At 42.2% G+C, this 57,671-nt stretch carries 38 protein-coding genes and 1 tRNA gene (1 of these 39 running past the window's edge); 24 read left to right on the top strand and 15 right to left on the bottom strand.

Annotated features, from left to right (window positions below; all coding sequences use genetic code 11):
• From AC5JM2_RS25060 to AC5JM2_RS25050, 3 genes are all read left to right on the top strand, one after another.
• Positions 1 to 1,967, top strand: partial view of a peptidase domain-containing ABC transporter gene (locus AC5JM2_RS25060; RefSeq protein WP_495837528.1) — the 3' portion only. Its footprint begins 1,039 nt before the window's first position; the window shows 1,967 of its 3,006 coding nt (coding positions 1,040-3,006); its start codon lies beyond the left edge, outside the window; it ends in the stop codon at positions 1,965 to 1,967.
• A gap of 104 nt (positions 1,968 to 2,071) precedes the next feature.
• Positions 2,072 to 3,664, top strand: a complete 1,593-nt coding sequence (locus tag AC5JM2_RS25055) for a beta-barrel domain-containing protein (protein ID WP_495837527.1) — start codon at positions 2,072 to 2,074, stop codon at positions 3,662 to 3,664.
• A gap of 177 nt (positions 3,665 to 3,841) precedes the next feature.
• Positions 3,842 to 4,339 (top strand): DUF427 domain-containing protein, encoded by a 498-nt coding sequence (locus AC5JM2_RS25050; protein ID WP_495837526.1) that lies wholly within the window; start codon positions 3,842 to 3,844, stop codon positions 4,337 to 4,339.
• Between the two features lie 254 nt (positions 4,340 to 4,593).
• Here the strand turns inward: AC5JM2_RS25050 and trhO are convergent, their stop codons facing one another.
• Complete coding sequence (gene trhO / locus AC5JM2_RS25045) at positions 4,594 to 5,490, bottom strand: oxygen-dependent tRNA uridine(34) hydroxylase TrhO (protein WP_495837525.1); 897 nt, start codon at positions 5,488 to 5,490, stop codon at positions 4,594 to 4,596.
• A gap of 84 nt (positions 5,491 to 5,574) precedes the next feature.
• Here trhO and AC5JM2_RS25040 point away from each other — a divergent pair.
• The 3 genes from AC5JM2_RS25040 (at position 5,575) to AC5JM2_RS25030 (ending at position 10,504) form a co-directional block, all read left to right on the top strand.
• Positions 5,575 to 5,647 (top strand) — tRNA-Ala (locus AC5JM2_RS25040).
• Between the two features lie 294 nt (positions 5,648 to 5,941).
• Positions 5,942 to 7,789, top strand: coding sequence for a ShlB/FhaC/HecB family hemolysin secretion/activation protein (locus AC5JM2_RS25035; RefSeq protein ID WP_495837524.1), 1,848 nt, complete (start codon positions 5,942 to 5,944; stop codon positions 7,787 to 7,789).
• Positions 7,790 to 7,927: 138 nt separating this feature from the next.
• Positions 7,928 to 10,504, top strand: coding sequence for a CHAT domain-containing protein (locus tag AC5JM2_RS25030; RefSeq protein WP_495837523.1), 2,577 nt, complete (start codon positions 7,928 to 7,930; stop codon positions 10,502 to 10,504).
• Here the strand turns inward: AC5JM2_RS25030 and AC5JM2_RS25025 are convergent.
• Complete coding sequence (locus tag AC5JM2_RS25025; RefSeq protein WP_495837522.1) at positions 10,501 to 11,889, bottom strand: hypothetical protein; 1,389 nt, start codon at positions 11,887 to 11,889, stop codon at positions 10,501 to 10,503. The two genes, AC5JM2_RS25030 and AC5JM2_RS25025, sit on opposite strands and share 4 nt — an antisense overlap.
• Positions 11,886 to 13,412, bottom strand: coding sequence for a tetratricopeptide repeat protein (locus tag AC5JM2_RS25020; protein ID WP_495837521.1), 1,527 nt, complete (start codon positions 13,410 to 13,412; stop codon positions 11,886 to 11,888). The genes AC5JM2_RS25025 and AC5JM2_RS25020 overlap by 4 nt, the downstream gene beginning before the upstream one ends.
• Positions 13,413 to 13,930: 518 nt before the next feature.
• Between AC5JM2_RS25020 and AC5JM2_RS25015 the strand changes: the two genes are divergently transcribed.
• The 3 genes from AC5JM2_RS25015 to AC5JM2_RS25005 all read left to right on the top strand — a co-directional run bounded on the left by AC5JM2_RS25015 (position 13,931) and on the right by AC5JM2_RS25005 (position 18,197).
• Complete coding sequence (locus tag AC5JM2_RS25015; RefSeq protein WP_495837520.1) at positions 13,931 to 14,899, top strand: DUF1822 family protein; 969 nt, start codon at positions 13,931 to 13,933, stop codon at positions 14,897 to 14,899.
• Positions 14,900 to 14,981: 82 nt separating this feature from the next.
• Positions 14,982 to 17,324: a CHASE2 domain-containing protein gene (locus tag AC5JM2_RS25010; protein WP_495837519.1), complete on the top strand. Its 2,343-nt coding sequence runs from the start codon at positions 14,982 to 14,984 to the stop codon at positions 17,322 to 17,324.
• 48 nt (positions 17,325 to 17,372) lie between these two features.
• Positions 17,373 to 18,197: a DUF928 domain-containing protein gene (locus AC5JM2_RS25005; protein WP_495837518.1), complete on the top strand. Its 825-nt coding sequence runs from the start codon at positions 17,373 to 17,375 to the stop codon at positions 18,195 to 18,197.
• Positions 18,198 to 18,287: 90 nt separating this feature from the next.
• Here the strand turns inward: AC5JM2_RS25005 and AC5JM2_RS25000 are convergent, their stop codons facing one another.
• On the bottom strand, positions 18,288 to 18,509 hold the full coding sequence (locus AC5JM2_RS25000) for a hypothetical protein (protein ID WP_495837517.1): 222 nt from the start codon (positions 18,507 to 18,509) through the stop codon (positions 18,288 to 18,290).
• A gap of 422 nt (positions 18,510 to 18,931) precedes the next feature.
• On the opposite strand from AC5JM2_RS25000, the gene AC5JM2_RS24995 reads away from it, so the two are divergent.
• Positions 18,932 to 20,077, top strand: a complete 1,146-nt coding sequence (locus tag AC5JM2_RS24995; protein WP_495837516.1) for a SpoIID/LytB domain-containing protein — start codon at positions 18,932 to 18,934, stop codon at positions 20,075 to 20,077.
• A gap of 185 nt (positions 20,078 to 20,262) precedes the next feature.
• Here AC5JM2_RS24995 and AC5JM2_RS24990 read toward each other — a convergent pair whose 3' ends face one another.
• Positions 20,263 to 21,549, bottom strand: a complete 1,287-nt coding sequence (locus AC5JM2_RS24990) for a hypothetical protein (protein WP_495837515.1) — start codon at positions 21,547 to 21,549, stop codon at positions 20,263 to 20,265.
• Between the two features lie 257 nt (positions 21,550 to 21,806).
• On the opposite strand from AC5JM2_RS24990, the gene AC5JM2_RS24985 reads away from it, so the two are divergent.
• Positions 21,807 to 22,286 carry a hypothetical protein gene (locus tag AC5JM2_RS24985; protein ID WP_495837514.1) on the top strand — a complete coding sequence of 160 codons (480 nt, stop codon included), beginning with the start codon at positions 21,807 to 21,809 and terminating at the stop codon, positions 22,284 to 22,286.
• A 79-nt stretch (positions 22,287 to 22,365) separates the two neighbouring features.
• Here the strand turns inward: AC5JM2_RS24985 and AC5JM2_RS24980 are convergent, their stop codons facing one another.
• A complete protein-coding gene (locus tag AC5JM2_RS24980) occupies positions 22,366 to 23,436 on the bottom strand; it encodes an SGNH/GDSL hydrolase family protein (protein ID WP_495837513.1) in 1,071 nt (356 codons plus the stop codon).
• A 399-nt stretch (positions 23,437 to 23,835) separates the two neighbouring features.
• Here AC5JM2_RS24980 and AC5JM2_RS24975 point away from each other — a divergent pair, with 399 nt between their 5' ends.
• From AC5JM2_RS24975 to AC5JM2_RS24955, 5 genes are all read left to right on the top strand, one after another.
• Complete coding sequence (locus AC5JM2_RS24975; RefSeq protein ID WP_495837512.1) at positions 23,836 to 24,126, top strand: hypothetical protein; 291 nt, start codon at positions 23,836 to 23,838, stop codon at positions 24,124 to 24,126.
• 415 nt (positions 24,127 to 24,541) lie between these two features.
• Positions 24,542 to 25,630: a chlorophyll a/b binding light-harvesting protein gene (locus AC5JM2_RS24970; protein ID WP_495837511.1), complete on the top strand. Its 1,089-nt coding sequence runs from the start codon at positions 24,542 to 24,544 to the stop codon at positions 25,628 to 25,630.
• Between the two features lie 426 nt (positions 25,631 to 26,056).
• Positions 26,057 to 27,112, top strand: coding sequence for a chlorophyll a/b binding light-harvesting protein (locus AC5JM2_RS24965; RefSeq protein WP_495837510.1), 1,056 nt, complete (start codon positions 26,057 to 26,059; stop codon positions 27,110 to 27,112).
• 1 nt (position 27,113) lies between these two features.
• Positions 27,114 to 28,679, top strand: coding sequence for a chlorophyll a/b binding light-harvesting protein (locus AC5JM2_RS24960; RefSeq protein ID WP_495837509.1), 1,566 nt, complete (start codon positions 27,114 to 27,116; stop codon positions 28,677 to 28,679).
• 241 nt (positions 28,680 to 28,920) lie between these two features.
• Positions 28,921 to 29,634 carry a phycobilisome rod-core linker polypeptide gene (locus AC5JM2_RS24955; RefSeq protein WP_495837508.1) on the top strand — a complete coding sequence of 238 codons (714 nt, stop codon included), beginning with the start codon at positions 28,921 to 28,923 and terminating at the stop codon, positions 29,632 to 29,634.
• A gap of 371 nt (positions 29,635 to 30,005) precedes the next feature.
• Here AC5JM2_RS24955 and AC5JM2_RS24950 read toward each other — a convergent pair whose 3' ends face one another.
• On the bottom strand, positions 30,006 to 31,478 hold the full coding sequence (locus AC5JM2_RS24950; RefSeq protein ID WP_495837507.1) for a M16 family metallopeptidase: 1,473 nt from the start codon (positions 31,476 to 31,478) through the stop codon (positions 30,006 to 30,008).
• A gap of 135 nt (positions 31,479 to 31,613) precedes the next feature.
• Positions 31,614 to 33,194, bottom strand: a complete 1,581-nt coding sequence (locus tag AC5JM2_RS24945) for a M16 family metallopeptidase (protein WP_495837506.1) — start codon at positions 33,192 to 33,194, stop codon at positions 31,614 to 31,616.
• 241 nt (positions 33,195 to 33,435) lie between these two features.
• Here AC5JM2_RS24945 and AC5JM2_RS24940 point away from each other — a divergent pair, with 241 nt between their 5' ends.
• Positions 33,436 to 34,266 (top strand): carbohydrate ABC transporter permease, encoded by an 831-nt coding sequence (locus tag AC5JM2_RS24940; RefSeq protein WP_495837505.1) that lies wholly within the window; start codon positions 33,436 to 33,438, stop codon positions 34,264 to 34,266.
• Positions 34,267 to 34,467: 201 nt separating this feature from the next.
• On the opposite strand, the gene AC5JM2_RS24935 is transcribed toward AC5JM2_RS24940, so the two are convergent.
• Together AC5JM2_RS24935 and AC5JM2_RS24930 are read right to left on the bottom strand one after the other, a co-directional pair.
• The gene (locus tag AC5JM2_RS24935; RefSeq protein ID WP_495837504.1) at positions 34,468 to 35,352 is read right to left on the bottom strand and encodes a hypothetical protein; all 885 of its coding nucleotides are present in this window, start codon (positions 35,350 to 35,352) and stop codon (positions 34,468 to 34,470) included.
• Positions 35,353 to 35,462: 110 nt separating this feature from the next.
• On the bottom strand, positions 35,463 to 36,569 hold the full coding sequence (locus tag AC5JM2_RS24930; RefSeq protein WP_495837503.1) for a PstS family phosphate ABC transporter substrate-binding protein: 1,107 nt from the start codon (positions 36,567 to 36,569) through the stop codon (positions 35,463 to 35,465).
• A 51-nt stretch (positions 36,570 to 36,620) separates the two neighbouring features.
• On the opposite strand from AC5JM2_RS24930, the gene AC5JM2_RS24925 reads away from it, so the two are divergent.
• A complete protein-coding gene (locus AC5JM2_RS24925) occupies positions 36,621 to 36,830 on the top strand; it encodes a hypothetical protein (protein WP_495837502.1) in 210 nt (69 codons plus the stop codon).
• A 541-nt stretch (positions 36,831 to 37,371) separates the two neighbouring features.
• Here the strand turns inward: AC5JM2_RS24925 and AC5JM2_RS24920 are convergent.
• Entirely contained in the window at positions 37,372 to 41,682 is a 4,311-nt protein-coding gene (locus AC5JM2_RS24920; RefSeq protein WP_495837501.1) for a hypothetical protein, read from the bottom strand.
• Positions 41,683 to 42,124: 442 nt separating this feature from the next.
• Between AC5JM2_RS24920 and AC5JM2_RS24915 the strand changes: the two genes are divergently transcribed.
• The 3 genes from AC5JM2_RS24915 to AC5JM2_RS24905 all read left to right on the top strand — a co-directional run bounded on the left by AC5JM2_RS24915 (position 42,125) and on the right by AC5JM2_RS24905 (position 44,979).
• Positions 42,125 to 42,823, top strand: a complete 699-nt coding sequence (locus AC5JM2_RS24915) for a Crp/Fnr family transcriptional regulator (RefSeq protein WP_495837500.1) — start codon at positions 42,125 to 42,127, stop codon at positions 42,821 to 42,823.
• A 39-nt stretch (positions 42,824 to 42,862) separates the two neighbouring features.
• Complete coding sequence (locus tag AC5JM2_RS24910) at positions 42,863 to 43,522, top strand: DUF2232 domain-containing protein (RefSeq protein WP_495837499.1); 660 nt, start codon at positions 42,863 to 42,865, stop codon at positions 43,520 to 43,522.
• 143 nt (positions 43,523 to 43,665) lie between these two features.
• Positions 43,666 to 44,979, top strand: coding sequence for a nicotinate-nucleotide--dimethylbenzimidazole phosphoribosyltransferase (locus tag AC5JM2_RS24905; protein ID WP_495837498.1), 1,314 nt, complete (start codon positions 43,666 to 43,668; stop codon positions 44,977 to 44,979).
• Positions 44,980 to 45,177: 198 nt separating this feature from the next.
• Here AC5JM2_RS24905 and AC5JM2_RS24900 read toward each other — a convergent pair whose 3' ends face one another.
• Complete coding sequence (locus AC5JM2_RS24900) at positions 45,178 to 45,561, bottom strand: hypothetical protein (protein WP_495837497.1); 384 nt, start codon at positions 45,559 to 45,561, stop codon at positions 45,178 to 45,180.
• Positions 45,562 to 46,458: 897 nt separating this feature from the next.
• On the opposite strand from AC5JM2_RS24900, the gene AC5JM2_RS24895 reads away from it, so the two are divergent.
• Positions 46,459 to 47,604 carry an extracellular solute-binding protein gene (locus AC5JM2_RS24895; protein ID WP_495837496.1) on the top strand — a complete coding sequence of 382 codons (1,146 nt, stop codon included), beginning with the start codon at positions 46,459 to 46,461 and terminating at the stop codon, positions 47,602 to 47,604.
• A gap of 26 nt (positions 47,605 to 47,630) precedes the next feature.
• On the opposite strand, the gene AC5JM2_RS24890 is transcribed toward AC5JM2_RS24895, so the two are convergent.
• Positions 47,631 to 51,287: a response regulator gene (locus AC5JM2_RS24890; RefSeq protein ID WP_495837495.1), complete on the bottom strand. Its 3,657-nt coding sequence runs from the start codon at positions 51,285 to 51,287 to the stop codon at positions 47,631 to 47,633.
• Positions 51,288 to 51,694: 407 nt separating this feature from the next.
• On the opposite strand from AC5JM2_RS24890, the gene AC5JM2_RS24885 reads away from it, so the two are divergent.
• Complete coding sequence (locus AC5JM2_RS24885) at positions 51,695 to 52,420, top strand: Nif3-like dinuclear metal center hexameric protein (protein ID WP_495837494.1); 726 nt, start codon at positions 51,695 to 51,697, stop codon at positions 52,418 to 52,420.
• Positions 52,421 to 52,874: 454 nt separating this feature from the next.
• Positions 52,875 to 54,140: an NAD(P)/FAD-dependent oxidoreductase gene (locus AC5JM2_RS24880; protein WP_495837493.1), complete on the top strand. Its 1,266-nt coding sequence runs from the start codon at positions 52,875 to 52,877 to the stop codon at positions 54,138 to 54,140.
• Between the two features lie 204 nt (positions 54,141 to 54,344).
• Here AC5JM2_RS24880 and AC5JM2_RS24875 read toward each other — a convergent pair whose 3' ends face one another.
• A complete protein-coding gene (locus AC5JM2_RS24875) occupies positions 54,345 to 54,815 on the bottom strand; it encodes a hypothetical protein (RefSeq protein WP_495837492.1) in 471 nt (156 codons plus the stop codon).
• A gap of 160 nt (positions 54,816 to 54,975) precedes the next feature.
• Complete coding sequence (locus AC5JM2_RS24870) at positions 54,976 to 57,519, bottom strand: U32 family peptidase (RefSeq protein WP_495837491.1); 2,544 nt, start codon at positions 57,517 to 57,519, stop codon at positions 54,976 to 54,978.
• Between the last annotated feature and the right edge of the window lie 152 nt (positions 57,520 to 57,671).

The following is a 57,671-nucleotide window of genomic DNA, read 5'->3' as shown; positions in this document are numbered from 1 at the left end:
TGGTGGATGTCCCCACCTCTGCTGTTACGCGCATACCCACACCAGCCTTGATTCGTTATGGTGACAGCTATGCCGTTCTCTATGAAACAAGTGAGCGCAATATTGTTGTTGGTGTCCCATCGAAGGGAATTCTACGCTTCAAACCAGCTGAGTTTATTAGCCAGTTGGAAGTAGAAGAAAGCACTTACCCGCCCCAGTTTAGAGTCTTACTCCTGTCTCCCACGCCAGCAACCCCTCGCCAACGCTTTGGTGTACAGTGGTTTCTTCCTTATTTGTCGCGTTATCGCCGAGTCCTGATAGAAGTCTTTGTTGCTTCCTTGTTCGTACAACTGGCTGCGCTGGCGAACCCCCTAGTTGTTCAGATGATTATCGACAAAGTTATTGCCCAAAACAGTATTAGTACTCTGCATGTTTTGGGTGTTTTGTTATTAGTCGTCGGTCTGTTTGAAGCAGTGCTTACTACTTTGCGGACTTACTTATTTGTGGATACCACAAACCGCATTGATATGGGTTTGGGATCGGAAATTATCGACCATATGCTGCGTCTACCGCTACGTTATTTTGAACGCAGACCTGTGGGGGAACTTTCCACTCGCATCAATGAATTGGAAAATATTCGTCAGTTTCTGACTGGGACTGCTTTAACCGTAGGTTTAGATGCACTTTTCTCGGTGGTTTATATCATCGTGATGTTAATTTATAGCTGGAAATTAACCTTTGTTGGTTTGATAACAATTCCAGTGTTTATTGCTATTACTATGGTTGCATCTCCCACGGTCAGCAGACAACTACGGGGCAAAGCCGAACGCAATGCCGAAACTCAATCTTATTTGGTTGAGGTGATGTCAGGAATTCAAACAGTAAAAGCGCAAAATATTGAGTTACGAGCGCGTTTTTCTTGGCAAGAGCGTTATGCTCGGTATGTGGGGGCTGGCTTTAAAACTGTGGTCACTTCCACTCTTGCCAATTCAACAAGTAACTTTTTCAATAAACTCAGCAGCTTACTTGTTTTATGGGTGGGATCGTATTTGGTACTTCAAGGAGAGTTGAGCTTAGGAGAATTAATTGCTTTTAGGATAATTTCAGGTTACGTTACAAGCCCCATATTACGATTAGCTCAACTCTGGCAAAACTTCCAAGAAACTGCCTTATCTTTAGAGCGTTTAAGCGATATTGTCGATACGCCACAAGAAGCAGAGAAAGACCGTGACAATATCACATTACCTCCGGTTGTTGGATCAGTGAAATATGACAATGTTGCCTTCCGCTTTACAAACAATGGTCCATTACAACTTTGCAATGTTACTATTAATTTTCCGGCAGGTAAATTTGTTGGAATAGTCGGGCAAAGCGGTTCGGGTAAAAGTACAATGATGAAGCTGCTGCTGCGACTTTACGAACCCGAAGCTGGTAGAATTTTAATTGATGATTACGACATTGCCAAAGTAGAACTTTATTCTCTACGACGACAGCTTGGTGTCGTTCCTCAAGAGACACTGTTGTTTGATGGAACGGTTCAGGAAAATATTGCTCTCACCAATCCTGAAGCTTCAACTGAGGAAATTATTGAAGCTGCAAAAGTTGCAGTAGCGCACGAATTTATCATGAGTTTGCCCAATGGCTACAATACGCGAGTGGGCGAAAGAGGGGCTGGACTTTCTGGTGGACAAAGACAAAGAATAGCTATTGCTCGTTCTGTCTTACAAAGACCAAAATTATTAGTTTTAGACGAAGCAACGAGCGCTTTAGATTACCCTACAGAACGGCAAGTTTGTCTCAATTTAGCAGATGCATTTAAGGGGAACACAGTGTTTTTTATCACCCACCGTCTTAACACTATTAAAAATGCAGATATTATTGTGGTGATGGATGGTGGTAAAGTTATAGAACAAGGAAGCCATGATAAATTGATGGCTTTGAGAGGTCATTATTTCTACCTCTATAATCAACAAGAAGTCCAACTGTAAAAAAATCAGAAATTATGAAACTAGAAAATACCTTTGATTCATAATTCTGAAAATTCATTGTTTCTCATTTTCGTCATCTGTATCCTCATTCCCAGGTAAATACCATGACTGATTTTGATGATCGCTTTAATGGTCATAACGGTAACGGAACGTCTCAAAAAAGTAAAAAGTCTTCAAGTTCAAAAATACTTACTGCCCAATTTAAGCCCCCTAGAACATCTGAAACAGATATAAAGCGGCACAACTTTGGGCCATTAGAAGAATCTGTTGTGCTACGCCAATCTCCATTTTGGTCACGGACTATCATGATGACATTAATGGTGTTAGCCTGTTTTGGAATTGGTTGGGCATACTTTGCCAAAATAGAGCAAGTTGTTCCTGCACAAGGTCAATTGAAGCCGCAAGGAACAGTTAAAGACATCCAAGCTTCAGTTAGTGGAGTGGTCAAAGCAGTTTATGTTAAAGACGGGCAAAAAGTCAAGCCTGGAGATTTACTGCTAATTTTCGATTCTGTCACAACTAATGGTGAATTAAATTCTTTGAGAAAAGTTCGTACTTCCTTGATGCAAGAAAATCAGCTTTACCGCCGTTTGATGCAGGTTGGTTCTGGTACTGCGGCTGAAATGGAATTTTTACGAGGTAACCTATCTAGAGAAGCTGCTTTTCTTTTAAAAAATCGAGCAGCACTAGTTGCAGAAAATGAATTGTTGCGTAAGGAATTGAAAAACACTGGCGCTGTTGCAGGTTTTAATACAGAGGAACAAGAACGTCTAGCAATGGCGAAAAAAGAATTAGATTCTCGCTCTGCTGCGGCGCAATTCAAAGTCGAACAGAGCAAACAGAAACTCGCTCAAAATGAAGTTCAACTTAGCGACGCTAAAGCAAGTTTAGCAATTGAACAGTTAATTTTAGATAGAATGAAGCTCCTATCAGAAGAAGGAGCGATCGCTCAGCTTCAATATCTACAACAAAAGAAAAAAGTCCAAAATCTGGCAGCACAAGCAGCACAATCTGTTAAAGAAGATCAACGCCTGAAGTATGAAATTCAACAGGGACAACAAGAGACAACAAATACAGTCGCTGTTTCTGGTAAAAACGTCCAGGAAAAGATAGCTGATAACAACAAGCGTGTTGCCGAGATTGATAGCCAAATTTCTAGAATTCTGCTTGAGAATGAGAAGCAACTAGCTGATTTGAATAGCAAGATATTACAAGCGCAAACAAATATTAAATACCAAGAGATTCACGCTCCTGTCTCTGGGGTTGTTTTTGATCTGCAAGCTAAAAACCCTGGTTTTGTGGCAAACAACAGTCAGAAGCTCTTGACAATTGTGCCAAACGAGAACTTTATTGCAGAAGCTTTTGTCACGAACAAAGATATTGGTTTTGTTAAGGAAGGAATGAAAGTTGATGTGAGAGTTGATTCATTTCCTTACAGCGAGTTTGGTGACATAAAAGGAGATGTCGTTTCTGTTGGTTCTGATGCATTACCACCAGATCAAACACACCAATATTATCGTTTTCCTGTCAAAATTCATTTAAACCAACAATCTTTGAATGCTAAAGGTAGAAAAATATCTTTGCAATCAGGTATGTCAATTAACGCGAATATTAAAGTACGAGAAGAACGGACAGTCATGAGTTTATTTACTGAATTGTTTACCAAGGAAGTTGACAGTCTTAAAGAAGTTCGTTGAGCCATTCAAAATAAACCTAGCTTGAAAATAGAACTCAGAACAAGGAAGGGAAGAAATCTTTTTCATGCTTGGTTGTTCGATTTTCCCGTACAAGGCTCGCTTGAAAAGAAAATCACAGATTAATAATGATTGATCTCGTGTTAATCTGTGATTCGACATCGCATTATATAATCCAAAATGTTTAGACCCCAACGCATTGAACCTAGTCCTGGACAAGAGTCAGTGTGGGACTATCCTCGTCCACCTCGGCTTGAGGATACTGATAAACATATCCAAATCATTTTTAACGGTGTCAGTATTGCAGACACTCACCGTGCTAAGCGTGTTTTAGAAACCAGCCATCCACCTAGTTACTACATCCCGCCTGAGGATATCAAAATGGAATACTTCTTACTCACACCACAATCTAGTTTTTGTGAGTGGAAGGGACGCGCTGGTTACTACACAATTCGTGTCGCTGAGAAAGAACTCCAGAACGTTGCATGGTTCTATCCCAATCCTACACCTGCCTTTGCGTCAATTAAAGACTATGTTGCTTTGTATGCTCATGTTATGGATGCTTGTTACGTTAATGGAGAAAAAGTGCAACCGCAACCAGGGAATTTTTACGGTGGTTGGATAACGAGTGATATTGTTGGACCTTTTAAAGGTGAACCCGGAAGTTGGGAATGGTGAGGTAATACCAATTCAAAATTCAAAATGGACTGCGTCCCGTTGCGCTAACAAAATTCGTCTTGAAAAGTTTTGCGCCGGGAAACCCGGACGCGCAAACTTTTCGCAAAATTAAGAAAGCCAGATATAACGAGGTTTGAGACTGTGTATCTGTCGCATTCTTTTTTCAAATTGGTGTAATTAACAATTAAAAATGGACTGCGTCCTGCTGCGCTAACAAAATTCAAAATTCCAGACATTTGAGGTTTTGAATTAATCTACAAATCCCCGATCTTCTTTCTAGCCAAATCCAACTGTCGTTTTTTCTCCTGTTGACGCGCCTTTTTATCTTCCGAAAGAGTATCAAAACAAGATGGACAAGAAACGCCTTCTTGGTACTTGGAAGATGATTTATCAGCCTCAGAAATGGGATGTCCGCAACTTGGGCACATATCATAACTACCTGGTTCTAACCCATGACGCACAGCGATGCGTTGATCAAAGACAAAACACTCACCATCCCAGAAACTCTCAGACTCTGGGACTTCTTCTAAATATTTGAGAATCCCACCTTTGAGGTGATAAACTTCTTGAAACCCTTGGGACAGCATAAAGGAAGAAGCTTTTTCGCAGCGAATTCCCCCAGTACAAAACAGGGCAACCTTTTTATGCTTGTTGGGATCGAGGTGGTTGTGAACATACTCTGGAAATTCAGCGAATGATTCAGTTTGAGGATTTTGCGCTTTTTTGAAGGTTCCGATACTCACCTCATAATCGTTGCGGGTGTCAATCACGGTGACTTGTGGATCCGAAATCAGAGTATTCCAATCTTTGGGGTTGACATAAGTACCCACTTGTTGATTGGGATCAACCCCTGGTAATCCGATAGTAACAATTTCTTTTTTCAAACGCACTTTCATCCGGTCAAATGGTGGATCATCAGCATAAGACTCTTTGTGTTCCAAGTCTGCTAAGCGAGAGTCTGATCGCAAAAAGGAGAGAAGGCAGTCAATTGCTTGACGAGAACCTGCCACTGTAGCGTTAATGCCTTCTGGTGCTAATAGAATTGTTCCCTTAACGTTATGGGCTTGGCATAAAGAAAGCAGAGGGTATTGTTTCTGTGCAAAGTCTTGCAACTTAACAAATTTATATAGTGCTGCAACAACTATGGTCATTTTTTTGTTAATCCCCTTTCGCAAAACAATAATATTAGGTTAAAATAACAACGTCAGATAAATGACCATTCATTGACCTATTAAGGGGGTATAGCTCAGTTGGTAGAGCGCCTGCTTTGCAAGCAGGATGTCAGGAGTTCGAGTCTCCTTACCTCCATCAATCTTTTTTGTATTCTATCCAAGAATTGGGAGTTTCAGATACTGCTAACCTCCCTTTCAAGCATGCTGTGACGTACTCCCACAAGATTGCAAAAGTCATCTTGTTTCATTTTTGTCGGAAAGAGACGAAAAATAGCGCCAATTCTAGCTATTCATCACAGAAAATAATAATCCAACTTTGTGCCCTAGAACTCCGATTCCTCTAAAATTATCGAATCACAAACATTGATTGTTGATGCCTAAAAACTAGCACTAAATTCTGTTTGTTACCCCATATCACTTCCCTGTTGTCATGCTCGCTAAAAGTTGCAAAAATTTAGGGTTCTATAAATACTGCTATAGTTTGAACTTGGTTCCAATCATCGTTGCGATACGCGTAGCGTCAAGCCTTTGGCTTATCGCCCCTTGGGCGGCTGCCTTTGGGAGTATCGCACCTAGCAAGGCAAAGCCCATCTCACAATCACTACAAGCACAAGTTATCAATACAACGCCAATACAAACTCCACCCCAAGCGCCTCTACAACGGGATAATCAGCCGCCTTCTACCCAGCCAATTCCAGAACAAGCGCCTCCCTCCCCCTTACCACCACCAGATCAATTACTTCCTCCACCCACCACAACACCCGCCACTCCCGAACAGCCAATACCTAATGATGTTTCTCAAACCATCACTGTTAAAAAATTTGAAGTCACAGGTAGTACAGTCTTTAGCCCTAAAGATTTTGCCAAAATTACGACACCATACATCAACCGCCCAATTACACTTGCAGAATTATTCGAGATACGAACGAAAATCACACAACTGTATCTTGAGAAAGGATACATCACATCTGGAGCCTTTATTCCACCACAGAAGCTTCAAGAAGGAATCGTAGAAATCCGAGTGGTTGAGGGTTATCTGGAGAACATAAAAGTATCAGGAACACGGAGACTCAATCCTGGCTACGTGCGAAGTCGCATTGCCCTAGCGACAGGCAAACCTTTGAACCGAGAACGTCTACTGGAAGCATTGCAACTTTTGCAACTCAATCCCCTGATTAGCAACCTGTCTGCTGAACTATCTGCAGGTTCGCGTCCGGGGGTAAATTTGTTAGAAGTGAAGGTTAAAGAGGCAGATACTTTTAACGTACAAATTGCCCTAGATAATGGGCGTTCTCCGGCTGTAGGTAGTTTCCGTCGGCAAATCCAAGTCAGTGAAGCCAATCTTTTTGGATGGGGCGATGGCGTTGTTGCTAGTTATACTAATACTGATGGTAGCAATGCTTTTGATTTTAGCTACTCTGTTCCTTTTAATGCCCACAATGGTACTGTTAGCTTTAGCTTTGGTTTTTCTGATAGCGATATCATCGAAAGACCTTTTAGTGTGCTTGATATTCAATCCGACTCTACCTACTACGAACTCACACTACGCCAGCCCATCATCCAATCTCCAACTCAGGAATTAGCATTAGGTGTGAGTGCAAGTCGGCGGGAAAGCGAAGCAAGTCTAAACCCAGAGGGTGAGAAGATTCCCTTTCCAGCTTTTGGCGCAGATGAGGAAGGAAAGACGCGAGTCACAGCTGTGCGTTTTTTTCAAGAATGGACCCAGCGCAGCAGTCAGGAAGTTCTTGCCTTTCGTTCTCAGTTCAGTTTGGGACTTGACGCTTTTGATGCCAATAGTTTCTTCGCTTGGAGAGGACAAGCACAGTGGGTGCGCTTATTGGCTCGCGATACCGTGCTATTACTGAGAGGAGACGTACAATTTGCAGACCGACCGCTTGTTCCATTTGAACAATTTAGCTTAGGTGGTATAGAAAGTGTCCGAGGCTACCGCCAAGATGCTTTATTAACAGACAATGGTATATTTGCTTCTGCTGAAGTGCGAATTCCCATTGTTCGCTTCTCTGGACGCAATAACCTTTTGCAAGTCACCCCCTTCTTTGATGTTGGCACAGGCTGGAACCGTTCTGGTAGACAGGGTACTAATTTGCAGCTAGAAGATAATACACTTGTTTCTGGGGGGTTAGGGTTGCGTCTACAACTTGAAAACTGGCTGACTGCCCGCTTGGACTGGGGTATTCCGATAATTTCTATACCAGGGGAGAAAAATACATGGCAGGAAAACGGTTTGTATTTTTCTATCATTGTTAATCCTTTTTAACAGTTATCAGTTATCAGTTATCAGTTATCAGGTAGGAAACGTACTCTTCCATTCCTTGTTCACTGTTCACTGTTCACTGTTCACTGATTTAATTTACTCATTAGTTTTCTTGTACTGCTCCTAAGCAGAAAGAAGTATATGAACAGACACAATTTCATCCGGTATTACTTGGTTTTGGCTTTTATAACCGCTTTGTTGTGTGTCCTTGGTTCACCTGTGTTGGCAAAACTTCCTGCCTCACCTGCTCCTCCTACTTCTTTACAGCAAGAGGGAAAAGTGCTGTATGATAATGGACGGTATGCTGAAACTGTGCAGGTATTGCAGCAACAAGCTTTGCAATACCGATCGCAAGGAGATAATCTCAGACTTGCTGCAACTTTGAGTAACCTTTGTTTGGCTTACCAACAACTTGGTGCGTGGAATGATGCAAAGCAGGCGATCGCACAAAGCTTAAATATTTTAGGATATCCGCAGCAGCAGATAAAAGGACAAGCACACCCGAAACTTAAAGTTCTTGCCCAAAGTCTTGATATACTAGGTCGTTTGCAACTCGTAACAGGACAACCACAAGAGGCTTTGGTAACTTGGCAGGACGCGCAAAAGGTTTATAGCAATATTGATGATAAAAATGGCGTCGTGCGATCGCGCATCAATCAAGCAGAAGCATTGCGAACTCAAGGTTTTTACCGTCGTGCAGAAAAAACCCTGGAAGATGTTTCTAAAATTTTACAATCACAGCCAGACTCTATAGAAAAGACAGTTGGGTTGCGATCGCTTGGTGATGTCCTTCAGGTAGTAGGTAAACTGAAAGATTCTCAAGATGCTTTACAACAAAGTCTGGAAATTGCCCAACGCCTGAAATCTCCAGCCCAGATCGGCGCAAGTCTTTTTAGTTTAGGAAATAACGCCACTACACAGCAGCAAACACAACAAGCAATAGAATTTTATCAAAAAACAGTTAAAGTATCTCCCTCACCTCTGACAAAAGTCCAAGCGCAACTCAATCAGTTGACTCTTCTGATTGAGAATCAACAATTAGCACAAGCGCAAACTCTGATACCATTGATTCAACCCCAACTCGACACACTCCCCCTGACTCGTTCTGCTATCTACGCTCGGATTAACTTTGCTCATAGTCTCGGGAAGTTAGGAGGACAAACACTCACGCCATCTTTCTCTACTCAACTGCTGACTACTGCTGTTCAACAAGCCCGCGATTTGGGTGACAAGCAATCAGAGGCATATGCTTTGGGAAGTTTGGGTGGTTTCTACGAAAAAACTGGGCAGTGGTTCGAGGCGCAAAATTTAACGCAACAAGCGTTACTATTAGCACAGGCAAGTCACGCACCAGAAATTGCTTATCGCTGGCAATGGCAACTAGGAAGATTACTCAAGGCAAAAGGAGATATAAAGAAAGCGATCGCAGCCTACGATACTGCTGTGGACACTCTCCAATCTTTGCGCAGTGACTTAGCAGCAGTGACACAAGATGTACAATTCTCTTTTCGAGATAGTGTAGAACCTGTTTATCGGCAATCAGTAGGATTACTGCTAAAAGAGCAACAAAGACAACCATCAAACAAAAATTTAGAAAAAGCTCGTCAGCAAATTGAAGCATTACAATTAGCAGAATTAGACAATTTCTTTCGGCAAGCTTGCTTACTCGGTCAAAAAGTTCTACTCGACAAAGTGGTAGATCGAGATAACCCCACCGCTGCTATTCTTTACCCGATTATTCTTGAAGACGAACTTCAAGTTATTGTCAAAATCCCTAAACAACCCTTGCAACACTATAGCACCAAGATTAGCCAAGCCGAAGTGGAAAAAATTGTCGGCGAACTGCGGCAGAATCTTGTCCAACCATATGCGATTAAAGCATTCAAAACCCAGTCGCAACAGGTGTATAATTGGTTGATCAAACCAATTGAGTCTCAACTGCAAAAGAGTGGCGTGAATACCCTCGTGTTTATACCGGATGGAGCGTTGCGCAATATACCGCCATCTGCACTTTACGATGGCAAGCAATATTTAGTGGAGAAATATGCGATCGCCCTAAGCATAGGTTTGCAACTTCAAAATCCCAAACCCCTAGCGCGGGGGCGGCTGAACGCTCTCACCGCAGGGCTGACTCAACCGCCACTGGGATATAGCCAATTTTCACCCTTACCTGCAATTAAGACAGAGTTAAACCTGATAGCCCAAGCTGGAATATCAACAACCAGCCTTTTGGATCAGCAATTCACCAAACAAGCTTGGATGAGCAAAGTGAATGCTACTCGCTTCAACATTTTACATCTGGCAACACACGGTCAGTTTAGTTCACGTGCTGATCAGACTTTTATCTTAGCTGCTAATGGTCCAATTAACGTTATAGATTTCGACAATATCCTGCGTACGCGGGATGAAAAGAAACCAGAAGGTGTGCAACTGTTGGTTTTAAGTGCTTGTCAAACAGCAGCCGGAGACAACCGTGCAGCTTTAGGTTTAGCTGGTGCAGCCTTCAAAGCAGGCGCACGCAGTACACTAGCATCCTTGTGGCAAATTGATGATGAATCAACAGCACAGTTTGTTGGTGCTTTTTATACACAGTTGAAGAACGCCAATATGACTAAAGCACAAGCTCTGCGTGTTGCTCAGCTACAACTATTGAAACATCCTAACTACAGTTCTCCCAGCTTTTGGTCTGCTTATGTTTTAATTGGTAATTGGCTTTAACTTGTCCTCTTATTTCTTTGAGTCCAAAGCCAAGCCAAACAGCCAAAAAACAAGGTAGCCAAAAGACTCAATAATAAGGATGCGTAAAGCGGGTTTTTAGGAAGTATGGTACTTAGGGGTTGGTTAATTTTGTCTATATGTTGAGTGACAACGCCAGAGACGATCGCACCTGCACCTAAGCCGACACCGACGATTTGGATCGTGTTTTCCAAAGAGCGATCGCTCTCGGCTTGTTCTGTTTCTACAATACCTCGGATAGTATCAATCATCCGTCCGAACAACTCTTGAGCAGGGGTAAGGTAGTTAATATCGGTTTGTATTTGTTGTTGCCATTGCTGACAGAAGCGATTGAAAAAATCTTGCCATAATTTAGGGCTGTCTCCTGCAATATCAGTGATTTTTTTTAAGCAAATACCGTAATTACTAATATTTGTAGTAATGGCTGTATGATGAGCTTGCAAGTCTCGCAGACAACGGGCATAGTCAAGGTTTTTTTGTGGGATTTGTGCCAGCAATTTTTTGAGTTTTGATAGCTGTATTTGAGAGTCAGCCATCAGTTTTGAAAATTCTTCTGTTTTCTTCTCTAAATCGCTGTAAATTGCTCGTGCTTCTGAGGAACAGTTACGAGCTTCCTGAGAAATATAGAGAATTTTATGATAGCAACAGAGTAAATTTAGCAGCCAGTCGTAGCTTTTTCCCGCCAGTTCTGCTGTTTGAGCATTACTATTATTTAGGAAGACGTAAATTTGACATTGTTTAGCATAACTGTAGGGTTCATTGGGGTCAGCTGCCTGATATTCAAATAAAAGACTACCAAATAGTTTGTCTTCATTCACTGAAACTGGGTTGAAGTTCGTTCCTGCTAGCAACTTGTCTACATATTCATAAGCAAGTTTGTGACACTCGTCTTTAGTTGCATCTACTTCCCCATAAATCCATAAAGTTTGTCCTAGAGATGCTTGAATATGAGATGGTAGTAGATAGCTTGGCTTGAAGTATTGCAGTTCGTCTACGCTAATCGAGATATTTGACGGTTCTGGGACAAGAGTGAGGTCAGCTGCATAAGTATCGTTAAGTAGGAAAGGCTGAAGATTGGCGTTAATGTTAAATTTTTTTGTTGCATCAATACTTCCTAAATCTAAACTTCCAGAATCTGTCAACCAGTCAGTTTGTCGCCCTTGTTCAAGCTTAGAATCGTATTTGCCGTTTTGGTAGCAAATGAGCTTTGAGCGTAAATCTTTCAAGCCAGAAAACGGTAGTGAACCTTCACCCAGTTTTACCAGATTTTCCCACAAAAGTTTGGTATCACTGGCAACTTCATCGGGAGCATCAGTGAGGGTGTGGCGTAGATGAAACGCATAGAGACTAAGAGTGAAATTATTCACGGCTTCTTGTCAGGTGGGTAGTCAGATAAAGGGGAGTTTTTCTTAATACAATTAATCAACAATTCTCTAGAAGAATTCTGTGCTTTGTCACCCTTGATTCTGTTACAGTAAGCACTCCCCAGATTATTTTGCGTCATTGTCCATTGTTGAGGAAAGCTGTTGCGGGTATAAACTTCCAAAGCAGCAGAGTTGAATGCGATCGCGTCCTCAAGATTCTGTGTTCTATCCCCATAGATTCTGTTAAGATAAGCACCTGCCAGGTTATTTTGTGTCATCGCCCAATCTTGCGGGAAAGCGTCACGGGTTCTGACTTCCAAAGCCGCAGAGTAGAATGCGATCGCATCCTCAAGATTCTGTGGTCTATCCCCATTGATTCTCTTAAGATAGGCACTTCCCAGATTATTTTGTGTCGTAGCCCAATCTTGAGGTAAAGCGTTGCAGGTTCTAACTTTCAACGCGCAGGTATACGCTGTGATTGCATCTTCAAGATTTTGTGCTTTATCCCCGCGTATTCTCTCAGAGTAAGCATTCCCCAGATTATTTTGTGTCATTGCCCATTGTTGAGGGAAAGCATCACGGGTATAAACTTCTAACGCGGCTGTATAAGCAGTGATCGCATCTTCAAGATTCTGTGCTTTATCCCCACTGATTCTGTCAAAGTAGGCATTCCCCAGATTATTTTGCGTCATCGCCCATAATTGGGGGAAGGTGTGGTGGGTTAAAACTTCCAATGCGGCGGTGAAAGCAGCGATTGCATGTTCAAGATTCTGTGCTTTATCCCCGCGTGTTCTGCTACGATAGGCTGTCCCCAGATTATTTTGTGTAGTTGCCCAATCTTGAGGGAAGGCGTTATGAGTATAAACTTTCAACGCACTGGTGTAAGCAGCGATTGCATCTTCAAGATTCTGTGCTTTATCCCCCCATATTCTGTCACAGTAGACGTTTGCTAGACTATTTTGCACCATTGCCCAATTTTGGGGGAAGGTATCACGAGTAAACACGCTTAACACGACTTCATAACCACTTATCGCAATTTCCATGTTGCTGGCTTTGTCACCCAAGGGAAATTCCTGAATCAGCTTACTAAATTTGCCAATATCTACGGCGATGGATTGTGCTACATCTGTCTCCATTTCTGGCAAGGTCGTTGTCGCCCAACGCCACAAGAGTTCCGCTAAAGTATAGTTGAGATATTGTCTATTTTCTAAAAACAACGGGTAAACTACCCGCGCCTCACCTTTGCTTTCTGCTGTTGCTCGAAGTATATTCATCAAGAATTCTAGATGAGCGTGTAAGTCCTCTTCTGAAGTGTTCGCAATAGTTGATGGGGGTAAATTCAAAGCTTTCCTCAACTGAATTGCCAGATTTGTCAACCAATTCGCTGTATTTTTATCTCCTTGCTGTGATGCAAATTCTGCCACGCCTTCCAGCATCTGCAATAACTCAGCATCAAGTAAATCTTGGTTAGCCTGTAAAATCTCTGTGGCGCTGTTGGATTTCTCTAATCCCAGCGATTTAGTCAATTACCTGGGGAATATCTCCTAAATCATAAGCCCTACAGGCACGAGAAAGAAGATCCCCGACTTCTCAATAGGCTTGGTGATAAGATCCCCCCGCCTGCGGCGACCCCTTAAAAAGGGGGTAAATGGGTAAAATAGCCGCCCTGCTTTTTAAGGGGGGTTGGGGGGATCTCCCGACAGCCACGCGACTGGCGTGTCATCAGAAATCGCAGATCGTTTTTCAATTTCCGATGGGAATACTAAATAAGGTTCTTTGCTTCCTATAGTTGATTAACCAAAATCCGAGTAGATTACTCCCCCACATCTGTCAACACTTGAGTATTAATCCTGTGTTTGTCGGTACAGATATGGGGGATTTTTTTGTCATAAATTGTTAAAAATGATTACAATCTTTTGCCCAACTCTATTGGTAAGACGCTTAATTTAGCTTTTATATTGAAATATTGCTTTTTTTACTCTTGCGTAAATAACATACCTTTGAACGATATGTATGTAGCAGCGTTCTTCACTGGGGATTTCATATGAGGCGCACCAACCACAATTTAGACGATTTAGCTTTAACGTTGCCTATGACTCAAGCAGCGTGTAGAACTGCCCAGCAGTTCGCCAATCAGCAACCAACTCCTGAAAAAGCCGAACAAGTCCGACTAAATACGCTTTGTGTATGGGTGGTAAATGAATACTTGGAAATGATGGATATTCCCACTCAGTTAACAGAATGTGACAGTTGGAACTCTATTATCCGTTTATGTAGTGATGTGGCAGACTTAGAGTTGCCGGGAATCGGGCGTTTAGAGTGTCGTCCCATGCGTTTGGGGCAAGAGACATGTTACATTCCCCCAGAAACTTGGGAAGAACGAGTGGGTTATGTCGTCGTCCAAATAGATGAATCGCTTCAGCAAGCAAAGTTACTAGGGTTTGTTCGTAATGTCGCAACTGAAGAGTTACCTTTAAGTCAACTGCAACCTTTAGAAGATTTTATCGAATATATCGCACAGCTGCGACAAACACCGGTTAGGACATTGGTGAATTTGAGCCAGTGGTTGGTTGGAATCTTCGATGCTAGTTGGCAAACAGTAGAATCTTTGTGGAATCAGCCGGAAATTAGACCAGGTTATGCTTTTCGTAATGGTGAGACGCTTGTGCAAAACGATACTAATAAAACACAAGCATTTACCAAACGCGCAAAGTTGATTGATTTAGGAATCCAAATTGCCAATCAACCCGTCATATTAATTGTCGAAATTCGACCGAAAACTGACCAACAAACAGGCATTCGTCTTCAGTTGCATCCTACAGGTAATAAAATTTACCTTATACCAGGAGTACAACTGACAGTGCTAGATCAGTCTGGAACCGTTTTTCTGGAAACTCAAGCCAGAAGTGCAGATAATTACCTGCAATTACAGTTTAGAGGCGAACCTGCAGAGCAGTTTAGCGTTAAAGTATCATTGAATGATGCAAGTGTCACACAGAACTTTATCATTTAGTTAAAGCTCAATAGTCAAGACTTAAGGCTTCAATTGTTAAAAATTATTCTGCTTCCCAACTTCGTGTACTTTTGCTTTAATTATGGGCAAGCTTGTGGTTCTGAAATTTGCAGAAGGTAGCTTTGAGCAGGGGTTTGCTGTAACGCTACAAATCGGTGAAGAAGGTGAGCGTCCCTCAACTGAAATCACGGGTAAGTTACCTGCTGCTGGAGAAATGCCACTGTACTATAGCCACTGGCAGTCTAGCTATCTCAGATTGGGGAATAGTTATCGTTTGTCTGCTGATAAAATGCAGGTGACAAATGTGTCCATCACCCAAGACTGTGACAATATTGCTCATATTTTGCGATCGCGCTTCAACACGTGGCTACGAACAGAAGAATTTCGCCCCATCCGCGAAAAATGGCTAGAAAAATTATTGCCTACGGATGAAGTTCGGGTGATTTTACAAACTGAAAATACTCAGTTGCAACTTTTGCCTTGGCATTTGTGGGATTTGCTAGAACGATATCCAAAAGCTGAATTTGCCTTAGCATCGCCTACATACGAAAAGATATTTTCTCAGAAAACACTTAATAAAAAAGTTCGTATTTTAGCTATTGTTGGCAATAGTCAGGGGATTGACACAGAAGTTGACCGTGCTTTGCTGCAAGAGCTAACAGATGCAGATGTTACGTTTTTGGTGGAACCTCAACGCAAAGAATTGACTGACTTTCTGTGGGGTAACAGCTGGGATATTCTTTTCTTTGCTGGACACAGTTCGAGTCATGACAAAGATGGATCTGGGCGAATCTACTTAAATAAAACCGATAGTCTCACCATCAGCGAATTACGCTATGCCCTGAGAAAAACTGTGCAACGTGGACTGCAACTGGCAATCTTCAACTCCTGCGATGGACTGGGACTGGCGCGAGAACTGGCTGATTTGCAAATTCCGCAGATAATTGTTATGCGCGAACCCGTTCCAGACTTAGTTGCACAGGAATTTTTGAAGTCTTTTCTACAAGGGTTTGCTAGAGGTGAGTCCTTTTATCAAGCAGTGCGGGAAGCACGGGAACGGTTGCAAGGTCTTGAGGACAAGTTTCCCTGCGCGACTTGGTTACCAGTCATTTGTCAAAATCTAGCACAAATTCCTCCTACTTGGTCCGAGATTACGGGTAAGGTTGAGGTGGAACCACCAGAACCATTAGAGCGATCGCCTGTTCCGCCACAGATTCCACCCAGATTTGCAGTAGCGTTGTTGTCCTCAGTGGTGATCACTGCCCTAGTTTGTGGACTAAGGTTTTTGGGGTTACTGCAAATGACTGAACTCCAAGCTTTTGACCAGATGATGCGTCTACGTTCCCTCATCTTCCACGAGGAAAGCGATCCACGCCTGCTGGTGGTAGCAATTGATGATGCAGATATTGATGCTCAACGGCAAAGGGGCGAGGATGTAAATGGAAAATCTCTCTCAGATATCTCTCTCAATAAACTTTTGGATAAACTTCAGCAGTACGAACCCCGCGCTATTGGCTTAGATATCTACCGAGATTTTAAAGCGCAAGACCCAAATTTAATTCCTCGTCTCAAACAAACTGAAAATTTGATTGGGGTTTGTAAGCACAGTGATGCTGCAATACCTGTTAAGAGTACTGCGCCGCCACCGGAAATCCCAAAAGAACGTCTGGGATTTAGCGACTTTATTCATGATCCTGATGGCGTGGTACGGCGACATCTGTTGTTTATGGAACAGGAGGCTGTCTCTGGGTGTACTGCTGATTATGCATTCAGTACACAGCTAGCATTTCGTTATTTGCTTGCTGAGAAGAGAATTCAACCAAAGTTCACCACACAAGGGGATTTGCAGCTTGGCAATACTGTTTTTCCTGGTTTGAACTCTCACAGTGGCGGATATCAAGGCATTGATGCTAATGGTGGTCAAATTTTGCTGAACTATCGTTCCTCACAGAACATTGCAGAACAAGTGACGCTGACACAAGTTTTATCAAATCAGGTTAATCCAGATGCGATCAAAAACCGAATTGTCCTAATTGGTGTTGTATCTATAGGAGAGTCTCGTGACTATTGGGGCACACCATATGAAAATCAGTTTGATCAGCGAATGTCAGGATTGCTTGTACAAGCACAAATGGTCAGCCAACTCCTCAGCGCTGTCCTCGATAAACGTCCTTTGTTGCAAGTTTGGTCATTGTGGGGTGAGGTGATCTGGATTTGTGGCGCTTCTGTGGTAGGAGCAGTTCTGGCTTGGCGGGTGCGTTTACTCCCCAGATTGACACTTTTTGTCTTTGTCTATTCTGGAGTTCTCTACGTCTTTGTCGTATGCTTTGGTCTACTCATCCAAGGATATTGGGTGCCATTTGTACCTTCAGCGTTGGCACTTGTCGGAACAATGAGTATTGTTTTGTTTCAAAATTCAAGATGATTCATAGTTAACACTCAACAGTTAACACTCGATAGTTAACAGTGATTTATGAAAATGATTTTACAACCGATGAAACTGTTGTTGGCAGTTGTGCTGGGGTACTTAAGTTTGCTCCCTAGCACAATATCGGTGATCGCTCAGTCTGCATCACAATCAAAACCCTTAACAACGACTTATTCTCGCAAGCAGCCTCTGCGCCTTGTCTTACCTCCACTTCCGCCAGGACAACCTCCTGGTGGTCGTCGGTATGGGGGAGCTAGTCGCGGTCAATGTCCAGTTGCTAAACCTGGACTCACGGCTTTAGTTCCTTTGATTGAACAACCAACTTCGGTGATGAATGTTTGGGGACAAACCACAGCAGAACGCCCAACTTTCTGGTTCTACACACCTTATGTCAAAGGTTCTGCCTACCCCGCTAATTTTGTGTTGGTTGATGCAGAATCAAATCTAGTCTACCGACAGGATATTACCTTACCAAGTGAACCTGGAGTCATGAGCGTTTCTTTACCTGCTAGTGTTTCTCCACTCACTACAGGAAAACAGTACCGCTGGTTCTTAAATGTGTACTGCGATAGCCCTTTGGGCGGCTCCCTTAGGGAACATCGCCAAAAGCAACAAAGCCCAATTTATGTTGAAGGAGTCATACAACGAGTTAACTTAAAGGCGGGGATCATCCAACAAATCAAGCAGGCACAGCCAAGACAGCAAGTTGCTATCTATGCGAGCAATGGAATATGGTATGAAGCATTAACAACTGTGGCACAATTGCGTCAAAAAAATCCCCAAGATGTGACTCTTGAGCAAGAGTGGCAGGATTTGCTTTCTAGTATCGGCTTAGGTGATTTTGCTAACAAACCGCTGATTTCCAACTAATTTTAGTAGGACTTACGCACGCGCTACTAAAAACAGTCGGTTGCGATCTGCGCTTTGCGCAGCTGCGTTTGCGCAGCGCCCCCTTAGGGGCTAGCTATCGCTTCGGAGGAGGTCACAATGACTATCAGCAACAGACGCGAAACACAACAACACCGTGGCGAGACGCATGATTGCGTCTGCCCTTTGGGCAATCGCAACAGTACCCATACCTGAAGTCAAGGCTTGGGCTTTGGAATCGTGATTATTTGGTACTTGGTCGAGTCCACTAGTAATAAAGTCACACCAAATATGGAAAATAGTAATGGTACTCAAGGTTACGTGTCGGGGTAAAATTCGGATTGATTTGTTAGAAATAGTTGTGTGTATCTACCAGCTTTCGCTGTTAGCAAGGATTGAAAGTATCCCTGCTAGCAACGGAAGCTTTTTGTTCTTGCAATGTCAATCACGGTTAAGTCTTTAAGTAAGTCCTTGTAAATTCCCGATACGCCCTTGGCCTGTGCGCTCCGCGCAATCCCTTGAAAATTTCCTTCTTCTTACACGATACATAGATTTCCTCTTTTGTCAATGCATAAGTTCTAAAAGTTTGAACGCTCAAAAAACCAAATACTATACAAATAGTGTTGAGAGCTTGTGATAGTTCATCTATCATTTGGTAGAGTTAAAATCCTACTTGAAAGGAAACTACTGTAAAAGCAAGCGTCAAACCAAATATAGGTGTAACTATAATTCTCAGCATGAAATCCCAAGTGTTCCTAGCCTCTTTCTTTTCCAACGTCAAAGGACGCCATTGGTGGCTTGGTATCCTCATATGGATAGCTATGGTTGCCCCATCTCAAGCATCGTCTGTCATCCTGCGTGTGGCAATTCAAAGGGACGTCAATCAGGTGAAAGTCGGTAGTTCTACCACTGCAGTTATCAAGGATAGTAGTGGTCGTACTCTAGGAGAGTTACCAGCAATGAGTCCTTACTCTGTTCAAGCGGTTCCTGGTGGAATTGCTTTGGATAAGTGGCGTTCTAATCTGTTTTGGGTTGAGCCAACAGGTAAGGGATTCGTTTATATTGGCGATCGCTGGTATCGCGGCAGAACTCTTGTTGTTCCTTCACAAAAAGGTTTATCTGTTGTTAACTGGGTTGCTTTGGACGAATATCTCTACAGCGTTATCGGTGGCGAAATGGACCCCCGGTGGCCCAGTGAAGCTTTGAAAGCTCAGGCGATCGCCGCTCGTACATATGCTCTTTATGAGCGTCAGAGACAGCGCAATAATCCCCTTTATGATTTGGGTGCTTCACCAGATCGTTGGCAAATTTACCAAGGCGTTAGCAGTGAATCTCCTACTACTTACGCTGCAGTTGATGCTACAGCTGGCGAAGTACTAACTTACAAAAATAGAGTTATTCTCTCTGTCTTCCACGCATGTTCTGGCGGACACACTGAAAACTCGGAAGATGTTTGGGGAAGCACTCAACCATACCTGCGTGCTGTTCCAGACTTTGACCAAAATATCAAGGAATGTAACTGGAGCAGAACTTTTTCCCCGGCAGAAATTAGCGTTTTAGTTCCAGAAGTTGGAAATGTCAAGCAAATTATTCCTGGAAGTACATCGCCTTTCGGAAGCGTGAAAGCTTTGAAAATAGTTGGTGACAAGGGTGAGAAAGTGCTAACAGGTGAGGATGTGCGTACAGTTCTTAAGCTAAAAAGCACCCGCTTTACCGTCAGCAATGCGAATGGAAGCTTTACATTCACAGGGCTTGGCTATGGTCATGCTTTAGGCATGAGTCAGTGGGGGGCTTATAATCTAGCATCGCGTGGATACAACCACCTGCAAATTTTGAATTACTATTACAAAGGTGTTGCTTTAGCACCTATTCGGGTTAAGTAGATCAGGAGGAGGAAGGGAAGGAGGGAAGGAAAGAAGAAAATAGGACTTACGCACTATCTGCTAGAAACCCGGTTTCTTCGTTCGTATTTGGTTGACAAACAGACAATTTTTGGTATAAACCGGGTTTGTTTGCGTAAGTCCTGGGAAAGATATTTTCCCACACTCCCACACTCCCACACTCTCCCCTACTCCCCACTCTCTCGCTGCAAGCGCTTTTGCCACTCAGCGTCAGTTTTTTGAGAACGTTCAACTTCCTGTTCTAATAAATCAGTTTCAGTAGAGTAGACCAAATCTTGATCACCAAGAACTTTTTCTGCTGCAAACTGCTGAGCATAAGCTATTTTCTGCTGCAACGCAGAGTCTGGATCTGCTACTTGTCTGGCGCGGGACAGGCGATCGCCGTTACGTTCAGCAATTTTGCTATTGCGCCATTGAATCCAAAAATACCGTATTAACGGAACAACTAAAAAACCTGTTCCGTAAGCCAATAATAACCAATAAATTCCATGTGCAAAAGCAACGAGTCCACCTATTTGGGCAGCTATTGCGCCATTCCTCAACAAACTTCCTAGCACTAATGCGCCAACAAAATTTGCAACACCCAACCCTGCACTCAGCATAATTTGTCCTGAACTCGCCGCACTAAAGCGCCAAGAAAATTCTTCCAAATAAGCTGACACAGACTGACGGTATTTTTTGGCTGCACTCACCTGCAACTCTGGAAAGTCATAAACAATCTCTCCTTCAGGGCTGACTTTGGGTTGTCCATTGAAGCGAGTCAGAACAGGTAGCATATAGTCTTCGTACTCTCTTGCAGAACCTTCTCCTATATCATCAAGATACGGTGCAATTTGTTCTGCGGCGATCGCACCCCGGTTATGACGAATCACCGCAGCAATTTCTTGCCAACGGCGTTCTTCTAATTTGATATTGGGGTTACCATCGCCAAACAAAAACGAAAATACGGCTTCAAAGAAATTGAGATCGCTTTTCTCGCGGCGTCTTTCCCTCTGACGGGCGTTGTAATCTGGACTGAGATACCAGAACAAATCTGGGAAATAGAAGAAGCCACCACTAAAATCGCCACCTCTATCGTTGTTATCACGGTCTGAGTTCAACGATGAGAGGATTAAAATGATGCTAATAGTTATTAAAGCGATGGAAACAATTAAGAGAATTCCAAAGGATATCCGAATTAGGTAAAATACAATACCCCAAACTTTTTTCCACCACTCCTGTAATTGTAATTGCAAATACTTATTCCGTAATATTGACCGGAAGTCTTTTGGAAATAAATAAATAATGTCACCCGTATCACTCACTTGCATATGTCCGCCTGCATCAGACGCAAGAGCTAATAACCCTTGACTTGATTCAGCGACATTTAATCCTGCCTGAGTTGCCACATCTCCAACAGTGACGCGGTAACCCAATTGTTCCACAGCTTGCATGATGGTGGGATTTGGAGCCATTGCTCTTCCCTCATAGCGAAAAAACTCTTCTTCCAGTATAAAGTTTCATTTTTCAGAACTTGGAAAGATCGTACTATTGGCGATAAAGAAAAACCTTTACATCCCCCTGCTAATTTTATTTTTTTGAATAAAATGATACCGATCCTGTTCAATAAAGAACTATTATTGCACAGTGGATCATTTAATGGTCTTAAAGCTTGATTTCGCGTTAAGATTATTACCCTGGCTTGGTTTAGTTGCAAATTTTCTGCCTAATTATGGTTAAGTACACTCTTGCTCAAAGTCCAGAAATTATCTTCGACGTTCCTGGTAGAGATTCAGCCAAAGCCCGCGACAAAGCAATGGATCAGTTAATGAAACTGATGGATGAAGGGAAATTACCTACGGAACTGGAAGATGGATTTGGCCCCAAACAACTCATTGAAGTCAAAGAAACATCAACAGATACTGCTGGCGATGAAGACGCCATTACCCAGGCTGTCCAAGTTTTGAGCAACTTAGCTACGCTCAAGTTGAAAGTGCAGGAATCACGCACTGAAGCTATGGAAGTTCGTAAGGCAGTTGACGTTTTATTTTCGGATAATGCTGTGACTGAGGAGGAAATTACTCGCCTGAAAGAAGGTTTTAAAATTCTCAAAAATTATGCTCAAGCTAATCTGCGTTATCAAGAAGCAAGAGCAAAAGCAGAACAAGCTCGACAAGTTCTAGATGAGGCTCTGAAATCTCCCGAGAAATAGTTGAGTCTTGACTGAAGTTGATGAAAAACATAGCCGTTATTCCTCAGAATCACGGCTCACTTCGGCTGCGTATAATACGTCACTTGGTGACAAAATTTGACTTGCTACTGAACTCAGGGCTAACTGTTTTTTGTCTGCGTTTGAGCATTGCTGCTGCGCCCAAAACACCAAGCGGTAATAGAGCTAATCCTGTGGAGGATTCAGGAACGGACTTAGCCCTAATCGCCGCCAGTGCTGTTTCTGCTACAAGCTTATGAGCATTTGTAGTGGGATGAACCTCATCAAAAAACAAATAATCATTAGGGTTATTACAGGTTTTCAATACTTGGTTGCTTCTGATGTCATACACTACACAAGAAGTGTTGACATCTTTGAACCCAAATTCTCCTGGATTGGCGATTACCCTATTAAACAAAGAATTAATATCAACAGGGATGATATTGACGCCAGGAATGTTGCTGAATTGACCCAAAGCTGATGCCAATGCAGCATTGTGAATATTTGTTAAAGTCGTTAAACTGCTGGAATTTCCAGTTCTGACTGCAAGCGGAATCTTCCCTAAATCTGGCAAGTTAAAGACCAAAATATTTTTCGCACCAGCTTGGGCAAGTGCTCCTACCGCATTTGATAAATTACTAACTGTTTGATTAACATTAGGATTCTGACCAAACAAGTAATCATTTCCACCTCCCCATACAGCATAGAGTGCATTGGGATCTACCTTCTGGTTATTTCCTACAAAGGAGGCGACTTGCTTGAGCACTCCTGGTGCGCCTGGAACGAAAGCATTGTCTTCACCAGAGAGAGAACCTACGAAGGCAAAGTTAATACCTTGAGTTGGAGTTTGAGTACTTAGATTAGCAAATAATGTAGGAGTCAATCCTATATCTTGTCCAAAATAGTCCACCCAAATCTTATTATTGGATAACCGTCCTTGAAAGTAAGGTGGATCTGGGGGAATCGGACCTGTAGGTGAGTTTTGCTGAGAAACAGTGAACACATTACCTGTATCCGAGAGACTATCACCAAATACGTTAAATTGACTAAAACCTGCAGCCGAAGCTTTTAGTGGTAAACTCAAAGATAAAAAGACAAATCCAGCAGTTACGAGTTCTTTTTTCATACCGACTCTACCCCTTCTATTACTCATAAACTATAGGAATCCGATTTGATTTCTGAATTGACTCGTAGAGGCAGGGAACGCTTAACAGGGAACAGGCAACGCTTAAGAAGCAATAAAAGCGTACGGAGTTTTTTTCAAAAATCAAATATTAGTCCTATATTAAGCTTTCTGACATTAATATAGCTTTTGTTGAACTCTAAGTTTGTGTGTATTTATTAAACAATTTTATTTAAATAGAGTTTATTTAACTGCTTTGGTGAGCTAAGAGTTTTTCACTGTGATCCCTATCGTTGAAACTCATTAACTGCGGGTTATGAAAAGGGTATAGGGGTGTAAAAAAGCAGGAGATTTATTGACTTTACACTTTTACACCCACTCCCTGAAGAGGGCTTGGTCATTGTTTGCAATATTTTTTGAGGATGAATAATGCTAGCTATATTTTTTATCTGCCTCTGGGTTTCAATCCTGATCGGATTTGCTTGTAGTGTTGTCCTAGCTTTCAAACAAGGAACTGCTCAAGTAAAAAGAATGCATCAAATTCCTTGCCACCGCTGTGATTTTTTTACGAATGATCACCGCCTTAAGTGTACGGTAAACCCTATGATTGCTTGCTCGGAAGAAGCGATAACTTGTCGAGATTTTGAACCAAAAACCGCTAACTCTAATGCTGCTCGCAAATGCCAACGAAAGAAATGTGATGGCATTTCACTCAATTAGTGGCTCTTGCCAGATTTTGATGATGATTTTGGCAAGGTGTTTAACGTAAAGAGCAGAAGAAGGATGGTGACGTATTGTCTAATCGCAAAGCTAAGAGCGTTTTGCACCCATAAAATCTAGATTAAGTAACAAAATCCAAATTAATGTAACGAAATTTTGAATTTGTATTGTGCAAATCCTCTCAACCTGCATAATGAAATTTATCGCTATAAAATCTCATTAGATAATTTTATTTTCTTGATGTCTGATATCTAAATACTTGATGTCTGATATCTTCTGATATCTAAATATCTGGGAGAGAGCGAGTGACACCAGTGAGAACACACGATCCTTTAAGAGACGGAACCAGTTAAAAAAAGCAACGGTTGGTCATTCCAATCGGCTGTTTTTGATGCTCATCAAAAAGGAATACTGCATGACCGTTTCAATTTTTTGGAAGCCTGTGTTTCGGACTCTGGGCTGGTCTTCTGATGAAAAAGCCGAGGGGGAATCGGGCGCACCGCTATTGGCTGGTAATGCTCGGTTTATTAATCTTTCTGGGCGATTATTAGGGGCACATGTCGCCCATGCTGGGCTAATTGTCTTGTGGGCAGGCGCGATGACTCTGTTTGAGATTTCGCGCTTTGATCTTGCCAAACCGATGTACGAGCAGGGTTTGATTCTACTACCACATCTTGCAACGCTGGGTTTTGGGGTGGGTGACGGCGGTCAAATCGTGGATATTTATCCCTACTATGTTATTGGAATGCTGCACCTTATCAGTTCAGCCGTTTTAGGTGCAGGGGGAATTTATCACGCCGTATTAGGATCGGAAGTTCTGGATGAGAAAGGGTTTGGCTATAACTGGCAAAACGGCAACAAGATTACCAGTATATTAGGAATTAATCTCATCATGCTGGGTTTGGGAGCATTGCTGCTGGTCTTGAAAGCCACGCGTTATGGAGGAATATATGACCCTATAGCAGAGCAGGTACGCCTGATTCAGCCGAATTTAGACCCTACTCAAATATTTGGCTATCTATTTGGGTTCAGTCCGAATGGCTGGACGATAACTGGCATGGCTAGCGTGGATAATTTAGAAGATGTGATTGGGGGACATGTATGGGTTAGCGTTCTTTGCATAGCTGGCGGAATCTTTCACATCGTCTCACAGCCTCTTGATTGGGCTAAACGAGCTTTGGTGTGGTCGGGTGAAGCTTATCTTTCGTATAGTTTAGGAGCTTTGGCGATCGCTGGTTTTAGTGTTGCTTGTTTTGTCTCAGTAAACGAGATTGCTTACCCAAACGTGTTTTATGGATCTATCAATGGCGCAAGTGTATCGGTGCGTGCAGCTTTGTCGAGCGTTCATGCTGCTTTCGGATTTCTCGCATTAGTCGGTCATATCTGGCACGCTTATCGAGCACGTAAAGCAGCCCGTGGTATTTACTTCAATACTTTCTTTGACTTCATCGCCAAGGATGTGAGACCTGCTGTGATTACAAACGTTGTCAATCCGACTGCTTGAGTTGGGAGTCCGAAGTGAGAAGTATATAAATTCCAATTCACCTCATAACCTCAGCAAAGTTACAGCAATTCTCACTCCCTGTCTCAGACAGAGAGTGAGGGAGTGAAGGAGTAGAGAATGGTATGGCTTTTACAGCGGTTTTCTGTAAGGTGGGCATTGCTCACCAAGATCTCAAATGTCTATCACATAGGCTTTTCTGAGCAATGCCCACCCTACGATTTGTGATCTATTCATATGAAAACCGCTGTATGGACAATGCCCACTCTACGATTTGTGGTCTCATCTGTGCGCAATCATGCGTACAAGTAATACCCTTGCCGCTATGCGGGAAGTAGCGCGTGTGTAAGTCCTAACTTCTTTACTCACCAACTCAGCGCTGAAAACTCAGTACGACAAAATTAAATTTTTCAAGGAGCAATTCAGACGATGACAGCAACAACTGCAACAACAGTAACAACTGTAGATGGAAGAACCGAGGAGATTCCCTGGAGAGCCGGGAATGCCCGTTTAGTTAACCTCTCCGGACAATTACTCGGTGCTCATGTTGCCCATGCAGGGTTGATTGTACTCTGGGCAGGAGCGATGACGCTATTTGAAGTTGCTAATTTCGACGTAACACGCCCAATGTATGAGCAGGGTTTGATTCTACTGCCAAACTTGGCTCGCTTAGGGCTTGGTGTTGGTGAAGGTGGTCAAATTGTAGATACCTACCTATACTTTGTAGTTGGTGTGATTCATCTGATTAGCTCTGCGTTTTTGGGAGCGGGCGGACTTTTCCATACGTTCGTAGGCCCCAAACAGCTGGAAACAAAATTTCCAAGTTTTGGCTACAGATGGGATGATGCCAACAAAATGACAAGTATTCTTGGCATTCATTTGATCGTGTTGGGGATAGGTGCATTCTTGTTAGTTGCCAAAGCAATGGCTTTTGGGGGAATTTACGACCCACTCACGAAAAGCGTTCGCTTGATCACAAACCCGACTTTGGATCCAGGAGTAATTTTTGGCTATTTATTCGGTACGCATGGCAAGCTTTGGTTAGCGAGTGTCAATAACCTGGAGGATGTGATCGGTGGTCATATTTGGGTTGGTGCGATGTGTGTGTTGGGTGGATTGTGGCATATTCGCACTCAACCATTCCGATGGGCAAAGAACTTATTTGTCTGGTCCGGTGAAGCCTATTTATCCTACAGCATTGGAGCCGTAAGCTTGATGGCATTTGTGGCAACACTGTTTGTTTCAGTGAATACAATAGTATTCCCAACAGAGTTCTATGGACCAACTTTAACATTGATATTCGATCGCTTCCCCCTCTTTGCTAGTACAGATGGAGCATTAACTAGTCGAGTCTGGCTCGCGAATGCTCATTTTTGGTTGGGCTTCTTCTTTTTGCAAGGACATCTGTTCCATGCACTGCGGGCTGGAGGTTACAGCTTCACAGAAGGTAAAGTCATCGCATCCACACGCGGACAGGTGAAATAATATGACATCAACGAATGTAAGTCCTTTGAAAACTCTTGGATTTTCTGACGATCCAACAGTCGCTGTTAACTACGTTGCACAGTCCCAAGATCCTTATTCCTGGTGGGCTGGGAACCTCCGCTTTGTCAATCTTTCAGGTAAACTCCTGGGTGCCCACGTTGCCCACGCTGGATTGATAGTACTGTGGGCGGGTGGAATGACCTTGTTTGAACTCTCCCGTTTCGATCCAAATGTACCAATGTACCAACAGGGGTTAATTTTGTTGCCCCATCTCGCAACATTAGGTTTGGGTGTTGGTGCAGGCGGTCAAATAGTCGATACTTATCCCTATTTTGTAGTTGGGATTTTGCATTTGATTAGTTCTGCTGTGTTAGGAGCAGGTGGTATTTACCATGCGGTGCTAGGTCCAGATAAGTTAGATGAGAAGGGTTTTGGTTACCGTTGGGAAGATGGTAACAAAATGACAACGATTCTCGGTATCCACTTAGTATTGCTCGGTCTGGGAGCGCTGTTATTAGTTGCCAAAGCTGTGTTGTTTGGTGGATTGTACGACCCAGTCGCCCAGCAAGTCCGGCTCATTTCTCATCCAACCTTGAATCCAGCGGTGATTTTTGGCTATTTAGTTGGCTTTAGTCGTGATGGCTGGACACTCAAGGGAATGGCTAGTGTTAATAACCTAGAAGATGTGGTTGGTGGTCACATCTGGGTTGGAACAATGTGTATCTTGGGCGGAATTTGGCATATCAACACCGCACCAAAGGAATGGACGAAAGGGTTATTTGTTTGGTCGGGTGAAGCATATTTATCCTATAGTCAAGCGGCTCTTGCTTATATGGGATTCTTTGCAGCCTTTTTCGTTTGGGTAAATGACACCGTTTATCCAAGTGTGTTTTATGGTCCGGTTGGAACGACAACTGTAGACGGGATTATCACTGTCCGTACCTGGTTGATGTTGTTCCATGTTATCTTTGCAAGCTTGTTGCTAGCGGGACATTTTTGGCACGCCCTGAGAGCAAGAGCGATCGCCGCTGGATTTGTATTCAGCGAGATGAAATTTAATGCTGATGCTTTGTTTGGGGATATTCAATTTAGCGATCGCGCCGTGTTTGAAGGGATTGTACAGCCGTACCAAGGCGACTTTCATCAAGGAAACTTGGCTACTCCCCTCAACAACAGCAGTGTCAGCCTCGGTTGGCTCAAAAATTTACCGATTTACCGTGATGGGTTGTCACCAATTACACGCGGGCTAGAGATTGGTATGGCGCATGGTTATTTCTTACTAGGTCCATTCTTGAAACTTGGTCCCCTGCGCGATACAGACATTGCACTTCCAGCCGGATTAGCCTCTGCATCCGGGTTAGTGGTGGTTTTAAGTCTTTGCCTGTATTCTTACGGTCTTTCCGTGTTTGGCAAAAGACAAAAACCTGTTGGGGTTTTACCCGATAACCTCCAAACCAAAAGGGGTTGGAGCTTCTTTTCTTCTGGCTTTCTCGTTGGTGGGATCGGAGGTGTGATTTTTGCTGGCTTCATTCTACTTGAAGTTGCACGAGCAGGTATTGGCTCGTAAGTAATGGGTATTGGGTATTGGGTAATTAAATCATAGGAAGAAGTTCTAATTCCTACTCCCTTCTTGCCAAAAGATGACCGATTTTAAAACCGCTCCAGACGCAGAAAACGCAGAAAACATACGCAACGCTTTGGCAGAGGTAATTTTAGAGCACTGAAGAGAGTAATTCCCAATTCCCAATTCCTAATTCCCAATCCCCAATCCAATTAAAAAAGTTCATTAATTAACAAAGATTTTAACCATGACTATTTCTCTCCTGAGTTATCCGTTATCGAGTCAAAATCAACGTGTAAATGGCTATGAAGTTCCGGGTGATGAACAACCTAGGGTATATACTACGGATAATTTGCCCAAAGGTACGGAAGTAGATGAAATTATCCGGGCAGCATATCGGCAAGTTTTCAATGAGCAACAACAAATTGCAAGTCATCGCCAAATTGCTTTGGAATCTCAATTTCACGCCAATCAAATTACTGTCCGGGACTTTATTCGAGGGTTAGTTTTATCTGATTCTTTTCGTCGGTTGAACTACGAGACAAACAATAACTACCGCTTTGTTGAAATGTGCATTCAACGTTTGTTGGGACGAAATGTGTATGACAACCGTGAAAAATTAGCTTGGTCAATTGTTTTAGCAACCAAAGGACTGCGGGGTTTTACTAATGAGTTATTAAATAGTGAAGAATATCTAAACAACTTTGGGTTTTCCACCGTTCCTTATCAACGACGACGAATTTTACCGCAGCGAGCAAAAGGCGAACTTCCCTTTGCCCGTATGGCACGCTACGATGATAACTACCTTAAGCAAATGCAAAAAACTGGTCAACTGCGACCTTTTTATTATGGCGTGGCAGATAAAAGTGCTTCTGTTTATCGAAAGGTGATATTTGCAGTTCCAATTCTTGCACTTGCTATGTTATTTTTGACGTTGATAGCTGTTGCGACTCCTAAGTGATCATCCTTGATGATGTTGCTTCTGAGTTTTCAAATAGAATTAGACACGCTATTACTGGTTGATGTCATTAATTGTGAACGGTTTTGAAATTAGAAAAATCTTGTAGAGACGTTGCACGCAACGTCTCTACAAAGCATAAAAATTAATGAGATAGACTACTACGTATTAACAGAACAACAGAGGCGTCAATCGCCAGAAGTCACAATGAAACCTTCAACTACGTTCTGAGTTAAACTTCTGTGCGATTCTCGATTGAGTAGGGATTTAAATCCTCATATTCCTGATTCTGACTTCTGTATGCGCAAAGCGCACGCCCAAAGGGGTAACGCACAGCGTGTCCGCAGGACATATTCTGAATTCTGAATTCTTTTTTAATTTGTTGTTGCTTGTGTTGGTGAACCAGGAATTGTCACATCTATTGGGGTTACTTGCGTTGCCAACTGCGTGAGTGGTGGTTTAATAGCGCTTTGATTTCCGACTATCAAAGTCACCAAATTATCTGGTTTGAGGTATTTCCGCGCTACCCGCCTGACATCAGCGGTTGTTGTTGCGGCTACTGCTTTTTGGTAGCGAAACAGAAAATCAGACGGATAGCCATAATATTCATACCGCATCAAGCGTGATAAAGTTTGCCCAGGATCTTCAAAATTGAAAACAAACGAGTTGAGGGTAGAGTCTTTTGCAAAAGCTAACTCTTTAGGCATGACGTTTTGAGTTTGTATACGCTTGATTTCTTGCTGTAGCGCTCTAACGAATTGCACTGTCGCATCAGAGCGTGTTTGTCCACCAGCGATGAACATTCCAGGGTAGTCGTATCGGGGACTCCAAGCACCGGAAACTGAGTAAGCTAAACCTTGACGCGATCGCACTTCATTAAACAAGCGTCCACCAAAGCCATTTAACACTCCGTTCAACACATCCAGCGCTGGATAATCAGGACTATTAAACTGTCCTCCCAAATGCCCAATCAAGATATTGCTTTGAGTCAGTTGTGGCTGATTGACAAAAAACACACCACTTTGTTTATTTTGGGACACTTTGGGTAACTGAGGTTTAACCAAATTGGGATTGGGTTTCCAGTCAGCAAACTGAGCTTGAATGAGCGATCGCATTTTCTTTGAGTCAAAATCCCCCACAATTCCCATAATCATATTATTGGGATAAAAAGACTGCTGTTTAAACTTCACCAAATCCTCACGGGAAATATTATTCAGCGTTGCATACTCCTGAGTGCGAGCATAAGGACTGTCTTTGCCATAAATCAATTTCTGAAATTCCCGACTTGCAATATCATCTGGATCATCATTGCGACGAGCGATCGCACCCCGCAACTGCGTTTTCGCTAAATCCAACTTTTCCTGGGCGAAAACTGGCTCCCGGAGAACTTCACCAAACAAGCCAAAAACCGTTTCTAAATCTTCACTGAGTGACTGAAAACTAGCATTACCAGCAGTTTCACCAATGCCAGTTTCAACCATTGCCGCGCGTTGTTCCAAAATCTCATTGAGTTGATCGGGTGTATGCTTGATCGTTCCTCCAGAGCGCATCACAACACCCGTCAACAGAGCCAAACCAACCTTCTGTGCGGGTTCAAAGCGATCGCCCGTACGCACTATAGCCGAACCACTCACCAACGGTAGCTCATGATCCTCCATCAAATACACAACCATACCATTGTTCATCACATACCGTTCATACTTCGGTATCTTCACCTGAGGTAGTGGTGGAAGCTGCAACTCTGTATAATGCTTTGCCGCCGTCGCCGCCCAAGATGTGTTGTATACTCCAAAGCATAACAATCCAACCAACACAAAACAAACCAGCAACGAGTAAAGACGTCTCATCCTTTTGTTATCCCTTCTGCCCCTAAATCTCTTCATATCTCTTCCTTCGTGCCCTTGGCTATGCCAGTCGCCTACGGAGGGAAACCCTCCTGCAGCGCTGGCTCGTCTTCGCGGTTCATTCCTCTTATTTGTTAATCAACCCTGCTTCGACAAGATCTTACCAACTGTACGATTTTCCGTTGTAAACGTCGCTGTCGCCACCCGCTGAATATCAGCAGGTGTCACAGCTATAATTTCATCCAACTGCTTAAACAAATTCCGCCAAGAGCCAGTTTTCACTTCATACTCCAACAACTGCTGTGCCATTCCCATATTGGAATCAAGTATGCGTAACAAACCCGCCCGCGCTTGTGTTTTTACGCGCTGTAACTCAGTATCAGACACTGGCTCAGTCTTTAACCTATCAATTTCCTGGCGCAGAGCCACAGCCACTTCATCAACCGTATGACCCGGAGCTGTGAGAGTATAGAACAACATCAAATTTGGATACTTATCTCCAGGGAATCCGCTGAAACCCTGTGCCGAGAGCGCTAACTGCTGCTTTTCCACTAAAGACTTATACAGTCGGGACGTACGCCCACTACTGAGCAAGCTACCAATAATTTCATAAACAGCGTGATCTGGATGAGTCATTGCGGGACGATGGTAACCTTCCAGATACCAGGGTTGAGAACGTAGTTCAACACTCACTTCCCGTGTTTGTGTTTGCTTTGGTTCTACAGAGATTTGAGCAACTGCTTTTTCTTTTGCCTTATAACGCCCAAAGTAAATTTGTGCTAGTTTTCTTACCTGTTCGGCGTTGACATCACCAACAACGGCAATAGTCAAATTATTGGGAACATAGTACGCATTGAAAAACTTCTGCACATCTTCGCGTGTTAAGTTACGGATATCTTGGTCGTAACCAATCACTGGACGCTTGTAAGGATGGACTTTGAAAGATGTATCAATCAACTTTTCCATCATGATTCCGATGGGAGAATTTTCCACCCGCATACGTCGCTCTTCTAAAATGACATCTTTTTCCTTGTAAAACTCCCGAAACACAGGATCAAGAAATCTTTCTGATTCCAAAGACATCCACAGTTCTAATTTATTAGAAGGAAAACTATAAAAATAACGAGTCGCTTCTGTGGAGGTATTAGCATTTAAACCCACGCCTCCCGCCTGTTCCACAATTCGTCCTAATTCGTTTTGCTTGGCGAGTTTAGTTGCTTGTGCTTCTATTTTCTTGAATTGGGCTTCTAACTTAGTAACTTCATCTTTTTTATTAGCCGCTTTTGCTGCTATAATTTGCTCTGCCAATTGATCCAAACGTTCAAGTAATGGTTTTTCCGCTTGGTAATTAGAAGTACCGATGCGCGTCGTACCTTTAAAAGCCAAATGTTCCAGAAAGTGAGCTACACCAGTCTTTCCATCTGGCTCATCCACACCACCGACATCAGCATAAGTCAGAAAAGAAACTATTGGCGCTTGATGTCTTTCCAAGACAATGAACTTCATACCATTGTCAAGGCGGAACTCACTCAACTGCTTGATCACCCGATTCAAATAAGGTTGAATCGAATTTTCAGTAGGCGCTGGAGTCTGAGTTTGTGCTAAAGCAACTCCCGGTAGTAATTCCCACCAAAGAAGAACTGCTATAACAAAAGATACCAAAAGTTGACTTGCCTTATTTTTAACTTTTCTTTGGTATAAGTAATTAGGCTTGTGCATACACGAAAATAAAAGTAAAGTTCGCTTGACAACATCAAACATATTAATTTAACCAACAGGGTCTTAATCTTGTATTCAGCATTTTGTCGTTCTTGGATTAAACCTTAGACAATAATGCGACATATCCTGTTCCGGATATCTCACCATAGCTATGATTATGCCAATTTTGGCGTTGCATAGAGGAATGGGTTGCCGTCTGCGAACATGAGAATAGAACAACCAGACATAAACTTCTTGGCAAATGAGTAATTGGAAAATCCAAAATCGTTTATTAATGTACGTACCATTACTGGTTATAGCAGTTTTAACGCTATTTCCCCTGTTTTGGCTAATCAGTACAGCGTTAAAATCCTCAACCGAAAATATTTTTCAATCCCCCCCGCAGTTATTGCCAAGTCAACCAACCATCGAGAATTTTATCAATGTTTGGCAGACAAATCCCTTTGGGCAATATCTATTCAACAGTACTTTGGTGGCGGTGCTGACTGTATGCTTAAATCTAATTTTTTGCGCTTTAGCTGCTTACCCACTGGCAAGATTGTCTTTTCCAGGCAGAGACTGGATTTTTCTTGCCATTGTTTGCACGATTATGATTCCTTTTCAAATCGTGATGATTCCGCTGTACATTTTGACAGTTCAATTGGGTTTAAGAAATACTTATTTGGGAATCATTTTTCCTGATTTAGCTTCTGCTTTTGGGATTTTTCTGTTGCGACAAGCTTTTATGAGTGTCCCCAAAGAGATGGAAGAAGCAGCACGCATGGATGGCTGTTCGGAGTTAGGCATCTGGTGGTACGTTATGATTCCGGCAATTCGTCCAGCACTCGTCACTCTGTCAATTTTCGTATTTATTGGTTCTTGGAGCGACTTTCTATGGCCTTTAATAGTTATTCAAGATGAAAACTTATACACTCTTCCTTTAGGAGTCGCCAAGCTTGCGGGTACATTTTCCTTGAACTGGCGGTTAGTCGCCGCAGGTTCAGTCATTTCTATCGCTCCAGTACTATTACTATTCCTGTTTTTACAACGCTACATTGTCCCTACAGAAACTGCTAGCGGTGTCAAAGGTTGACCGAATCAGTGTACAGTGAACAGTGAACAGTTATTAAAAAACTATGCACTTTTCACTTCTTAAAAGATGGTGCAAGCCCCCAAATTGAGTGGAAAAAGAAAAATTATTCATTCCTTATTAAAATCCTCAGCAATTCATTCATGGAGATTAACTGGTAACTGATAACTGATAACTGTTAAGCTCCTCTTGGCATAAAAATAATTAACGTACAAAATTGCCAAAATTGTGTGGTAGTGGAGTCGTTGGAGGTGAAGTATTTTGTAAGAGTGATTTCTCAGACGATGTCATCTGAAAAAATACGTAGATAAAAACTATCACTGCCAAACTCGTGATTACGCCAAAGCCTATTCCCAACAGCAAAATAAAATTTCTATGAAGTACCAAAAGATTATTCTCAGCGCTTTTGTCAGCAGCAAATAGTTCTTGAGATTCGACTGGTAACGACACTTCCCTAATCCTTCGTTTTTCTGTAACTGGAATCAAAGGGAGCAAAGTAGGGTTTTCAGCGCTTTTGTCAGCAGTAAATAGTTCTTGAGATTCGACTGGTAACGATAGTTCGATAACCCGTTCGTGTTCCTTCGCCGGGATAAATAAATCTATGAATTTTCCCTGCTTAAGGTTAATATGAATTTGCTGACGGGTTTCCCAGGAAATCAACACTCCTGGCTTCGCCTCCTGGTAACTACTCACGTCTTTTAGAATCAGGGATTTTAAGGAATTTGAAAAGTTGTGGCGATCTACCAGTGCTAATGGTCCCTTTTGCAGGCAAGCACAAACTTTTTCAACCTGGAAAGAGTGTAGTGGTTTCGTTAGGTGGTAGCAAATAAAGTACGGTATGTAGCTGTAATTAGTGTTATCCCACTCATCGTTGTACAGCCAGCCAAACAACCAATCCTCTAGACTAACCTGAAGAAGATAAGCAGCTCTGTCACTATGATTTCTACACTCAAAGGCGTTCCAGTGGCGGAAAACCACCTTTTTAAGGAACGTTTGCTGAATGTCTAAGGAAACCTGCTTACTGGTAAGCAACTCAAAGCCCACATTAGTAAATTTAGTATAAACTAGTACATTGATAGGCAAATCCATGTTTAATAGGATTCATTGCGGAGGTTAATATATTCTTCCTTTGTGTCTTGTGAAGTATGCATCCTGCTTGATATCTAATGTAACTGTATACACAAAGGAATCATACAAATTTAAGGAACTCTAACGAATCCAGCCTGCTCAATTGCTTGTTGCCCTTGCTCTGTCAGTAAAAGTTTGGCATAGGCTTCTCCTGCCCGTTCTTCGCGACCGTTGTTATGCTTAATAATCACAAACAGATTTGTGGTGAGTGGATAGCTGCCATTTTTGATCGCTTCGGTATTAATCTGATTGCGCTTGTGTAGGCACTCCTCGTTTGGCACTTTGGGTTCACGGTAAGGGGGGATGAGCGAAGTCGGAGTCCGACCAACTGGCAAAAGCCTCACACTACATTGAGGGACTAGTGTACGAGCAGAAGCATAATACAAACTCCCTGGGGTTTTACTGATATAGCGCAGTGCTTGTGTAGTAGAGTTGACATACTGGATGTTAGACCGAAATCCTTGATTGTTTAAGTTTTTTTTGCTTGATGTGCCGCTTGATTGGTTGTTTACAAATGTTAGTGTATCTGCGTCCTCTGGACGTTGGGCAAAAGGAGTGATGGGTAAGTCTGGTCCATCAACTTGTTTCCAGTTTGTAATGTCACCGTGATAAATTTGTTGCAATTGGTCAATTGTTAAACCGGGTACCGTGAGTGATGGGTTCACGACTACCGCTATTCCATCAATACCAACTTGACGTTGTTCAAGCGTGAAACCTCGCTGCTTGGCTGTGTTCAACTCTTCAACTGTTACCGGACGAGAAGACTGTGCAAAATCCAATTGCCCGTTAAGCAACATACGAATGCCTGAACCGGAACCAGGACTGCCGTTTGTCGGTTTTACGTAATTTAATTGCAATTCTGGATGAGAATTTTGAATTTGAGAATCTATTAATTGTCGAATAGGTGCCCAGGCTGTACTGCCACCGTATTTGAAGGAACCGATAGGAATATCAGCACCTGTCCCAAAGGCTAATTTAGGACTAGAGGTAGAGGTAGTGTTGACACTTTGACTAGGCGAAGAGTTAATGTTATCGGTAATCAACAAGCGTGGGCGCACGAGCCACCAGAACAGTCCACCAATAACCACAAGTGTCAAGACTTTGCCAATAATTAAGCCTCGCAGAAGGAGTGCCATTTCTCCTTGAATGACGATTTTTTTTCGGTTTGTATTGTCCATAATTTTTTATAAACCCTTTTAGGGAGAATCTGAGAGTATTAAGTAGCCATCATGTACTTCCGTACACCAGAAGGGATGAAAAAACTTTTCTTCCCTTCTGGCATCTGCCATCTGCCAGGGCAGTTACACGACTGTCGGGCATTACCCGCTGTTAGCACTTGCCTCCTCGACCTTTTTCAAGTCGAGCTTGCAGACTGTTGTTTTTCCTTGGCTGGAAATGTCAAGCAGAATGAATTGCTTACCCTGAATCGTTGTAAATAAATATTTCAGTATTAATATGGCTGTTATTTATAAGATTAGTATTTTTCGCCCAGATCTATACAGAAATATTTTTTCTAAAAAACAAAATTTAGGTCAAGTTGAAAACTATGATTTTGTCCGAAAAGCCACTCTCCAGAGAGGTATATGCACGCTTTTTTGTTCCAAGAGTTTGACTTGGTAAATGCTTTCGATAGGTGTTAGCAATTAACCCACTTTGATTTCCTATAGATATATGAGATTATCACATCTTGCTTTCAGCAACTAGAAATGATACAAAAAGATGTGGAAAATCACCGGAATACACCAATTGCGTTATTGCAATATTTGTAAAGTGGATACTATAGCAGTGGACAGAAATCTTAGGACATATGGGAAAAGCTATCGCAAAGGATAAGCCAACAACCTTCGTCCTAATCAACTTGGCTACTGCTATATCTATTGTTCGCTCAAAACTTTTTTTTACGTTGTGGGCAGTGCCTAACGCTAGCGCCGCTACAACGGTAGGCTTTAAAGTCCCCTCTGGAGATAAGGGGACAAATTGCTAATCAACGATTCCCAAGGCGAAATTAACTGTGTAAGGTTCCTCTAGGGATTGCTGAATACTAGGTTTAATGGCGTCGAGATAACGAGCAACAGCTTGGAGTTGTTCGGTATTGGGACGAAAAGTGAGACTTCCTTGTTTTTCAAAAAGTGGTGTGGCTGTTATCGCCTTATAGTTAGAATTTTCACACGAACCTTGGGTGAGCCAAATCGCATCTATACTGGTGGGGATCAAGCCAGAAGGTAACTCACCTTCCAAGAAAGCCAGCAGACGTTGCTCACAACTGCGGGTATTAATGCCACGATTCTCAAATAACTGGATAACTTCGCTAAAGGATATGGCTCTTGATGGCAGAATTTGCAGCAATTCTGTGAACAGGAAATAGTCGGTGTACTGTTGTCTAGGAACGTCTAAGACTTGAGGATGCAGAGGGAGTACTGCTAAACCATATGCAGCCCGACTGCAATTGGGAGATCCATTTTCACCAAGATACAAATCTTGGATAATCTTAGCGTTGGGCAGTTTTTGCCGCAGCCAACGACTCACCGCCGCAACACAAGCAACCCCGCCTGTGAGGATAGCTTGATTTATTACTTCTGTTGGTATGCCTTTGGCAACAAGTAACCGATTGATTTCTCGGTTGAGACGTCGAACAAATGGGACAAACACTTGACTTTCTAAGTCTCGTCGCTGCAAAACCCATTGCTGATCTGCCAGTTCTAGAGTAAAAGATTCTTGGTGTTGCAAAATCAGCTTGAGAGCGATCGCCGCCTCAATAATCGCCTTTCCTAAAAGTGAACTTTCTAGCCGTTGCTGTAGGCGAATGCGTTCTCCAACATCTGGTTCCCCAGCCCGAGGCAAATTCAATTCTTCCAAGCCTAAACTAGAAAAGGACATCTGATCTAAACCAGGAATTGCTGGTTGCCAATTCTTGGATTTTGTGCTAGTTGTTTTGGTATCTTCTTGAGAAATCGTGCGTGGTTGTCGCCATTTAGATGGCAATAGCAATTGACAAATAATGTCTTGCTCTAATTCTTTGCCAGCATAAGCAAAACCGTGAAGCATAAAATCACTATGAGTGAGGTCTTCCAGGTTTTGCGGCAAATCAACTAACGCCATTTCTGTTGCAGCAGCACCGATATTAAGGACGAAAGTATTACCCACAAGAGGGCGATCGCTGGTTCTTGCAGAACGAGTCCCCTGATGATCTGTAATTTTGACGATTTCACCTTCAGCGCCGTCAAGTTCTGACAGCAAACAAGCAATCCCTTCCTCCAAGAAAAAGACTTGTTCCGGATGCTGCACTAATTTGCTGATAAGTATAGCTTCTCGGATGTTAAAGCGATATTGTTCCGACCAGTTGGATGGGCAAGTGCAAATAACACCAGTAATTTCATTGATAATATCACGGAAGGTTTCTTGCTCTAGACCAACAGCAGCGGCAGTTAAACCCAACGTCGTGCTGCTGCGATCCGAGGTGAATGTTAACAGCAATTTCGAGAGCGATCGCACAACCCAAACCAATGGAACACTAAAAGATTCATTTAACTGCAAAACTGGTTCCCATTTTTGTCCCTCACTCTTGTAAGGTAAAGCAATTTGCAGATAGGGTTTCAACTGCGCTGAGAATAAGTTATGCGTTGCTACACCTGAGTGAGGTGATCCAGAACCCGTAGTTATATTCTCAGATACTTTTTCTTCAGCTACAACCGCTGGTGCTGTGTTCTCTTGTGGAAATGAGCTTTCTGTTTCGCCACCACTCACCGAAGCAGTTGGCAGATAAACTTCTGCTGGTAAACGAAACGACCGTTTTATAGAAGTTGCTTCCTCTTGGGTTTGTGTTGCTGACCAATACAGAGGATACACCTGTGTTGTGGAGCGATTTAACAAAGCAGCAGAAATTCCGGTTGTACCCAAATCAATTCCTAAATACCAAATAGATTTACGAGCGTCGTTATTTGTTGAACCAGAAATAAAGACAGAAGAAGCGTCGATTTCTTCTGTGACCACATTTTTTTCGAGTTTTGCTTGTGGTTCTATTGTGCTTAAGTTTGGCTCAGTCTCTGCTTGTGCTTGATTTTCGGTTTGAGTAAAAGGGTGCAACAGGGCATTTATCTCCCCATCAAAACTCGCTAAATCCTGTTCCAACTGCTCCAACTGCGCTTCTTCTAAGGAAATATCAACCATTTCTGTAGATTGATTTTCTTCTTGAGACAGCACATTCTTGTCTGGTGAAGCAGGAAGGTTGTTATCTGAAGACTCTTGTGTATCACGATTTTGAATCTCGGCGGCTGAAGATTCAGCAATATTGTGTGGGGGAGTTTCTAGGGTTTCTGAAGTGATAGGTGCTGTGGTTACTGTCAGTGACTGCTCGCGGTTGATATCAGCCAATAAGTCAGTCAACATTGTAATTATATTTTCAGTTGTTGGACTCACTGGGCGGGTACTGTCCAAAGAAACAACCTGGGTGTACTCTGCCACAGGCGGTAATTCTGCCAATATATGTTCCAGAGGAATCGATGATTGTTCTGTGGTTTCCAAGCTCAGATCTTGTGTCTGTTTCGCGTCATCAGTAGTGAGTTTCACAAGATCCGCTTCTAGTTCTTCCAACCAAGGATCTGGAATCTCAACAACAGAATCAACTTGTTGTTCTTGATTTGTTCGAGCGTCTGGAGAAGTTTCTGAGAGATTCGACACTACTGAAGGAGTTGTGACATCTGTAACCGGCTTTGTTGGTACTTGCGGTGCTTCAAAAGTTATCTCATACAGGAACTCTGATTGTGGTTGATGAGTTACAGTTGCTGGTGAAGTGTTGGCAGATGAAGTAAGTGTTGGTTGGTCTAATAACTCATTTTTGACATTTGTGACATTCACTGTTGTCTCATCCGTCACATCTTTGTCATCGTCTGTTGTCACCGTCGGTCTGGTTGTCGTTTGCCCCTCAAAAAATTCATCTATAAAAGTTGTCAGATCAATGTCATCAAGTTCAGATAATTTATTTGTGACATCTGTGAAATCTGTAACTTGACTTTCAGCAGGTGTGGTTATGGTTTGCTCAAATAACTCATCTGTAAATTCAGGGAATGTGGGAGTAGAGGATGTTGTCGTTGTCGTCTCTGTGATAACCGTGACTTCACTGGGCGCGGATACAGTTGCTATTGGCTCATCAAAGAAGTCATCCGTGATATCGGTGACGGAATGTGTTGGCACATCTGTCACGTCAACACCAAACAGACTGGCATATAGTTGGTCTACTTGGTCACTCAATGGAGAACTACCCTGGTGTACAGCAATAATATCAGCAGTCTCTACAAAGTTTTGTGTGTCTTGCCTGTCCTGAGAAACGACTGCATTCAAATCTGATGCATTCGCACTCTCCTGTTGTGTTTCCAAGCTGAGTACTTGATTATTTGGTGTCACTTCAGGTAACTCTGAAGCTAATTGCTTAGATTCTACTAACTGTGGAGTTTCATCTTTTACATTTTCAACAGATAGTTGATTGATGGAAGTTTGTTGTTGCAACTGCTGCGTAAAATTGCCGATGAAACTTGCCAGTAACTGTTCCCCTTGCACTCCTTTGCTGTGCATTTTTGCCAGCGCCTGAGACAAAGACTCGTGATAAGTGTGAATATTGCCTTGTAATGCCTCAAAAACAACATTCACAGTTCCATCAAGGGCGAGTAACTTTTGATCTAACTTGTTCGCAAGCCTTGACAACCGCTCCACTTGCTCTGGTGACTCCACTACGGGTAAAGTCGAAGAAGTTGCAGGTTCTGTATGATCTTGGTAACTTGTGACCAAATGCTGGATTTGAGAATTGGTCGCAGTTTCTGTTATTTGTGGTGTAATATCAGACACAATGCGGCTTTTGACCACCTGCAAAAATTCTGAAATTATCTGCTCCTGATTCGCTAATTGCTGTGCTAAGGAGTAGTTATGCAGCCGCTTTTGTTCTAATTGCCTGATTTCCTCGGCAAGATTTGATCGTTGTTGCAACAGTGCTTTGATTTCTTCTTGTAACGGTGCCAGCACTACGGCAAATGGATTGTTTTCTTGTCCTGCCACAACATTAATATTTTCCTGTTGCTGTAAAGATTGCTGCTGTGGTAAAGATTGTTGTGATTGTAGCTCCTCCTGGATTGGAATTTGAGGATAACTTTCTGATAAATTGACTAAAAAGTCGCGAATTCGTTCTAAAACTTGCCGTAGTTCTGATGCTTGATTAGAGAAAAGCCTAGGTAGACGCTTGTTGGTGAGTAAGCGGTCAATCTCTGCAATCAGTTGTTCAGTTTCTGTTGCGCGGGAAGTCACGTTAATTTACCTTATCTAGAATTTTAACTCAGGTGGCTATAGAAATTTTTTTAACTGTTGCAACTATGTTAGGCATTAGACGGGCATCCGGCAATATTATTGTAGTTTGCAGCAAAACAGCTAAAAATTATAGGGTAGCAAAAATTAATGACCATGAGTATTATTTATTTAGCTTGCCTATAGTTTTGAGTTATAAGTATTGATGTTTACAGTGGTGCTAGTCTTCAACCAGGGAACTGTAAGCTGTAGACTATTTATTATTGCCATACTTTTGCGAAATTTTTTGCTACAAGGCAATACTTTTGCTAAAAAAAACTTGGCTCGCTTTATTGTGTAACATAGTTTATTCTTAAATTTTAATGCCTGTACTTTAATAGCCTAGGCTTATAAAAGTAGCGTTATTTTTTGTGTATATTACAGCTTTTATCAACAAAATGTCGTAATGGAAGACCGGTATAGCGTGCAAGCACTTACCAATCCCTTAAGGTACTTGGCACCCTTTTTCCAAGGGTTACCTGAAACCGTTGTAGAACAAGCACTTACTCATCTAGTAACCCGCACTCATCCAGCAAATCAAGTGATTTTGTTAGAAAATGACTGGGGTGGATCCGTATATTTTATTGTAGAGGGTTGGGTAAAAATACGGACTTATAACTTGGAAGGCAAAGAGGTAACACTGAATATTCTCGGTAAAGGAGAATTATTTGGTGAAATGGCAGCTCTTGATGAAGTGCCTCGTTCCACTGATGTCATTACGCTGACTTCTACGGTCATTGGTAGTATGCCAGCACAAGATTTCGTCAAGTTACTTCAAACAGAACCAATGGCGGGAGTCCGACTGGCGCAACTGATGGCACGTCGTTTGCGGCAAATAAACCGGCGATTGCGGTTAAGAGAATCTGACAGTCAATCGCGGGTAGCAGATACGTTATTGTTTTTAGCAGAGGGACAGGGAAAGAAAGGAGAAGAGGGAATCAAAATTCCTAATTTACCTCACAGGGAATTGAGTAGTTTAAGTGGGCTGGCAAGGGAAACAGTTACACGAGTCTTGACAAGACTCGAAAAAAAAGGACTGATTAAACGAGAGCAAGAGGTGATTTGTATTCCCGATATGTCAGCCTTAGAAAAAATGATCGTTTAGCAGTTGTTCGTTCTTCTCATCTTAACTCCTTGGAAATTCATGGTCAGGCAAACAAAAGACTCTAACAAAAACTCAATGAAGCTGGAAGTGCCGTTAAGAATGGTGGAAACAGCGTTTTTAGCAAGCACCGCTAGCTTGATTTGGTTTATTAATTTCTACTTTCCTTTAGGACCTGTGTTACGAATATTTTTTCCCGTGCCGATCGCCCTAGTATACCTTCGCTGGGGCAAACGAGCGGCATGGATGGCGGCAGTCACATGTGGATTGCTGCTTGCGGTGCTGATGGGACCAGTCCGCAGTCTATTGTTTGTCATCCCCTTTGCCTTTATGGGCGTACTTTTGGGAGCAACATGGAATCGTCGGGTTCCTTGGATTGTTTCCATCACCTTGGGTGCACTATTGGGGACTATAGGAGTCTTTTTTCGTATATGGTTGATGTCTGTGCTGACTAATGAAGACCTTTGGATTTATGTCATCAACCAAGTGATGGACTTTATAGAGTGGGTTGTTCTCAAACTGGGAATTTTGGTGAATCCCAGTGTATTTTGGATTCAAGTGGGGGCGATCGCCTTAATTATCTTCAACAATTTTATCTACTTATTTACAGTACACTTAGCAGCATGGCTGCTGTTGGATCGCCTTGGTAACCCCATCCCCCGCCCCCCACACTGGGTGCAAGTCATAATGGATTATGAATGATACAACGCTTAACAGGGAACAGGGAACGCTTAACAGGGAACGCTTAACAGGGAACAGGGAACGCTTAACAGGGAACGCTTAACAGGGAACAGGGAACCCCTACACTCCCTGTGTTTCTTCAGAGTACTAATAACTAATGACTAATGACCAATGACTTTATTCGTATTTATACTCAGACTGATCAGGCAGAGGAATGGATAACAAAATATCGCGGTTGTTTACCCGTATTTGCCTGTGTTTTAGGATTTACTGAAACTGGTTTGATTCCTGGAATTTCCGCAGCTGGTCGTACTTGTGAGGATAGGAAATACACCGCTTGTGCAGATGCTGAGTTTTTATATTATGGTGCAAAACATAAACCCAAATATTCTTTACCACCATTAGCGGCTGGGGCGTCTCCCGTGATTATTTCCCGCGCTGTGGTTGAGGCGCTAAATATTCCGGTTTATTTATTTAATGCTGGTTTACCTCAGTCCCCTGCTGTCCCAGCTATTGATTTAGGTGGTTCTTCAGCTAGGTGTTTAAGTCAAGGCGCTGCTATGGAACTTGCAACGGTACACCACTTGTTCAAGCAGGGGTTGCTTTGGGGAGAACGACTGGGTAAAGAAATCCAAAATCGATATTTTATTTTGAGCGAGTGTGTCGTAGGAGGAACGACAACCGCCTTAGCAATTTTAACTGGCTTAGGCATACCAGCAGTCGGAAAGGTAAACAGTTCTCACCCAGTTTGCAATCACGCGCAAAAATGGACAGTGGTGCAGGCTGGGCTGGAGAAGATGAGGAGTCGAGGACAAGCAGAGGAGGAAAGGAGGGAAGGAGGGAAGGAAGGAAGGAAGGATATTTTCCCACACTCCCACACTCCCACACTCCCACACTCCCAGCCTACGGCTCGCTGGTCCCTAAGGGGGCGCTGCGCAAACGCTAACACTCCGCTATCCTCATCCCCTGCTTCCATTGATCCCCTTAATCTAGTTGCTGCAGTGGGCGATCCCATGCAAGTTGTAGTTGCTGGCATGGCGATCGCTCTTAGCCGCAGTTGTGGTGTTTTGCTTGCTGGTGGAACACAAATGCTAGCAGTATATGCACTGATCAGTGCCATTGCTCAAGTTTATGCTTTATCCTGGCGACCAGAAGAAGTTCTTATCGCAACAACCCGTTGGGTAGCACAAGACCTTACGGGGGGCACAATTGAACTAGCGCAGCTAGTTGGCAAGAGCAGCATAACTCCTAACGGAGTGACTCCACCGCTACTAGCGACTGAACTGAGTTTTGCTAATTCCCGTTATCCCCAACTGAGAGCCTACGAGCAGGGTTTTGTCAAAGAAGGTGTCGGCGCTGGGGGCGCTTGTATAGCTGCTCATCTAGTCCAAGGTTGGCAGCAACATCAACTTTTGCAAGCAATTGAATACCAATTAGAGCAATATGAAAAGGAGTCAAAATGCAGAAATCAGAATTAACAATGATCCCATGTCTAGAAGGCAGGGGTCAGAATTCAGAATATAGTCAAGCACAAAACACGCTCTTGTCAAGCTTTAAAAGAATTTTGCATTTGGTTAATATGTTAATCGAACAAGAATGCAATGAAATTAGCTAAAAACTGTGTAGAAATGTTCAACCTGAGTTGCTATGACAGGAGTTCTAATGTTCTTGGTTGGTTAAGAATGAATTCTTTTGAGCAGTAATTGTTCTTCCAAAGCAGCAATGCGATTGTATGCTGCTGTTAATTGCGCTGTCAGCCGTTGGATTTGAATTTCTGGTGTTATACTTTTGTCTCCGCCTTGAAAATTCGTGGTGTCTGGATAAATGCCATCTGTGATCACGTCCTTATGTTCAAGCTCTGAACTGAAACTGCTTTGGCATTTGAACTGATAGCGCCTTGCTTCGCTATTCTCCAGTAAATTATCCTGAGCCTGTTGTGTTTTCACTAAGCAGCCTTCTGATAAAGCTTGAGAAACTTTACTGTCAAGCTGCGAAATCACCTCAGAGAGGGCATCCAGTTTATTACCCAGAGTTAGGACCTGCTTTTGTAATGGCTCCATTTAATACCCTCATCCGCTTACTTTTTCTATAGTATTCAATCTATTGACCATGTTAACTATACTTATGATTTTTTTAACTTTTAATATATTCTGTTGAAATGCAATACTTAAATTTTCAATTATAAATATTTCTATATATTATCTACAAGTCTTAGTCACTTTTTTTATTTACAAAAATTAAATTAGTGATTTTTTTTTGAAAAATGCTTGCGCTTAACGTTTTCTTGGTGCTGAGTGCATAGGAACCTAAACCCTTATGTCGTCCGAAGTTCTCAGTAAATTCCTCCAGATAAATCCTTTGGATTCAGCGACCTGAGTCTATTTTGTCCCATAAATAAATTTTCGACGTAAAACCTTTCCCTCAGCGCTTTTAATTTTAGAGACTGTAAAACAAAAAGTCAGACACTCCATACTCAATACTGACTGCTTATCTGAATAATTACTTAGTAAAATATTACTGATAGCTGACATCGGTATCAAGTTGAAAAAGGAAATTCCAAATCTAATTGTCAAAAAACTCTGACAATTAGTTATGTTGACTAGTATGATCTAAAAATAAATATTGTTTATCTAAAAATAAAAAATATAAATCAAGCGACAGAGATATATAGCAATCCTAAATCATTTATAAACAATTCCTGTTCCCTGCTCCCTGTTAAGAGCCCTCATGAGACAATTTGCAATCTCATTTAGCACTGCTATAGCAGATTGCAAGCTAATGAGGTACGCCTTTTCAATTCAAGAGGCAGATATAGAGCACATTTTACTTCTGACTTAGTGACGAGCGTGACTCAGGAATTGCTGCTGTATCTTTTAATCGTCTAACTTAATTCTTGCTAGACTTAGGTTTGTAAAACTGCTAATCTTAACGCTTTTCCAAGCTAAAAGTCAAAATTAATGGAGCGACGGTCTTTTTTGCTAGGTACAAGTACACTCGCGCTTTCACAACTGCTTGTTGGGTGTGCTAACAACAAACAGGTGCTAAACGTGCAACTGTTGAAAGGTTCTATCCCTGGTCAGGTGGTTAATCAATTCAGCAGCTTGCAGCCAAAAGTGCAATTAAAGTTTACTCCTGTAGAGCAATTACAGGATTTATTTCAACAATTGCAAACTTGGCAGAAAAAAACGAATAGTACTGATGAGGAAGGATGGCGTCGCTTCTTACCATTTGCTAAATCTCAAAAAGTTACTAAAGCTGACTTAGTCACTTTGGGAGATTACTGGATAAGTTATGCAATTGAGAAGAAACTTATACAACCACTGGATGTGACAAAGATAGAACAGTGGTCTGGTTTGCCCAAAAAATGGCAAGAATTGGTAACACGTAACGACAAAGGTTTGGTGGATTCCAAAGGAAACGTTTGGGCTGTTCCTTACCGTTGGGGTAGTACGGTGATGATTTATCGCCGAGATAAGTTCCAAGAATTAGGTTTGACCCCGCCCAGAGATTGGGGTGATTTATGGAATGAGAAACTGCGAGGACGCATTTCTCTTTTAAATCAACCACGGGAAGTGATTGGTCTAGTTTTAAAGAAGTTAGAAAAATCTTACAACACAGAAAACTTAAATACAGTTCCAAATTTAGAAAAGGAATTACAACTATTAAATCAACAGGTGAAATTTTACGATTCTACTAGATACTTGGAACCTCTAATTATTGGTGATACTTGGTTAGCAATTGGCTGGTCAAGCGATGTTGTATCAGTCATTGGGCGCTATCCACACCTAGAGGTGGTAGTTCCTCAGTCAGGAACAGCACTCTCGGCAGATGTATGGGTAACTCCCGTAGACCAAGATAAGCAATCTTTGTTATATCAATGGATAGACTTTTGTTTAAATCCTGGTGTTGCTAAAAAAATCTCTTTACTAACTAAAACAAATTCACCAATTTCTAAAAATATTGCTGAGTCTGATTTTCAAGAACCTTTACGCAGCTTGTTATTTATGAAACCTGAAGTTTTTAATAAAAGTGAATTTTTACTTCCTTTATCCCAGCAAACAATGGCTCAGTATGCATCTTTATTTGCCAAAATGAAGGGGTAATGAGGAAGTGAGAGGGATACGGAAAACTATCGATATAGCCAAACGCGCAAAAGAGAAAGCAACTGCTCGGTGTCAACAGGTTTAGAAATATAATCGGAGGCACCAGCTTCAATACACTTGTCGCGATCGCTTTGCATAGCTTTGGCAGTCAGAGCAATTATCGGCAAGGATTTGAATTGATTATTTTGCCGAATCAGACGAGTGGTTTGGTAACCATCCAATTCTGGCATCATCATATCCATCAAAACCATATCAATGTCTGAATTGTTTTGTAAGACTTCAATGCCATCCTTACCGTTCTCGGCATACAGAACCTGCATTTGATAACGTTCAAGCATACTTGTCAGAGCAAAGATATTACGCACATCATCATCAACAATCAGCACTTTTTTGCCTGCGAGTACAGGATCAGACGATTGCAATTGTTCAAGCATTTGTCGTTTAGGTATTGGCAAGTTTGCCTGTACTCGATGCAAGAATAAAGCGGTTTCGTCCAGCAGACGTTCGGGTGAGCGCACATCTTTGACAATAATCGTTTCTGCAATGCGTCGCAGTTGAGTATCTTCGGCTCTGGTCAGTTCTCTGGCAGTATAGATGATGATGGGCAATGCTTCACCATTTGGTTGCTGCTTAATTTGTTCAATCAGTTCAAACCCACTCATGTCTGGTAGTCCTAAATCCAGCACCATACAGTCATAATGCTGTGAGCGAATCGCCGCTAGTGCTTCTGCTCCCGTTGCAACACCAGTCGTTTCAACATCGCCGTTACCTATCAGTTCCACAATGCTGTACCGCTGAGTGGAGTCATCTTCCACGATTAGCAGATTCTTCACACTGCGATCCACAAAACCCCTCATTTTTGTCAATGCTTGCTGTAACGTTTCATTACTAACTGGCTTTTGTAGATAGGCGATCGCCCCTTGTTGCAAACCGCGCTGTCGCCCCTCCTCAACTGTCATGATATGCACTGGGATATGACGCACAGAAGGATCATGCTTGAGGCGATCCAGCACTGTCCAACCATCCATTTCTGGTAAGCGGATATCCAGGATGATTGCTGAAGGTTGAAATTCCTGTACCAATCTCAAACCGGTACTGCCATTGTGGGCGAGGATGACCTTAAATCCTTTTTGGCGTGCCATATCTAAAAGGATACGCGCAAACATCAGATCATCTTCCACAATTACAAGCAGGCGATCGCCTTGTTGGATGTTACCTCTATCGTCAATTAAGGGACTGGGCAGATCGGGTGTTCGTGTCTGTGCTTCAAAGTTTGGAATGATTGAAGGAGTCAGCGACAAACTCAGAGAAATTTCCCTCTCTCCCTCTCTCCCTCTCTCCTTCTCTTCTTCTCTCCCCCCTCCTATTTGGGGTAAGTAAAGCGTAAACGTGCTTCCTTGACCTAAGTGACTCTCAAGCTTGATTTCGCCACCCAACATTTCAGTGATTTTACGGCTGATTGACAAGCCTAGCCCTGTACCCTCATACTTACGACTCGTACTACCATCTGCTTGTTGAAATGCCTCAAAAATAATCTTTTGCTTTTGTGAGGCAATACCTATGCCTGTATCTTTTACAGCAAAGCCTATAACCATAGGGGCACAATTCAAAGTTTCCTGGTCGGAACTCCACCCCTGCTTTGCCACAAACATCCGTAAGCTGACTTCTCCTCGCTCTGTAAATTTAAAGGCGTTTGCTAACAGATTTTTCAACACTTGTTGTAAGCATTTTACATCGGTTTCAATTGTTGTTGGCAGTTCTGGAGCTAATTCAATGGTGAAAGAAAGTTTTTTGTCAATTGCGACTTGCCTAAATGTACCTTCTATGTTGTCGCGCAATTCGAGCAACAGCATCTGGTTAATGTTAATTGACATAGTTCCAGATTCAATTTTTGCCAAATCTAAAATGTCATTGATTAACGCCAGAAGATCACGACCTGCTGAGTGAATTGTACGGCTATATTCTACTTGTTTTGCACTCAGGTTCCCCTCAACGTTATCTGCTAACAAGTTCGCCAAAATTAATAAGCTATTGAGCGGTGTCCGTAATTCATGGGACATATTCGCCAGAAATTCTGATTTGTATTTTGACGATAGCGCTAGTTGCTCTGCTTTCTCTTCCAATGATTGCCTTGTTTCTTCAAGTTGCTGATTTTTGCGTTCAACTTCCTTTTTTTGCGTTGATAGTAGCTCCGCTTTTTCTTCTAAATTGGCGGTTAACTCCTCCAATTCTTCGTTAGATTGCTGCAACTCTTCCTGCTGCAGCTTCAAAAGTTCTTCTGATGCTTGCAAGGTCTGAGCCTGTTGTTCTAATATCTTATTACTGTGCTTAAGTTCTTCTTGCTGAACTTGTAGCTGTTGTGTCAAAGCTTGGGATTGTTGGAGTAGTTCTTGAGTGCGGATATCGGCTGCAATTATATTCAGTACCACACCTATGGTTTGTGTAACTTGCTCTAGGAAAATCAGATAAATCTCTCCAAAGCGTTGAAAAGAAGCTAACTCAATCACTGCTGTAACCTGATTTTCAAACAACACAGGTAACACAATAATATTTAATGGTTTGGCTTCGCCTAAACCAGAACTGATATGAATGTAGTCACTTGGTACATCTGTAAGTATAATTTTTTGCTTTTCTAGAGCGCATTGTCCCACCAGTCCTTCACCTAAGGAGAATCGGTTCGACAGATGTTTACGCTGTTGATATGCATAGCTACCGATAAGCTTGAGGATTGGCTGTTCATCAACAGAGTCCATGATGTAGAAAACACCATGTTGTGCATTAACTAATGGGGCAAGTTCAGAGAGAATCATACTAGCGACAGTTTCTAAACTTCTCTGACCTTGCAGCATCTGGCTAAGTTTAGCTATGTTAGACTTTAACCAGTTTTGTTCATTATTTATCTTACTTGTCTGGCGTAAATTGGCAACCATCTGGTTAAACGCCTGCGCTAACGTACCAATTTCGTCCTGGCGATTGTCAGCAGTTGTATTTACAGATAAGTCTCCCATTGCCAACTTTTCTGTGACTTTAGAAAGTTCTTGAAGAGGTTTAGAAATATTTCTAGTTAAATAAATACCAATTAAAGTTAAGAGTAAAAAAGCTAGAGGAATACCATAAATTATAGTATTAATTACCTTATCCGTTGCTGCTTTAGTTTGCCGAGAGCGCTGTTCTAATAAATTCCGCTCTTCTCTTTCTATATTTAACAGAATACGACGGATTTCATTGCTAGAATTTTTACTATTTTCCGTCAAGACTTGTTTCCGTATAGCATCTAATTTCTGACTATTGCGCAAATAAACAGAGCTTTGCATTGTCGTTATTTTTTGTTGAATTTCTGGTTCTATTTCGTCTATTCTACGCTGTTGATTTGGGTTATCTTCAGTTAATTTTTTTAGTAATTCTAAACTCTGCTTAACCCCGGATATTGCAGTGTTATAAGGTTGTAAAGAACTTTTATCTCCTGTTATTAGATAATTACGTTGTAATTTTTCAGCATCTTTTAGCTGAAATGTTAAATTATTCAATTGATCAAGTACTTGATAAGTATGGGTTTGCCAGCGAGAGGTTTCAATAAGATTGTTTGTCGCTTGGTATGAAACAACTCCAATAGCGGCAAGCATCGTTAACCCAAATCCAACGCTTGCACCTATTTTTTTACCAATTGTCAGATTATTAAGCATTTCTCATAAAATTAAATGTTAGATGACTGGCACTAAGTAGGTCAAAACAAAAAAACATAAGATACGATTCTTGCGATTGCTTCGCTTCACTGCGTTCCGCTGTCCTCCGGGCACGCTGCGCTAACGCAATGACATTTCACGTTTAATTAGGTTGAGCTACTTATTTTTGATTAACTGTTTGCTTAGTATTGTCTAATTGTAATACCAATTCTTTGTAAAAATGCGTTTCATAATTATCCACTCCTTCCCTTGTGTCCCCTAGTTAAGGAGGAACTACAATGGAGTTAAATTAAGCTCAATTTTATAGAAAAATGGTATTAATATTTATGAAATTTATCTGTGCCAGCCGTTCCATCAAATATTTTTTATAAATTATAATTATGTTTCTTCATAAAAATAGCTTATAAATGATGACTGGAAGCAACTTGATTCTTTTACAAGAAATAACAGAATTTCTAGACCAATTCTTTGCTGTTGAGCGATACTCTCAAGAGGAAAGAGGAGGTGTATATTTGCCTTCAACACGTCCTATTAAACGTTTCGGCTTGGTACTAGAACCTGGGGCGCAATTACAGGAATGGGCAAGCACTCAAGATATAGATGCACTGTTCTTACATCGTCCTTGGAAACTTGAACCAGGACAACTAGCACCAGATATTGGTGTTATATTTTATCATTTACCATTTGATGAGCGCTTAACTTTTTCTTTCAATTCTAGGTTGGCTCAAGTCTTGGGAATGTGTGGTTTAGAAGTGTTGGGAAACAAAGACGGCAGAGCAATCGGTATGATAGGAGATATTCCGACTCAAAGCTTTGCCCGTTTGTCTGATATTGTCAATCAAATATTTGGTGAATACGAGCAGGTACGTGCAGCCCAAACCACTGAAGTCACACGAGTTGCTGTTGTTGGTGCAATGACTGACTCGCTTGTGCGTGAAGCAGCAACTCGTGGTGCGAATGTTTACATAACCGGACAGTTGCGACAGCCTGCTGAACAAGCATTGCTAGAAACAAAAATTAGTGCGATCGCCGTTGGTCATCGTCGAGGTGAAGTATGGGGTTTACGATCGCTTGCTGGAGTCCTATCTGAACGGTGGTCTGACTTAGAGGTAGTTGTGCTTCACCATTCATGAAATGATTGGGCTTAGTTCCCTCCTTTTTAAGGAGGGCTAGGGAGGATCAACCCTAAACAGCAAGCGTATTGACTTATAGAACTTTTCCAGAATCTCTAGTCTGCAATTTGGTCATTAGACTTCGTGGCAGTTGTAGGGAACAGGCATCGCAGGGAACAGGGAATTCTGAACGCTTAACTCTTAACAAAATCTCGTAAAATCTGACTTTTGCAAGAGGTCTATTTTACAAAAAGTAGGAGAGTAACATAATTTTTTTTCAAAAAATATAATATTTAAAAGTATCAACTACCTAAAGTAAGCTCACGAGTCGTGTATCAGGGTAAGCGCATCTTGTGAAGAAAGCTTTAGTACATTTCATTAATATTTGGTTCTTGACAAGATTTAGGCAAGCGCTTTCACACTTATAAAATCAATAAAACGAGAAGTTTTGATTTTTAAAGCAAATAAAAACATCATGTCCTCAGCACTAGTTAAGCCATTAGATGGTGAATCAGCCATTCCAAGTGACGCAGTGAGTGTGCAGCACCAAGTCGTAGTCGTCGGGGGTGGAGCCGCAGGCATCACAGTTGCCGCCCAACTGCTGAAAAAAAATAAACAGCTTGATGTTGCCATTATTGAACCAACAGACAAGCACTATTACCAACCAGCTTGGACTCTAGTTGGCGGTGGTGTTTACAAAGCTCTTGATACTGTAAGGGATGAAAAAGACTATATTCCTGATAGTGCTACTTGGATCAAAGATTATGTAGCTAAGTTAGATCCAGACAACAATACAGTTATTACTCAGGAAGGAAAGCGTATTTGTTATGAATATCTAGTATTAGCTCCAGGTATTCAAATTGATTGGCATTTAATTAAAGGGCTAAAAGAAACAATTGGGCAAGATGGCGTTTGTAGTAATTATGCTTATGAATACGCCCCTTACACTTGGGAACTCATCAAGAATTTCAAAGATGGTAATGCTATATTCACTTACCCTAATACTCCGGTGAAATGTGGAGGAGCACCACAGAAAATTATGTATTTGGCTGATGATGCCTTCAGGAAACAAGGGATACGCCCTCAGTCAAAAATCATGTTTTGCACAGCTATGGGAGTAATTTTCGGCGTTAAAGAATTTGCGCAAACACTGCTTTCTGTAGTTGAGCGTAAACAGATAGACGTAAGATACAAACACAATCTCAAAGAAATTAAAGCAGATACCAAAACAGCAATTTTTGATGTTTTAACAGATTCAGGTGTCGAAGAAGTAGCTATCCAATATGACTTACTCCATGTCACACCACCTATGAGCGCACCAGATTTTATAAAACAGAGTAAATTAGCTGTACCAGATGGAGCAAGTCAAGGCTGGGTTAATGTAAACAAATATACGCTACAGCACAATGTTTACCCCAACGTTTTTAGCTTGGGTGATGCGGCGAGTCTCCCAACATCGAAAACAGCGGCTGCTGTGAGAAAACAAGCGCCAGTTCTTGTTCATAACTTACTGGCTTTAATCAACTCAAAAAACCTCACTCAAAAATACAACGGCTATAGTTCCTGTCCAATAACTACAGGATATGGCAAGGTAGTACTTGCTGAATTTGGTTATGACAACAAGCTTTTCCCCACATTCCCAATTGATCCAACTAGAGAACGGTACAGTATGTGGCTGCTAAAAAAATATGGCTTTCCCTATCTCTACTGGAATATAATGTTGAAAGGTTACCCGTTATAAGAGAAGCTCTTAGGAATTCACTCTGGAACTTTTGAAATAATTTGTCTTATTGAATAGCTGAATTGTTAAGTGTGTGACTGATACTATTGTTCAAGTAAATTAGGGACTTTAAATTAGAACTATCCGGAATCTGAAAAAAAAAGAAGCAATTAAACTCAGCCTTGCTGAGTTTAATCAAAAAAACAAGATCTATGCCAGGTTGGCTCACAGATTTTTTTTAATCCAGTGTTGTATTCTATCCAGCCCAATTTCTAGATCCTTCCCCCACTCTTTTGGTATTGATTCGGTTTCGCGTATGCTTGGAATTGCTCCGACAAGGTAGGTAGATTCTTGATTAGCTCGATGTTTATGTTTGGAATTTAGAGCATTTTTGAGATATCCCAGATGAGTAGGTATCTCTTTTTTCATTTGTCCTCCCGTTGGTTCGGGTAGTTTGGGAAGAACTTCGTTAAAGTGTTTCTCAACATTTTTTATTGTGGCATCCACTTCGTCTGTTTCTAAGTTTTCATGGAGTAAATCACCCTCTAGAATCTCCTCCTTCCCAGATTTATCTAATTTTACTGACACTTTTTTAAAAAAAAGACCTTGCGTCTCACCAGTCACCTTGCCATGTTGATCTTTGTATGATCCGCTCTTCACAAATACGCGATCGCCAGGTTTAAATGTATCACTCATAATCAGTAGCACACTTAAGTTCAATTACTATCTGCTACATTTTCATCTAGTGTTATTCCGGTTTCAACTCATAAAGATTTATTTCACTCTGCATGAAAAGTCGCCCTTGTCTTGCTGTAGAAATCTAGCAAGACAAGGGATTTTGAGCAAGCAGGTTGACTCACCGACTTGGATTCACTCCCATTGGACCACGAGTCACACCAAGCTGATTTTGTAACTTTAACTCCCGCCACAGTTGAGAGCCAGTCATTTCACCTTGCAGCAGTTGTTGATAACGATGTATCGTTTGCGTCACTTTTTCATGAGTCTCATTGACAAATTCAATCCGAAAATTGCGTACACCAAGCTCTATCAGGTGTTGTACGTATTCGGCTCCGGTTTGAGCAGTGCCATTAAAGACAGTATTTCGACAACCTGCATCAGCTTGGAGAATGTGTTCTGTCCCCACCCTGTCCCGCAATTTCACTTCATGCTTCTCACAGGGGCGTCCGCAGTTGGTATAGTCAGTTCCTTGAGATAGAAACGCACAAAAGACACAATGCTCCATATGAAACATGGGCATATGTTGATGAATTGTCACCTCAAACCACTGGGGTGGACAACTTGTCAGCAAGTCTTCCAACTGAGTAATGTTCAAATCGTAAGATGCACTTACCCGTTCTAAACCAAGTTGATTCTTAAAATAATCTGCTGTTAAGGGATTAGCAACGTTGAGAGAAAAATCCCCTATGCAACGCTCATTGGCAAAAAACTGGAGATGGTCATAGTTGCGTATCAGATAGCCATCTGCCTCGCAGGAACGCACCTGTTGCAAAATCCAATTTTCCCCAGGTTTGGTAATTCTCGGAGGTGCAACCCAGATGGAGTGCTGAGTATTTCCTTTGTTTGCTTGGCGTACGATCTGCACTGCTTCCCGATAAGCGCGGGGATCTTCAAATTCACAGTAGAGTGTTTCGATTCCCGCTTCTAGTGCAGCTTGTAGTTGCTTGAAGTTTCGCACTAGTACAATCAGGGAGTGGGATGAAGGAGGGAGGGAGGGAAGGAGGGAGGGGGAAGCAAGTAAGTCTGAGAGGGAGGCTTCAGGACCGAGTTGCCAACGTTTGGGTTGGGAACGCAACTCTTCCAATTGCGCCACAATCTCTCGTCGTAAACGGTTCAACTCACTCACGGGTACCATGACTGCACCATTGAGGTAATTTGTCAAACTTCCTAGATAAAAGGGAGTATTGCCCAGACGACCAAATTGTTCGTGTAAACGTTCTGGGGTGAGGGGTTTGGTGTGAGCTTCCTCAAGGGGGATTGTAGATTCTACCTGGACAATGTGACCTAGTTCGTCGCGGGCGATCGCAGTTACTGACTGACCAACTTCTCCATACATCTCTATGTGAATCGGACGCTGAAACTGCGGATTTTCTCCAGCAAAACTCTGACGTAGTTGCTTATCAAGTTCTGGATCGCTGGTTTTCCAAATCTTGTCTCCTACGTGTATTCGTCGCAAGTTGAGATCACGGCGACTAAAAGTTAGCGCTGTTTCTTTTCCCTTCTGTTCCACCGCATAAACTCGACCCCCTTGTTCCTGCGCTTCTGGGTGACCGCAGTCAAAAACAACACCATCACCTGGTTTGACTGGGGCTTGTAAGCGTACTATTACTTTTTCGTTACTGATACGGATGACTTCGCCCAAGTAAACCCCGCGCTTTTTGCCAAAGTGAGCATGAACGAGTTCTTGATTGTTAACACCGCCAAACCAACCCGTATACTGTCCGCGAGAAAACGCCATCTCTAGGTTGTAGTGTTCTTGAAAAGATGTGGAGAATTTCTCCTTGTCTCCTCCATCCAACTGAGACATTACCCGATCCAAAGCTTCACGATAAACGCGGGTCACATTAGCGACATACTCAGGAGTTTTCAAGCGACCTTCAATCTTGAGACAACTCACCCCCGCTTTCACCAATTCTGGCAGTACTTCTAAGCCAGCCAAGTCTTGAGGACTGAGTAAATATTTGCGATTTCCTAAATTTACACTTTTGCCATCTGAGATTAACTCGTAGGGCATTCGGCAAGCTTGGGCACATTCGCCACGGTTGGCAGAACGTCCCCCTAAGGCTTCACTCGTCAAGCATTGACCAGAATATGCTACACACAGGGCACCATGAACAAAAACTTCCAGAGGAAGTGAGGTTTGTTCTGGAAGCTGGCGCTGGATTTTCTCAATTTCCTTCAAAGAGCATTCACGAGCAAGTACTACCAACTGACACCCCAAGGATTTGGCAAATTCCACTCCTGCTGCACTGGTGATAGTCATTTGCGTGGAAGCATGGATGGGAAAATCTGGAGAAAGGTGACGAATAAGACGACAAATTCCAATATCTTGGACAATGACTGCATCCACGCCAGCAGTGATAATCGTACGAAGATATTGCTCTGCTTCTCTAAGTTCTTGGGGAAAAATCAGTGTATTCAGGGTGACATAGCCCTTGACACCCCGACGGTGCAGAAATTCCATCAACTTGGGCAAATCTGCCTCCGTGAAGTTTTGCGCCCGCATTCGCGCATTAAACCGATCCAACCCAAAATAAATAGCATCTGCCCCATTTTCCACAGCAGCTTTAGCACAGTCCCAGTAACCTGCGGGGGCGAGTAGTTCAGGGCGATTAAAGGTAGGCAAAGTCATTTCAGGAGTTGGTTTGCGATCGGCTTTCATCAAATTCGCGATGGATTACAGAGCACCATTGCGATTCTATCGTATGAATTATTTATGCCGTTTTACTTACTCACAGTAAAAAAAGTAGATAATTATCTATTAAGTAAGTCAGGGAGAAAAATTACAAGTATGTAACAAAGGGTTAAGCAGAA

It is taken from the genome of Brasilonema angustatum (genome assembly GCF_059505445.1).
This window is presented reverse-complemented; position numbering and strand designations above follow the sequence as displayed.

Excerpts from the sequence above, each read along its gene's own strand:
- AC5JM2_RS25055 (WP_495837527.1), top strand. The coding sequence starts at position 2,072 with ATGACTGATTTTGATGATCGCTTTAATGGTCATAACGGTAACGGAACG.
- AC5JM2_RS25050 (WP_495837526.1), top strand. The coding sequence starts at position 3,842 with ATGTTTAGACCCCAACGCATTGAACCTAGTCCTGGACAAGAGTCAGTG.
- trhO (WP_495837525.1), bottom strand. The coding sequence starts at position 5,490 with ATGACCATAGTTGTTGCAGCACTATATAAATTTGTTAAGTTGCAAGAC.
- AC5JM2_RS25035 (WP_495837524.1), top strand. The coding sequence starts at position 5,942 with ATGCTCGCTAAAAGTTGCAAAAATTTAGGGTTCTATAAATACTGCTAT.
- AC5JM2_RS25030 (WP_495837523.1), top strand. The coding sequence starts at position 7,928 with ATGAACAGACACAATTTCATCCGGTATTACTTGGTTTTGGCTTTTATA.
- AC5JM2_RS25015 (WP_495837520.1), top strand. The coding sequence starts at position 13,931 with ATGAGGCGCACCAACCACAATTTAGACGATTTAGCTTTAACGTTGCCT.
- AC5JM2_RS25010 (WP_495837519.1), top strand. The coding sequence starts at position 14,982 with ATGGGCAAGCTTGTGGTTCTGAAATTTGCAGAAGGTAGCTTTGAGCAG.
- AC5JM2_RS25005 (WP_495837518.1), top strand. The coding sequence starts at position 17,373 with ATGAAAATGATTTTACAACCGATGAAACTGTTGTTGGCAGTTGTGCTG.
- AC5JM2_RS24995 (WP_495837516.1), top strand. The coding sequence starts at position 18,932 with ATGAAATCCCAAGTGTTCCTAGCCTCTTTCTTTTCCAACGTCAAAGGA.
- AC5JM2_RS24990 (WP_495837515.1), bottom strand. The coding sequence starts at position 21,549 with ATGGCTCCAAATCCCACCATCATGCAAGCTGTGGAACAATTGGGTTAC.
- AC5JM2_RS24985 (WP_495837514.1), top strand. The coding sequence starts at position 21,807 with ATGGTTAAGTACACTCTTGCTCAAAGTCCAGAAATTATCTTCGACGTT.
- AC5JM2_RS24980 (WP_495837513.1), bottom strand. The coding sequence starts at position 23,436 with ATGAGTAATAGAAGGGGTAGAGTCGGTATGAAAAAAGAACTCGTAACT.
- AC5JM2_RS24975 (WP_495837512.1), top strand. The coding sequence starts at position 23,836 with ATGCTAGCTATATTTTTTATCTGCCTCTGGGTTTCAATCCTGATCGGA.
- AC5JM2_RS24970 (WP_495837511.1), top strand. The coding sequence starts at position 24,542 with ATGACCGTTTCAATTTTTTGGAAGCCTGTGTTTCGGACTCTGGGCTGG.
- AC5JM2_RS24965 (WP_495837510.1), top strand. The coding sequence starts at position 26,057 with ATGACAGCAACAACTGCAACAACAGTAACAACTGTAGATGGAAGAACC.
- AC5JM2_RS24960 (WP_495837509.1), top strand. The coding sequence starts at position 27,114 with ATGACATCAACGAATGTAAGTCCTTTGAAAACTCTTGGATTTTCTGAC.
- AC5JM2_RS24955 (WP_495837508.1), top strand. The coding sequence starts at position 28,921 with ATGACTATTTCTCTCCTGAGTTATCCGTTATCGAGTCAAAATCAACGT.
- AC5JM2_RS24950 (WP_495837507.1), bottom strand. The coding sequence starts at position 31,478 with ATGAGACGTCTTTACTCGTTGCTGGTTTGTTTTGTGTTGGTTGGATTG.
- AC5JM2_RS24945 (WP_495837506.1), bottom strand. The coding sequence starts at position 33,194 with ATGCACAAGCCTAATTACTTATACCAAAGAAAAGTTAAAAATAAGGCA.
- AC5JM2_RS24940 (WP_495837505.1), top strand. The coding sequence starts at position 33,436 with ATGAGTAATTGGAAAATCCAAAATCGTTTATTAATGTACGTACCATTA.
- AC5JM2_RS24935 (WP_495837504.1), bottom strand. The coding sequence starts at position 35,352 with ATGGATTTGCCTATCAATGTACTAGTTTATACTAAATTTACTAATGTG.
- AC5JM2_RS24930 (WP_495837503.1), bottom strand. The coding sequence starts at position 36,569 with ATGGACAATACAAACCGAAAAAAAATCGTCATTCAAGGAGAAATGGCA.
- AC5JM2_RS24925 (WP_495837502.1), top strand. The coding sequence starts at position 36,621 with ATGTACTTCCGTACACCAGAAGGGATGAAAAAACTTTTCTTCCCTTCT.
- AC5JM2_RS24915 (WP_495837500.1), top strand. The coding sequence starts at position 42,125 with ATGGAAGACCGGTATAGCGTGCAAGCACTTACCAATCCCTTAAGGTAC.
- AC5JM2_RS24910 (WP_495837499.1), top strand. The coding sequence starts at position 42,863 with ATGGTCAGGCAAACAAAAGACTCTAACAAAAACTCAATGAAGCTGGAA.
- AC5JM2_RS24905 (WP_495837498.1), top strand. The coding sequence starts at position 43,666 with ATGACCAATGACTTTATTCGTATTTATACTCAGACTGATCAGGCAGAG.
- AC5JM2_RS24900 (WP_495837497.1), bottom strand. The coding sequence starts at position 45,561 with ATGGAGCCATTACAAAAGCAGGTCCTAACTCTGGGTAATAAACTGGAT.
- AC5JM2_RS24895 (WP_495837496.1), top strand. The coding sequence starts at position 46,459 with ATGGAGCGACGGTCTTTTTTGCTAGGTACAAGTACACTCGCGCTTTCA.
- AC5JM2_RS24890 (WP_495837495.1), bottom strand. The coding sequence starts at position 51,287 with ATGCTTAATAATCTGACAATTGGTAAAAAAATAGGTGCAAGCGTTGGA.
- AC5JM2_RS24885 (WP_495837494.1), top strand. The coding sequence starts at position 51,695 with ATGATGACTGGAAGCAACTTGATTCTTTTACAAGAAATAACAGAATTT.
- AC5JM2_RS24880 (WP_495837493.1), top strand. The coding sequence starts at position 52,875 with ATGTCCTCAGCACTAGTTAAGCCATTAGATGGTGAATCAGCCATTCCA.
- AC5JM2_RS24875 (WP_495837492.1), bottom strand. The coding sequence starts at position 54,815 with ATGAGTGATACATTTAAACCTGGCGATCGCGTATTTGTGAAGAGCGGA.
- AC5JM2_RS24870 (WP_495837491.1), bottom strand. The coding sequence starts at position 57,519 with ATGAAAGCCGATCGCAAACCAACTCCTGAAATGACTTTGCCTACCTTT.